Source organism: Pseudomonas sp. H11T01 (genome assembly GCF_048515765.1).
Taxonomy (GTDB): Bacteria; Pseudomonadota; Gammaproteobacteria; order Pseudomonadales; family Pseudomonadaceae; genus Aquipseudomonas.
This window is the reverse complement of the sequence record NZ_JBLYED010000009.1, coordinates 1-57,671: the sequence shown is the minus strand read 5'-3', so window position 1 is coordinate 57,671 and position 57,671 is coordinate 1. Positions and strand designations below refer to the sequence as shown.

General features: G+C 59.0%; 41 protein-coding genes and 1 pseudogene (1 of these 42 running past the window's edge). 21 read left to right on the top strand and 21 right to left on the bottom strand.

The annotated features are described in order from the left end of the window. From acnD to prpD, 3 genes are all read left to right on the top strand, one after another. Positions 1-2,297, top strand: partial view of a Fe/S-dependent 2-methylisocitrate dehydratase AcnD gene (acnD, locus tag ACN1C3_RS13835; RefSeq protein WP_419116379.1) — the 3' portion only. The gene continues 298 nt to the left of window position 1, outside the view; only the last 2,297 of its 2,595 coding nucleotides appear in the window; its start codon lies off the left edge, out of view; it ends in the stop codon at positions 2,295-2,297. A 59-nt stretch (positions 2,298-2,356) separates the two neighbouring features. Continuing rightward, entirely contained in the window at positions 2,357-3,547 is a 1,191-nt protein-coding gene (prpF, locus tag ACN1C3_RS13830; protein WP_419116378.1) for a 2-methylaconitate cis-trans isomerase PrpF, read from the top strand. 219 nt (positions 3,548-3,766) lie between these two features. Further along, positions 3,767-5,251 (top strand): 2-methylcitrate dehydratase, encoded by a 1,485-nt coding sequence (gene prpD, locus ACN1C3_RS13825; protein ID WP_419116377.1) that lies wholly within the window; start codon positions 3,767-3,769, stop codon positions 5,249-5,251. A 185-nt stretch (positions 5,252-5,436) separates the two neighbouring features. On the opposite strand, the gene ACN1C3_RS13820 is transcribed toward prpD, so the two are convergent. The 5 genes and pseudogenes from ACN1C3_RS13820 to ACN1C3_RS13800 all read right to left on the bottom strand — a co-directional run bounded on the left by ACN1C3_RS13820 (position 5,437) and on the right by ACN1C3_RS13800 (position 10,964). After that, the gene (locus ACN1C3_RS13820; protein ID WP_419116376.1) at positions 5,437-6,165 is read right to left on the bottom strand and encodes an alanyl-tRNA editing protein; all 729 of its coding nucleotides are present in this window, start codon (positions 6,163-6,165) and stop codon (positions 5,437-5,439) included. A gap of 2 nt (positions 6,166-6,167) precedes the next feature. Then, positions 6,168-7,160, bottom strand: coding sequence for a serine O-acetyltransferase (locus ACN1C3_RS13815; protein WP_419116375.1), 993 nt, complete (start codon positions 7,158-7,160; stop codon positions 6,168-6,170). A gap of 20 nt (positions 7,161-7,180) precedes the next feature. Beyond that, positions 7,181-8,095: a PLP-dependent cysteine synthase family protein gene (locus tag ACN1C3_RS13810; protein WP_419116554.1), complete on the bottom strand. Its 915-nt coding sequence runs from the start codon at positions 8,093-8,095 to the stop codon at positions 7,181-7,183. A 24-nt stretch (positions 8,096-8,119) separates the two neighbouring features. After that, positions 8,120-10,001, bottom strand: a pseudogene (gene moeB, locus ACN1C3_RS13805) (molybdopterin-synthase adenylyltransferase MoeB). 24 nt (positions 10,002-10,025) lie between these two features. Further along, the gene (locus tag ACN1C3_RS13800; RefSeq protein WP_419116553.1) at positions 10,026-10,964 is read right to left on the bottom strand and encodes a DMT family transporter; all 939 of its coding nucleotides are present in this window, start codon (positions 10,962-10,964) and stop codon (positions 10,026-10,028) included. Positions 10,965-11,063: 99 nt separating this feature from the next. Between ACN1C3_RS13800 and ACN1C3_RS13795 the strand changes: the two genes are divergently transcribed. After that, the gene (locus tag ACN1C3_RS13795) at positions 11,064-12,488 is read left to right on the top strand and encodes a PLP-dependent aminotransferase family protein (protein WP_419116374.1); all 1,425 of its coding nucleotides are present in this window, start codon (positions 11,064-11,066) and stop codon (positions 12,486-12,488) included. Positions 12,489-12,535: 47 nt separating this feature from the next. Here ACN1C3_RS13795 and ACN1C3_RS13790 read toward each other — a convergent pair whose 3' ends face one another. After that, positions 12,536-13,354, bottom strand: coding sequence for a pyruvate, water dikinase regulatory protein (locus tag ACN1C3_RS13790; protein WP_419116373.1), 819 nt, complete (start codon positions 13,352-13,354; stop codon positions 12,536-12,538). A gap of 177 nt (positions 13,355-13,531) precedes the next feature. Between ACN1C3_RS13790 and ppsA the strand changes: the two genes are divergently transcribed. The 9 genes from ppsA (at position 13,532) to ACN1C3_RS13745 (ending at position 21,993) form a co-directional block, all read left to right on the top strand. Continuing rightward, entirely contained in the window at positions 13,532-15,907 is a 2,376-nt protein-coding gene (gene ppsA, locus ACN1C3_RS13785; RefSeq protein WP_419116372.1) for a phosphoenolpyruvate synthase, read from the top strand. A 92-nt stretch (positions 15,908-15,999) separates the two neighbouring features. Further along, positions 16,000-16,989 carry an alpha/beta fold hydrolase gene (locus ACN1C3_RS13780; RefSeq protein WP_419116371.1) on the top strand — a complete coding sequence of 330 codons (990 nt, stop codon included), beginning with the start codon at positions 16,000-16,002 and terminating at the stop codon, positions 16,987-16,989. A gap of 100 nt (positions 16,990-17,089) precedes the next feature. Then, positions 17,090-17,389 (top strand): Rieske (2Fe-2S) protein, encoded by a 300-nt coding sequence (locus ACN1C3_RS13775; RefSeq protein WP_419116370.1) that lies wholly within the window; start codon positions 17,090-17,092, stop codon positions 17,387-17,389. A gap of 102 nt (positions 17,390-17,491) precedes the next feature. Beyond that, positions 17,492-17,983 (top strand): ribonuclease E activity regulator RraA, encoded by a 492-nt coding sequence (rraA, locus tag ACN1C3_RS13770; RefSeq protein ID WP_262112211.1) that lies wholly within the window; start codon positions 17,492-17,494, stop codon positions 17,981-17,983. A 38-nt stretch (positions 17,984-18,021) separates the two neighbouring features. Beyond that, the gene (locus ACN1C3_RS13765; protein WP_419116369.1) at positions 18,022-19,017 is read left to right on the top strand and encodes a zinc transporter ZntB; all 996 of its coding nucleotides are present in this window, start codon (positions 18,022-18,024) and stop codon (positions 19,015-19,017) included. Positions 19,018-19,080: 63 nt separating this feature from the next. Then, complete coding sequence (locus tag ACN1C3_RS13760; RefSeq protein ID WP_419116368.1) at positions 19,081-19,329, top strand: CrfX protein; 249 nt, start codon at positions 19,081-19,083, stop codon at positions 19,327-19,329. 2 nt (positions 19,330-19,331) lie between these two features. Further along, on the top strand, positions 19,332-20,156 hold the full coding sequence (locus ACN1C3_RS13755) for a mechanosensitive ion channel family protein (protein WP_419116367.1): 825 nt from the start codon (positions 19,332-19,334) through the stop codon (positions 20,154-20,156). An 89-nt stretch (positions 20,157-20,245) separates the two neighbouring features. Further along, positions 20,246-20,836 (top strand): RNA polymerase sigma factor SigX, encoded by a 591-nt coding sequence (gene sigX, locus ACN1C3_RS13750; protein WP_419116366.1) that lies wholly within the window; start codon positions 20,246-20,248, stop codon positions 20,834-20,836. 107 nt (positions 20,837-20,943) lie between these two features. After that, positions 20,944-21,993 carry an OmpA family protein gene (locus tag ACN1C3_RS13745; RefSeq protein WP_419116365.1) on the top strand — a complete coding sequence of 350 codons (1,050 nt, stop codon included), beginning with the start codon at positions 20,944-20,946 and terminating at the stop codon, positions 21,991-21,993. Positions 21,994-22,060: 67 nt separating this feature from the next. Here ACN1C3_RS13745 and cobA read toward each other — a convergent pair whose 3' ends face one another. The 8 genes from cobA to ACN1C3_RS13705 form a co-directional block, all read right to left on the bottom strand. After that, positions 22,061-22,822: a uroporphyrinogen-III C-methyltransferase gene (gene cobA / locus ACN1C3_RS13740; protein WP_419116364.1), complete on the bottom strand. Its 762-nt coding sequence runs from the start codon at positions 22,820-22,822 to the stop codon at positions 22,061-22,063. Positions 22,823-22,832: 10 nt separating this feature from the next. After that, positions 22,833-25,550: a molybdopterin-dependent oxidoreductase gene (locus tag ACN1C3_RS13735; RefSeq protein ID WP_419116363.1), complete on the bottom strand. Its 2,718-nt coding sequence runs from the start codon at positions 25,548-25,550 to the stop codon at positions 22,833-22,835. Next, entirely contained in the window at positions 25,550-25,867 is a 318-nt protein-coding gene (gene nirD / locus ACN1C3_RS13730) for a nitrite reductase small subunit NirD (RefSeq protein ID WP_419116362.1), read from the bottom strand. The genes ACN1C3_RS13735 and nirD overlap by 1 nt, the downstream gene beginning before the upstream one ends. Further along, positions 25,864-28,317: a nitrite reductase large subunit NirB gene (nirB, locus tag ACN1C3_RS13725; RefSeq protein ID WP_419116361.1), complete on the bottom strand. Its 2,454-nt coding sequence runs from the start codon at positions 28,315-28,317 to the stop codon at positions 25,864-25,866. The genes nirD and nirB overlap by 4 nt, the downstream gene beginning before the upstream one ends. Before the next feature lie 455 nt (positions 28,318-28,772). Then, positions 28,773-30,443: a protein kinase domain-containing protein gene (locus tag ACN1C3_RS13720; protein WP_419116360.1), complete on the bottom strand. Its 1,671-nt coding sequence runs from the start codon at positions 30,441-30,443 to the stop codon at positions 28,773-28,775. A 7-nt stretch (positions 30,444-30,450) separates the two neighbouring features. Continuing rightward, a complete protein-coding gene (locus ACN1C3_RS13715; RefSeq protein WP_419116359.1) occupies positions 30,451-31,662 on the bottom strand; it encodes a nitrate/nitrite transporter in 1,212 nt (403 codons plus the stop codon). A 344-nt stretch (positions 31,663-32,006) separates the two neighbouring features. Then, positions 32,007-32,582, bottom strand: coding sequence for an ANTAR domain-containing response regulator (locus ACN1C3_RS13710; protein ID WP_419116358.1), 576 nt, complete (start codon positions 32,580-32,582; stop codon positions 32,007-32,009). 15 nt (positions 32,583-32,597) lie between these two features. Continuing rightward, positions 32,598-33,809 carry a CmpA/NrtA family ABC transporter substrate-binding protein gene (locus ACN1C3_RS13705; RefSeq protein ID WP_419116357.1) on the bottom strand — a complete coding sequence of 404 codons (1,212 nt, stop codon included), beginning with the start codon at positions 33,807-33,809 and terminating at the stop codon, positions 32,598-32,600. A gap of 234 nt (positions 33,810-34,043) precedes the next feature. Between ACN1C3_RS13705 and ACN1C3_RS13700 the strand changes: the two genes are divergently transcribed. Further along, positions 34,044-35,063, top strand: coding sequence for a quinone-dependent dihydroorotate dehydrogenase (locus tag ACN1C3_RS13700; RefSeq protein WP_419116356.1), 1,020 nt, complete (start codon positions 34,044-34,046; stop codon positions 35,061-35,063). A gap of 301 nt (positions 35,064-35,364) precedes the next feature. Here ACN1C3_RS13700 and rmf read toward each other — a convergent pair whose 3' ends face one another. Continuing rightward, positions 35,365-35,580 carry a ribosome modulation factor gene (rmf, locus tag ACN1C3_RS13695; RefSeq protein WP_003223300.1) on the bottom strand — a complete coding sequence of 72 codons (216 nt, stop codon included), beginning with the start codon at positions 35,578-35,580 and terminating at the stop codon, positions 35,365-35,367. A 546-nt stretch (positions 35,581-36,126) separates the two neighbouring features. Between rmf and rlmKL the strand changes: the two genes are divergently transcribed. Both rlmKL and ACN1C3_RS13685 read left to right on the top strand, forming a co-directional pair. Then, positions 36,127-38,397, top strand: coding sequence for a bifunctional 23S rRNA (guanine(2069)-N(7))-methyltransferase RlmK/23S rRNA (guanine(2445)-N(2))-methyltransferase RlmL (gene rlmKL, locus ACN1C3_RS13690; RefSeq protein WP_419116355.1), 2,271 nt, complete (start codon positions 36,127-36,129; stop codon positions 38,395-38,397). A gap of 136 nt (positions 38,398-38,533) precedes the next feature. Further along, positions 38,534-40,927, top strand: coding sequence for a diguanylate cyclase (locus tag ACN1C3_RS13685; RefSeq protein ID WP_419116354.1), 2,394 nt, complete (start codon positions 38,534-38,536; stop codon positions 40,925-40,927). A gap of 61 nt (positions 40,928-40,988) precedes the next feature. Here ACN1C3_RS13685 and dacB read toward each other — a convergent pair whose 3' ends face one another. Further along, a complete protein-coding gene (dacB, locus tag ACN1C3_RS13680) occupies positions 40,989-42,449 on the bottom strand; it encodes a D-alanyl-D-alanine carboxypeptidase/D-alanyl-D-alanine-endopeptidase (RefSeq protein WP_419116353.1) in 1,461 nt (486 codons plus the stop codon). A gap of 232 nt (positions 42,450-42,681) precedes the next feature. Here dacB and ACN1C3_RS13675 point away from each other — a divergent pair, with 232 nt between their 5' ends. Beyond that, positions 42,682-43,026, top strand: a complete 345-nt coding sequence (locus ACN1C3_RS13675; protein WP_419116352.1) for a YggL family protein — start codon at positions 42,682-42,684, stop codon at positions 43,024-43,026. A 266-nt stretch (positions 43,027-43,292) separates the two neighbouring features. On the opposite strand, the gene ACN1C3_RS13670 is transcribed toward ACN1C3_RS13675, so the two are convergent. Beyond that, positions 43,293-44,483, bottom strand: a complete 1,191-nt coding sequence (locus ACN1C3_RS13670) for a benzoate/H(+) symporter BenE family transporter (RefSeq protein WP_419116351.1) — start codon at positions 44,481-44,483, stop codon at positions 43,293-43,295. Positions 44,484-44,753: 270 nt separating this feature from the next. Here ACN1C3_RS13670 and ACN1C3_RS13665 point away from each other — a divergent pair, with 270 nt between their 5' ends. Continuing rightward, entirely contained in the window at positions 44,754-45,518 is a 765-nt protein-coding gene (locus tag ACN1C3_RS13665; RefSeq protein WP_419116350.1) for a GntR family transcriptional regulator, read from the top strand. Between the two features lie 195 nt (positions 45,519-45,713). Here the strand turns inward: ACN1C3_RS13665 and guaD are convergent, their stop codons facing one another. The 4 genes from guaD to xdhA form a co-directional block, all read right to left on the bottom strand. Further along, positions 45,714-47,018 (bottom strand): guanine deaminase, encoded by a 1,305-nt coding sequence (gene guaD / locus ACN1C3_RS13660; protein WP_419116349.1) that lies wholly within the window; start codon positions 47,016-47,018, stop codon positions 45,714-45,716. 8 nt (positions 47,019-47,026) lie between these two features. Then, positions 47,027-47,869, bottom strand: coding sequence for a xanthine dehydrogenase accessory protein XdhC (gene xdhC, locus ACN1C3_RS13655; protein ID WP_419116348.1), 843 nt, complete (start codon positions 47,867-47,869; stop codon positions 47,027-47,029). Positions 47,870-48,027: 158 nt separating this feature from the next. After that, complete coding sequence (gene xdhB / locus ACN1C3_RS13650) at positions 48,028-50,427, bottom strand: xanthine dehydrogenase molybdopterin binding subunit (protein WP_419116347.1); 2,400 nt, start codon at positions 50,425-50,427, stop codon at positions 48,028-48,030. Continuing rightward, positions 50,420-51,874: a xanthine dehydrogenase small subunit gene (xdhA, locus tag ACN1C3_RS13645; RefSeq protein WP_419116346.1), complete on the bottom strand. Its 1,455-nt coding sequence runs from the start codon at positions 51,872-51,874 to the stop codon at positions 50,420-50,422. The genes xdhB and xdhA overlap by 8 nt, the downstream gene beginning before the upstream one ends. A gap of 282 nt (positions 51,875-52,156) precedes the next feature. On the opposite strand from xdhA, the gene ACN1C3_RS13640 reads away from it, so the two are divergent. The 3 genes from ACN1C3_RS13640 to zipA all read left to right on the top strand — a co-directional run bounded on the left by ACN1C3_RS13640 (position 52,157) and on the right by zipA (position 57,417). Then, a complete protein-coding gene (locus ACN1C3_RS13640) occupies positions 52,157-52,816 on the top strand; it encodes a GntR family transcriptional regulator (protein ID WP_419116345.1) in 660 nt (219 codons plus the stop codon). A gap of 2 nt (positions 52,817-52,818) precedes the next feature. After that, positions 52,819-56,307 carry a chromosome segregation protein SMC gene (gene smc / locus ACN1C3_RS13635; RefSeq protein WP_419116344.1) on the top strand — a complete coding sequence of 1,163 codons (3,489 nt, stop codon included), beginning with the start codon at positions 52,819-52,821 and terminating at the stop codon, positions 56,305-56,307. 258 nt (positions 56,308-56,565) lie between these two features. Continuing rightward, positions 56,566-57,417 (top strand): cell division protein ZipA, encoded by an 852-nt coding sequence (gene zipA, locus ACN1C3_RS13630; protein WP_419116343.1) that lies wholly within the window; start codon positions 56,566-56,568, stop codon positions 57,415-57,417. The last annotated feature ends 254 nt before the right edge of the window (positions 57,418-57,671 follow it).

Sequence of the window (57,671 nt, the reverse complement as noted above, 5' to 3'; positions counted from 1 at the left end):
TGCAAGGGGGTGATCCTGCGCAAGTGAACCCAGTGGTGCCGACGCAATTAATCGTCGACCACTCCCTGGCCGTGGAGCGCGGCGGCTTCGATCCAGAGGCGTTTGAAAAGAACCGCGCCATCGAAGACCGTCGTAACGAAGACCGCTTTCACTTCATCAACTGGACCAAGAAGGCCTTCAAGAACGTCGACGTGATCCCGCCGGGCAACGGGATCATGCACCAGATCAACCTGGAGAAAATGTCTCCGGTGATCCAGGTGCGCGATGGCGTGGCGTTCCCCGATACCTGCGTCGGTACCGACAGCCACACCCCGCACGTCGATGCCCTGGGTGTGATCGCCATCGGCGTTGGCGGCCTGGAAGCGGAAAGCGTCATGCTCGGCCGCGCGTCCTGGATGCGTCTACCGGAAAGCGTCGGTGTCGAACTCACCGGCAAGCTGCAACCGGGCATCACCGCCACCGACATGGTGCTGGCGCTGACCGAGTTCCTGCGCCAGCAAAAGGTGGTCGGGGCTTGGCTGGAGTTCTTCGGTGAAGGCGCCTCGGCGTTGACCCTGGGCGACCGTGCAACCATTTCCAACATGGCCCCGGAATACGGTGCCACTGCGGCGATGTTCTATATCGACCAGCAGACCATCGACTACCTCAAACTCACTGGCCGTGAAGACGAGCAGGTGCAACTGGTCGAGAACTACGCCAAAACCACGGGCCTCTGGGCCGACAGCCTGAAAGGTGCGCAATACGAGCGAGGGCTGAGCTTCGATCTGTCCTCGGTAGTGCGCAACATGGCCGGCCCGAGCAATCCTCACGCCCGTGTCGCGACTTCCGATCTTGCCGCTCAAGGCATCTCCGGTCAGTGGGACGAAGTGCCTGGCCAGATGCCGGACGGCGCGGTGATCATTGCCGCCATCACCAGTTGCACCAACACCAGCAACCCGCGCAATGTCATCGCCGCCGGCCTGTTGGCACGCAACGCCAACAAGCTGGGGCTGACCCGCAAACCGTGGGTCAAGTCTTCCCTGGCACCGGGTTCGAAAACCGTGGCGTTGTACCTGGACGAAGCCGGCCTGACCTCTGAGCTGGAGCAATTGGGCTTCGGTATCGTGGCTTTCGCCTGCACCACCTGCAACGGCATGTCCGGCGCGCTGGACCCGGTGATCCAGCAAGAAATCATCGACCGCGACCTGTACGCCACCGCTGTACTCTCGGGCAACCGCAACTTCGATGGCCGTATCCACCCGTACGCCAAGCAAGCGTTCCTCGCATCGCCGCCGCTGGTGGTGGCTTACGCCATCGCCGGGACCATCCGTTTCGACATCGAAAAAGATGTGCTGGGCCTGGATGCCAACGGCAAGGAAATTCGCCTGAAGGACATCTGGCCGAGCGACGAAGAGATCGACGCGGTGGTCAAGGCCTCGGTGAAGCCGGAGCAGTTCCGCCAGGTTTACATCCCGATGTTCGCCATCCATGAAGACACCGGTCCCAAGGTCAAGCCGCTGTACGACTGGCGCGAGATGAGCACCTACATTCGCCGTCCGCCCTACTGGGAAGGTGCACTGGCCGGTGCTCGTCCGCTCAAGGGCATGCGCCCGCTGGCGGTGCTGCCGGACAACATCACCACCGATCACCTGTCGCCATCGAACGCGATCATGCTCGACAGCGCCGCCGGCGAGTACCTGGCGAAAATGGGCCTGCCGGAAGAGGACTTCAACTCCTACGCAACGCACCGCGGTGATCACTTGACCGCGCAACGCGCGACCTTTGCCAACCCGAAACTGTTCAACGAAATGGTCCAGGAAAACGGCAAGGTCAAACAGGGTTCGCTGGCGCGCGTGGAGCCGGAAGGCAAAGTCATGCGCATGTGGGAAGCCATCGAAACCTACATGGAACGCAAGCAGCCGCTGATCATCATCGCAGGTCAAGATTACGGTCAGGGTTCGTCTCGTGACTGGGCGGCCAAGGGCGTACGCCTGGCCGGTGTGGAAGCCATCGCGGCCGAAGGCTTCGAGCGCATTCACCGCACCAACCTGGTGGGCATGGGTGTGTTGCCGCTGGAGTTCATGCCAGGCACTGACCGTAAAACCTTAGGGATAGACGGCAGCGAAACCTACGACGTGATCGGTGACCGCACGCCGCGTGCGACGTTGACCCTGGTGATCAACCGCAAAAACGGCGAGCGTGTCGAAGTGCCGGTCACCTGCCGTCTGGATACCGCCGAAGAAGTCTCGATCTATGAGGCCGGCGGTGTACTGCAGCGTTTCGCCCAGGACTTCCTCGAATCGGCTGTTGCTGTCTAACGCGACATGCGGCGGCGGGATGCCAACGTCCCGCTGTCGCTTATAAGGAAAACATTCCCATGGCCCACGTACCCCAGATCAAAATTCCCGCCACCTACATGCGAGGCGGCACCAGCAAAGGCGTGTTCTTCAGCCTGCAAGACCTCCCCGAATCCGCTCAGGTCCCGGGCGCGGCCCGCGATGCACTGTTGCTGCGGGTGATCGGCAGCCCAGACCCTTACGACAAGCAGATCGACGGCATGGGCGCGGCGACCTCGAGCACCAGCAAGACGGTCATCCTGTCCAAAAGCACGAAGGTGGACCACGACGTCGATTACCTGTTCGGTCAGGTCGCCATCGACAAACCCTTCGTTGACTGGAGCGGCAACTGCGGCAACCTTTCCGCTGCGGTCGGCGCATTCGCCATCAGCAGTGGCCTGGTAGATGCCAGTCGCATCCCCCAAGACGGCGTGGCCACCGTGCGCGTCTGGCAGGCCAACATCGGCAAGACCATTATTGCCCACGTGCCCATCACCGACGGTGCCGTGCAGGAAACCGGTGATTTTGAACTCGACGGCGTGACCTTTCCTGCCGCCGAAGTGCAGCTCGAATTCATGGACCCGGCGGCAGAAGAAGAGGGCGCGGGCGGTTCGATGTTCCCTACCGGCAATCTGGTGGACGACCTGGAGGTGCCGGGTGTCGGGACCTTCAAGGCGACCATGATCAATGCTGGCATCCCGACCATCTTCGTCAACGCCGAAGACATCGGCTACAAAGGCACCGAGTTGCAGGGCGACATCAACGGCGATCCTAAAGCCTTGGCGATGTTCGAGACTATTCGGGCTTACGGCGCGCTGCGTATGGGGCTGATCCAGCACCTGGACGAAGCGGTCAAGCGTCAGCACACGCCCAAGGTGGCGTTCGTTGCGAAGCCTGCGCAATACATCGCGTCCAGCGGCAAGGCGATTGCGGCCACAGACGTCGATCTGTTGGTGCGCGCGCTGTCCATGGGCAAGCTGCACCACGCCATGATGGGCACCGCCGCTGTGGCCATCGGCACCGCCGCGGCGATTCCGGGCACGCTGGTGAACCTCGCTGCCGGCGGCAGTGCACGCAGCGCGGTGCGCTTCGGCCACCCCTCGGGCACCCTGCGCGTGGGCGCCGAAGCCAGTCTGGTGGATGGCGAATGGAAAGTGAACAAAGCCATCATGAGCCGCAGTGCGCGAGTGTTGATGGAAGGCTGGGTACGCGTACCGGGTGATGCATTTTGATATAGGTGAACCCTGTGGGAAGGGCTGGGTGGTGTACCTGACGCACTGCGGCGCCTGCATCGCGAGCAAGCCCGCTCCCACATTTGATCTTCGTTTGCCGCGAATCGTTGCGAACGAAGGTGATCCAGTGTGGGAGCGGGCTTGCTCGCGATGGCGGCGACCCGATCTCTCAGGCGGACCAAGACAGTTGTTCCCACGCTTCACAGAGTGAATCGAAAAATGAGCGCCAACGTCGACCTGAACAACCGCCCCGACTACGACACCGTCCTGCAGGACATTGTCGACTACGTCCTGAATTTCAAGATCGAGTCTGCGGAGGCGCTCGACACCGCCCGCAACTGCCTGATGGACACCCTCGGTTGCGGTCTGCTAGCCCTGCGTTTTCCTGAATGCACCAAGCACCTGGGGCCGATCGTCGAAGGTACCGTGGTGCCGTTCGGCGCTCGCGTACCGGGCACCAGCTACCGCCTGGACCCGGTCAAGGCCGCATGGGACATCGGTTGCATCGTCCGTTGGCTCGACTACAACGACACCTGGCTGGCCGCCGAGTGGGGGCATCCGTCCGACAACCTCGGCGGTATTCTCGCGGTAGCCGATCACCTGTCGCAGAAACGCGTGGCCAATGGCGACGCTCCCCTGACTGTTCGCGCAGTGCTGGAAGCGATGATCATGGCCCATGAGATTCAGGGCGTGATCGCACTGGAAAACTCCTTCAACCGTGTCGGCCTGGATCACGTGATTCTGGTGAAAGTTGCTTCGACCGCCGTCACCGCAAAACTGATGGGCGCCAATCGCGAGCAACTGCTGTCCGCGCTGTCTCACGCATTCGCCGATGGTCAGGCGCTGCGTACCTACCGTCACGCGCCGAATGCGGGCTCGCGTAAATCCTGGGCCGCGGGCGACGCGTCCAGCCGTGGTGTGCGGTTGGCGGACATCGCCATGCGCGGAGAAATGGGCATCCCGGGCGTGCTGACAGCACAGCAGTGGGGTTTCTACGACGTGCTGTTCAGCCACACCAACAAGGATCTGGCACTCAAGCCGCAAGACAAGCGCACATTCAGCTTCTCGCAGAAATTCGGCACGTACGTGATGGAAAACGTGCTGTTCAAGATCAGCTTCCCGGCCGAGTTCCACGCGCAAACGGCCTGTGAAGCGGCCGTGACCCTGCACGCTCAGGTCAAGGATCGTCTGCATGACATCGACAAGATCGTCATCACCACTCATGAGTCGGCGATCCGCATCATTTCCAAGGTCGGCAAACTGGCCAACGCCGCTGACCGTGACCACTGCATTCAGTACATGACTGCCGTGCCGCTGGCGTTCGGCAATCTGGTGGCCGAGCACTACGAAGACGACTTCCACGCCGCCCATCCGATCATCGACGAACTGCGCGAGAAGATGGTCATCGTCGAAGACCCACGTTACACCCGCGAGTACCTGGAGGCCGACAAGCGCTCCATCGCCAACGCCCTGCAAGTGTTCTTCAAGGACGGCTCGAAAACCGAGCAAGTGGTGGTTGAGTACCCGATCGGCCACCGTCGTCGCCGCAGCGAAGGTATCCCGTTACTGGAAGACAAGTTCAAGGCCAACCTGGCAACCCGGTTCACCGCTCAACGCACCGCTGAAATCTTTGCCCTGTGCAAGGATCAGGCAAAGCTTGAAGCCACGCCGGTCAACCGCTTTGTGGATTTGTTCGTGATCTGAGCTGTGGCGAGGGAGCTTGCTCCCGCTGGACCGCGAAGCGGTCCCAAAACCTGCGACTTCATGTCTTCAGGCACACCGCGTTGACTGGCTTTACGACTGCTTTGCCCGAACGCGGACCGGCCGGCGGGAGCAAGCTCCCTCGCCACAATTGATCGTTCGGCCATAGATTTTCGTTAACTGACCGTTTATTCGAAACGCACAATCACTCGCCGGTTGTGCTTGCTCTTCTTCTCGATTTTCTCGCAGTAGACCCGGCCAATTTCTTCGGTATTGATGACGTGTGTACCCCCGCAAGGCTGTATATCCACGCCGTCTATTTCGATGACCCGTACCGCGCCTTGCATGATCGGCGGTGCAACGGCTTGAGTGCGAGTTATCTGGAGCAGTGTGCTGTACTCGGACGCTGGCATGGACAGGTGTTTCACCTGCAGGGCCTGTGCAATGAGGGCGTTCAGTTGCTCGGTGATGCGTTCTTTTTCGAGGGTCATCTCGGGCAGGTCGAAATCCAGTCGACCTTTATCATGGCTGATGCTGCACCCGGTGACCGGAGCATCGATGATCGAGCACAGGAGGTGCAAACACGTATGCATTTTCATGTGCTGGTAACGCCGCTCCCAGTCCAGGCTTGCGTCGATCTGCAGGCCGGCTCGCAGCTGCGGGGGATACGCTTCCAACTGATGCCAGATGATCGAACGCAAGAGCGGGTCGCGCACTGTACCGATCACGTTGAGGCTGGTGCCGTCGGGCAAGGTGATAAGGCCGGTGTCCCCGGGTTGGCCGCCGCCAGTGGGGTAAAACAGCGTGTGCTCCAGGGCGATACCCTGATCGCTGACTGCAACGATCCTGGCGTCGAAAGCGTTCTGGTAGGGCGCGTTATCGTAAAGCGCCAGGGTTTCCATCGTGTGTACTGACATGTTCAACCTCCGACAGATTGAGGACGAGTTTGCATCAGGCGCCGGACCATCGCGCTCAAGCCCGGCGGTGCGATCAAGGTAATGTCCTGGTTGGGTCCGCAGACATGCAGGTTCAGTGGCAGTCGCGGTGGGTAGCCCCCATCTGCGGTGTGATGAATCCGAAACTGTAAGTGGCTGCGCTCTTTGACGGTGGCTTCCAGCGCAAGGCTGTTCAGCGGATGAAAGTCTGCATCCAGCAGCGTGATGTGCTGGCTGTTGGCGACTTCACCGACCAGGTGCAAGCGTTCGTTGAGCGCAAAGGCGCCGAGGAAACTGCCATTATCGGACTGTGAAGTTTTCTGCAGCTGGACCTGGTTGACGATCTTCACTTTCGTATCGGCCGGTACGTCGTGGGTAATGACACATGCCGGGGAGATGAAGACGTTGTCGCCAATCGTCACGCAGCCAAGGATTCTGGCTCCCGCGCCGATCTCTACGTTGTTGCCCAGGCGCGGGTGACGTTTGCCATTGGGGTTGTTGGCAATACCACGGGCACCCAGTGTCACTCCGCAAAGGATGTAGCAGTCGCTGCCAATTTCGCAGGTTTCGCCAATCACTGTGCCGTAGCCATGATCAAGAACAAACCGACGACCGATCTGTGCCGCAGGGTGGATCTCGGCACCTGAAAGGAGCTTGCCCTGGTTGCTGAGTTTTTGCGCGATAGAGGAGAAGGCGCGGTCCTCTTCGCCGGCAAGTTTCAACACCTGATGAGCCAGGCGATAGTAGAGAACGGCCTTGAAGGACGCGTACGACTCCAGAATCAGGCTGCCGCGACCTTGCGATGCCGGGTCGCGGGAGGCGAAGGCCATCAGGTCCTCGGCGAGCCACTCGGTCACACAAGGAAGCAATGTGCGCAAATGGCCGTCCAGCTGCAGCAAATCAGCAGGTTCCAGGGTGTTGATGAGGTGCGTAAGCAACTCATCGTGCAGCTGTTGCATATCTATGAAGCCTCCCATGGAGGCACCCCGCATTTGGATTATTCGAATAAGGGCAGGTAGGCGTCCGCGCTGTCGTAGACCATGGTCAGGACAGTGGAGTGTTCGGGTATTTCCTTGGCCAGGGCTGAAATGGCGACCAGGTTGGCCGCCGATGAGAGTCCCAGGCTGATGGCATCGGTGCGCATGACCCGTTGCATCATTTCCAGGCATTGATCCTTGGAGACCTTGAGCATGCCGTCCAGTACCGAGAGGTTTAGGATGCTCGGCACAATGCCGATCGACAGTCCCTGGATCTGGTGAGGCGCGTGCTGGTCATTGAGCAGGTCGCATTCTTCAGGTTCGACGCCCAATACGCGGACGGCTGGCCAGGTGGCCTTGAGTACTTCGCCGATGCCGGTGATATGACCGCCGGTACCGATTCCGCCAACAAAATAGTCCACCCGGCGGCCGGCAAAGGCCCGGACAATTTCCCGAGCGGTGCTTTGGCGGTGGGTTTCGGGATTGGCCCCGTTACGCTGCTGATTGAGCATCACATAGTGAGGATTCTCCAGTTGCAGCTCCATGGCTTTCTGGCCATGGGAGTTGTTGCCCAGACGGCTGTCGGAGAGCACTACTTCGGCGCCATACAGGCGCAGCAGTTTTTGTTTTTCCGGGCTGTAGTTGTCCGGGATCACCAGTACCACTTTGTAGCCCAGCACGTTGCCCGCCATCACCAGGCCGATGCCAGTGTTGCCACCGCTGGGCTCGATGATGGTCTGTTGTTTACCTCGCACCAGAATGCCTTTGCGCTCGGCATCGAGGATCATGCCCAGTGCAATGCGTGCTTTGTGACTTCCACCGGGGTTCAGTGATTCGAGTTTGACGAAGACCTCCACACCGAGGTCGGCGGAGAGTTTTTCCAGGCGCACGATCGGTGTTTGGCCGATGGCGTCGAGTATCGAGTTATGCAACATCAGATAAGAGCTCATGGCCACCCATCAATACAAAGGCATGTCAGGTTCGACGTCACGAACCCAGTGTTTCATGCCGCCTTCAAGGACCCGGGTATTGGCGAAACCTGCCGCGAGCAAAGTGCTTGCGGCACGTTCGGCGCGTAAGCCGGCGTAACAGATGACGTAGTGGTTATGGTCGCGATCGAGCGAGTCGAGTCGGGTTTCCAGATCTTCGAGCGGGATGTGCAGCACGCCAGGCAATTGGCAGACTTCCAGCTCGGTGGCGTCACGAACATCGAGCAAAATGTCGGCTTTGCCCTTGCGCTCCAGCAGTTGCTTGAGCAGTTGCGGTTTTATGTAGTGTTCCTCTGCCAGGGGCGGCGTTGTTGGCACAGCGCTGGCGCAGGTGACGGCGGTTTGCTCGGGAAGCTTGCCGGTGTGCGGGGTCGAGCAGCACGGGCAATCGGCCCGCCGTTTGAAGCGTATTTCAGAGAACTTCATCGCGAGCGCATCGAAACACATCAGGCGCCCGACCAAAGGTTCGCCGATGCCAATGATCAACTTGATCGCTTCGGTGGCCTGGATCATTCCGAGGACGCCGGGCAGGACGCCGATCACGCCGCCTGCGCTGCAATTGGGGGCCAATTCCGGAGGCGGGCTTTTGGGAAACAGGCAGCGATAGCAGGGGCCGCCGCGATAGTTGAGGACACTGATCTGTCCGTCGAAACGGTAAATCGACCCATAGACCAGCGGCTTACCCAGTTGGACGCAAGCATCGTTGATCAGGTAGCGCGTCGAGAAATTATCGGTACCGTCGACGACCACGTCGTACTGCCCGATCAGCTCCAGGGCGTTGTCCGTGTTCAGCGCCGTGTTATGAGCGTTGATCTGGATATGTTCGTTGAGGTCTTGCAGGCGTCTTTTGGCCGACTCGACTTTTGGCAGACCCAACGTGCTTTTGCCATGCACGATTTGCCGTTGCAGGTTGCTGCTTTCCACCACGTCGAAGTCGACCAGCCCCAGTGTGCCGATGCCGGCAGCGGCCAGGTACATGCACACCGGTGAACCCAGGCCGCCGGTGCCGATGACCAGTACCTTGGCTTTTTTCAGGTTCAGCTGACCTTCGCGGCCGACGCCCGGCAGTGTGATGTGCCGCACATAGCGCTGGACTTCCTCGTTGCTCAAGCGGTCCTGATCGATGCCGCCGGACGTGGCGAGCAGGACATCGATGGTGCCGCCAGCGGGGAAGGCATCATCGGGCTCGATCAGCTCACCGTCGGCGGTAAACAGAAAGTGTTCTTTGAATTGATTGTTTTCGTATTGCAGGTGCGCGCGCAGTTGTGGGTGGTCGGTGCAGATGCTTTCGAGCACTGCGCGCAACGTTGTCCCGCTGCCTTCAAGTTGCGAATAGGGCAGTTTGGCGACGCGAGCCAGGATGTCGGGGAAAGAGACAGCGTTCATGCGCAACTCCGTGTGTAGGTCGTTGGTGGTTTCAAGAAAACGCCTGGCTGCAAAAAAAACTCTGGCCATTCCATTCGAAAAGCCTGGAACCGAATGCCGTGCCTTCACGCACATCGATGACCAGGTAGCTGACCGGATAAATCGGTTCGCCCATGAACAGGGCCTTGTCCTGGTCCTCGTGGCTGAAATAGGCACCGACATCGGGGTGCGAGTGATAGATGACCGTAACGGGGTTATCGCTGCGAAAGCTTTTGTTCATCATTAACGTGTCGGCCACCGAGAAGGTGTAGCCCTGGGCTGCGGTGCGCTGATAGACCTCGGGGTTGCGTCGGTGCAACTCGTTTTGAATGTTCTGGCCGATGTAGACGCTGCCATCTTTGAACACCAACCCGCAGCACTCGTCGGGGTAGGTGCTGCTGGCGTGTCGATAGATCTGCTCAAGTGTTTTGGTGCCGAGGCCGTCCATGTTTCTCTCGCGAAGTCAGGTGGATCAGTTCTTTTTGGCCAGCAGCTTTTCGATAGGGAGTTTGGTGATCGCAAACCCCGCCAACAGAATGGCCGAATAGATCATCAGGTCTTTGGAAATCGGCTGCCCTTCGTACCAGGAGCCGATGACCACGGCGAACACCGGAAAAATAATGAACACGAAGGACAGGATGATCGGGCTCAGGCGCTTGAGCAGCATGAAGTAGACGATGAAGCCGCCGACCGAAGCGACCAGCCCGAGGTAGAACAGGGCGCTCCAGGAGCGCAACGTAATGTCACTGAAAATCGGCGTTTCGAACCACAGTCCGGCAACGAACAGCATCAGGCCGGCGATACCGATGGGCAGGGTGTTGTAGGTGATGACGCTGATGGCGCTGCCTTTCTGCTTGGTGATCACGTAGCACAGGGCGTGCATCACGGCGGCGGCGAGGATCGCAACGACCCCGAAAAACTCGGCATGGTCCAGGTGCAATCCCTGGCTGCGGATGATCATGTACAGGCTGCCAAACCCGATTGCGATGCCGACGACTTGGGAAAAGTAGATTTTCTCGCGCAGAAACACAGCGGAAAAAATCAGGATGAACACCGGCATGCAGCTGAATAGCAGCGCCGTGAGCCCCGAAGAGACGTGCATTTCACCGTAGTTGAGCAAGTAGTAGGGAACGCTGAAGTAGGTCAGCGTGACAAACACAAAGAACCAGCGACTTTCCCTGGGGAACAGCACCGGTTCGCGACGCACCTTGGCGAAGCACAGGAACAATGGAAAGGCGATCAGAAAGCGCAGCCCTGCAGAGGTCAGCGGAGGCACGCTTTCGACGGCGATCTTGATGCCCAGCCAGGTTGTTCCCCAGCTCAGGCACACGATCAAGAACATCACACTGGTGATGGCACCCGCCAGCCACTGCTTTTGAGTCTTTTCATTATTTTCGATGACGGCAGACATTGACATGGCGACATTTCTTCCATGAGGTGGAATTGACCTCTATATTGAAAGGCTTCATCCGGTAATTGAACCTGTTAAACCACACTATTAGGGCGAATGATGGCTGTCAAAACAAATATTGACATGGTGTCAATTGTGCGAGAGGGGCTTTCGAACGGTCAGGGCGTGAAGTACAAACGCCTTTCCGACGCCATAGAAACGGGGATCCTCGATGGTGTGATCGAGCCCGGCTGCAAGCTGCCGCCCCACAGGATGCTGGCGGACAATCTCGGCGTGACCATTGGCACCATCAGTCGTGCGTACGGTGAGTTGGAGAAGCTGGGGTTGGTGGTGGCGCGGGTGGGTGATGGCACCTTTGTTCGCAAGCGTGGGCTGGAGCGCAAACGTGATGAGGGCTTTCGCAACGTTAGCGATGAGCCCCGGCAGTATTTCGACATGAGCCGCAACACCCACATTCCCGGTCAGGAAACCGCCTTTTTGGCGCAGAGTTTTCAAACCCTGGCCAACAACCCCAAGGTGCTGCAAGACATCAGTCTCTATACCCCGGACGCGGGGTTGCCACGGTATCGTGCTGCTGGCGCGCGCTGGTTGAAACAGAGTGATTTTTCCCCAAGCGCTGATCAGGTGATCTGCGTCAACGGCGGCCAGCACGGCTTGCTGTGTGCGTTGATGGCGTTGCTGCGCCCAGGGGATACGGTCGTTACCGAGCAATTGACCTACCCGGGGTTGATCACCGCAGCCCGCATGCTGGGCATTCGGTTGATTGGCCTGGATATGGACGACGAAGGTTTGCTGCCCTCGGCACTCGAAGAGGTGTGCCGCACGCACCGGGTTTCAGCCCTTTACTGCACGCCAACGATTCAGAACCCGACGACCGCCGTGCTTTCGGTTGCTCGTCGAGAGGCGCTGGCCAGGGTGTGTCGCGAGCATAACCTGTTGGTTCTGGAGGACGAGGCCCACGGCGTGCTGGTTGAAGACCGCCTGCCGCCCCTCAGTTACTTCGCACCAGAACGCACGATTCTCATCAGCAGCTTGAGCAAGGCAGTTTCGGCGGGTTTGCGCGTGGGTTACCTGCATGCACCGCAGGCATTGATGAGTCGGCTGGCGGCGGCCTTGAGGTCCACCTGCTGGATGGCGACACCGCTGACACTGGAACTTGCAACCGCCTGGATAGAAAACGGAACGGCCGCCCACCTGCTGCAGCAGCAGATTGTTGAGATGGGGCGTCGCAAGGCATTGGTTGAGGATCTGCTGGCGGGGCTCGCCTACAAGACGCATTTGAACAGTCCGCACTTCTGGATCGAGGTCCCGGAGCCATGGCGGGCCTCGGAAATTGAAGCGGAGCTCAAACAAAGCAATTACCTGGTCTCGACAGCTGAAGCCTTCGCGGTGGGGCATGCGGCGGTGCCGCAGTTCATTCGGGCGAGTATCTGCAATACATCGGGTGACGATCAGCTCCTGCGCGAAGGCTTTGATGCCCTGGCCACGGCGCTGGGTAAAGGTGAGGGGCGTTTTGGTCTGTAATTTGTGGCGAGGGAGCAAGCTCCCTCGCCACAATGCCCGCGGTGAAATTACTTGAACCGCCGCTCCACACCTTTCTCCACCAGAATCTTCGCTGAAATTTCTTCCACGGAAAAATGCGTGGAATTGATATGCAGGATGTTTTCGCGACGGAACAGATTTTCCACTTCCCGTACCTCGAACTCACACTGTGCATAGCTCGAATAGCGGCTGTTGGGCTTGCGCTCGTTGCGGATTGCAGTGAGGCGGTCCGGGTCGATGGTCAGGCCGAACAGCTTGTGCTGATGGGCACGCAGGGCGGTCGGCAGTTGCAGGCGCTCCATGTCGTCTTCGGTCAGCGGGTAGTTCGCCGCGCGGATGCCGAATTGCATGGCCATGTACAGACAGGTCGGGGTTTTACCGCAGCGCGAGACACCCACCAGGATCAGGTCGGCCTTGTCGTAATAGTGCGTGCGGGCGCCGTCGTCGTTGTCGAGGGCGAAGTTCACTGCCTCGATACGCTCCATATAGTTGGAGTTGTGGCCAATGGAATGGGACTTGCCGACCGAATACGACGAATGCTCGCTCAACTCTTGCTCCAGAGGCGCGAGAAAGGTCGAGAAAATGTCGATCATGAAACCATTTGAGGTTGCAAGGATCTCACGAATGTCCTGATTGACGATGGTGTCGAAGATGATCGGCCGAAATCCATCCTTTTCGGCGGCGTTGTTGATTTGTTGTACGATGGCCCGCGCTTTATCCACGCTGTCGATATAGGGCCGCGTGACTTTGTTGAAGGTAATATTTTCGAATTGCGCCAGCAGGCTTTGACCGAGGGCCTCGGCTGTAATGCCCGTACCGTCGGAGATAAAGAAAGCAGATCGTTTCATTTGCGCCTTGGGCCTTAAGCTAGTGACGAATCTTGGATATGATAGGCGCGATTTGCCGGCCTCGGATGGCCTGCATTCTCACTTATTTTCCAGGTCCAGGCCATATCGCTGGCAAACGCTCCCTTATGAGCAGCCGGCGTCCTGAGCTTTTCCAACACAGTTAGTGGAGAGATCACCTTGGTAGAGTACGTAGTTTCCCTCGATAAGCTCGGCGTCCACGATGTAGAGCATGTGGGGGGCAAGAACGCATCCCTGGGCGAGATGATCAGTAACCTTGCAGGTGCCGGTGTATCGGTTCCTGGTGGCTTTGCTACAACGGCTCAGGCTTACCGTGACTTCCTTGAACTAAGTGGTCTGAACGATCAGATCCACGCTGCCCTTGACGCCCTGGACGTCGACGATGTCAACGCCCTGGCCAAGACCGGCGCCCAGATCCGTCAATGGATCATGGAAGCTGAGTTCCCCGAGAAGCTCAACGCCGAGATCCGCACCGCGTTCGCCACGCTGTCGGCCGGCAACCCTGACATGGCTGTGGCCGTGCGCTCTTCCGCTACCGCCGAAGACTTGCCGGACGCTTCCTTCGCGGGTCAGCAGGAAACCTTCCTCAACATCCGTGGCGTCGAGAACGTCATTCGTGCCGCCAAGGAAGTGTTCGCGTCGCTGTTTAACGACCGCGCGATTTCCTACCGCGTACACCAGGGTTTTGACCACAAACTGGTGGCCTTGTCTGCCGGTGTGCAGCGCATGGTGCGCTCGGAAACCGGCACTGCCGGCGTGATGTTCACCCTCGACACCGAATCGGGTTTCCGTGACGTGGTGTTTATCACCGGCGCCTACGGCCTGGGTGAAACCGTCGTACAGGGCGCGGTAAACCCCGACGAATTCTACGTTCACAAGCACACGCTGGCCGCCGGTCGTCCGGCTATTTTGCGCCGTAACCTGGGCAGCAAAGCCATCAAGATGATCTACGGCGAAGTCGCCACGGCCGGTAAATCGGTCAAGACTATCGACGTCGACAAGGCCGATCGTGCACGTTTCTGCCTCAGCGATGCCGAAGTCAGCGAGCTGGCCAAGCAAGCGATGATCATCGAGAAGCACTACAAGTGCCCGATGGACATCGAATGGGCCAAAGACGGCGACGACGGCAAGCTGTACATCGTTCAGGCCCGTCCTGAAACCGTGAAAAGCCGTACTTCAGCCAATGTCATGGAGCGCTACTTGCTCAAGGAAACCGGCACCGTGCTGGTTGAAGGTCGCGCCATCGGTCAGCGCATCGGCGCCGGCAAGGTGCGGATCATCAAAGACGTTTCCGAGATGGACAAGGTTCAGCCGGGCGACGTTCTTGTTTCCGACATGACCGACCCGGATTGGGAGCCGGTCATGAAACGCGCCAGCGCCATCGTCACCAACCGTGGCGGGCGTACTTGCCACGCGGCGATCATCGCTCGCGAACTGGGCATCCCGGCGGTAGTGGGTTGCGGCAACGCCACCCAACTGTTGAAAGACGGGCAGGGCGTTACCGTGTCTTGCGCTGAAGGCGACACCGGTTACATCTTCGAAGGCGAACTGGGCTTCGATATCAAGAAAAACTCCGTCGACGCCATGCCTGATCTGCCGTTCAAGATCATGATGAACGTTGGTAACCCGGACCGCGCCTTCGATTTCGCGCAGCTGCCGAACGCTGGTGTGGGCCTGGCCCGTCTGGAATTCATCATCAACCGCATGATCGGCGTGCACCCTAAAGCGCTGCTGAACTACGCCGGGTTGCCGCAAGAGATCAAGGAAAGCGTCGACAAGCGCATTGCCGGTTACGATGATCCGGTCGGTTTCTATGTCGAGAAGCTGGTCGAGGGCATCAGTACCCTGGCGGCAGCATTCTGGCCGAAAAAGGTCATCGTGCGTCTGTCGGACTTCAAGTCCAACGAATACGCCAACCTGATCGGCGGCAAGCTCTACGAGCCGGAAGAAGAAAACCCGATGCTGGGTTTCCGTGGCGCTTCGCGTTACATCAGCGAATCGTTCCGTGACTGCTTCGAACTCGAATGCCGTGCGCTCAAGCGTGTGCGCAACGAGATGGGCCTGACCAACGTCGAAATCATGGTGCCGTTCGTCCGTACCCTGGGCGAAGCCAGCCAGGTCGTCGACCTGTTGGCAGAGAACGGTCTGGCGCGGGGCGAAAATGGCCTGCGCATCATTATGATGTGCGAACTGCCGTCCAACGCCATTCTGGCTGAAGAGTTCCTTGAGTTCTTCGACGGCTTCTCCATCGGCTCCAACGACCTGACCCAGCTGACCCTGGGCCTGGACCGTGACTCCGGGATCATCGCTCACCTGTTCGACGAGCGTAATCCGGCGGTCAAGAAGCTGTTGGCCAATGCTATTCAGGCGTGCAACAAGGCCGGCAAATACATTGGTATTTGCGGTCAGGGCCCTTCCGACCACCCGGATCTGGCCAAGTGGCTGATGGAGCAGGGTATCGAAAGCGTCTCGCTGAACCCCGATTCCGTACTGGAAACCTGGTTCTTCCTGGCGGAAGGTCAGGCTGCGGTCTGAGTCGTTGAGTGAAGGGCCGATCAGTGATCGGCCCTTTCGGTTTGAAGTAGGGCGGGCTTTGTGGATGCCGCCCTTTTTTGTGCAAGAGCATTATGCAAAGCAGCAGCAATCTATTTCCTGTCGCCTTGATCAGTGCCGAGCGTCGCGGCGATCTGAGCGAGGACGTCTATCGCTTGAAGCCGGGCAACAGCCCGGATGGAACCGTTGAGCTGGCTGTCACCCGGTTGGGCATGGCCGATGGGCCACAGGTTCGTGGCGTTCCGGTCGTGCTGCTTCACGGCAGTTTTTCCAACCGGCGTTTCTGGTACTCACCCAAAGGTCTGGGGCTGGGCGCTTATCTGGCGCGTGCCGGTTTTGATGTGTGGATTCCCGAGATGCGTGGTCACGGGCTTTCCCGGCGCAATCAGAACTACCGCAAGAACCGCGTCGCTGACTATGCCCGCTATGATCTGCCGGCGATTGCCGCCTTCGTTCGTGAGCAAAGTGGGCAGATTCCCCATTGGTTAGGGCATTCGCTGGGCGGTATCACGCTTGCGGCTGCATTGGGTGGCGAGTATCTGGGCGCGCCTGCCGTTGCGTCTGCAGCGTTTTTCGGTACTCAGGTCAGTCGGACTTACTGGCCCTTGAAGATCCCGCCGGTGGAGTGGAGCGGACGTTTCATTTTGAAGCGTTTTGCCCAGATATCGGGTTCCCGGCTCAAGCGTGGCCCCGAGGACGAGCCGATTGGCCTGGCCCTGGAAGGTATGCGTTGGTACGGTCTGTTCGGCCGTTTTGGCGATGCTGATAAAGATTGGTGGGCGGGGCTGGCCGAGGTTCGGGTGCCAGTGCTGGCGGTGAGTGCAGCAGGTGATCATCAAGACCCGACGTGGGCCTGCCGCAAACTCTTCGATCAGTTAGGCTCCGAACAAAAGCAGTTCATTTGTCTGGGGAGTGAGCAGGGCTTTAGCGACAATTTCGGCCATGTCGAGATGCTGGTCAGCAAAAGTGCCCAGACGCAAGTCTGGCCGTTGGTGGAGTGCTGGTTGAGCGATCAGGGAATGCCATTGCTGACTCAAGAGTCGAATCTGGTCGCTACAGTCTGAGTCAGCCGCTCTAACAAGGGCATTTCGCTCTGGTCGACTAACGGCTAAGATATGACGCATTGGGCTGTTTTGGTCACTTTCAGTTACTGAGTCAGCATTTATGTTCGTATCGCTCGAGCGTTTGATCAATCTGGAAGAAGGTTACCGACGAACTTTCCAGGTCGGCGGGCGTAGCGTGCTGTTGCTGGTGCTGGATAATCAGCCATTGCTGTTCGAAGACAGCTGCCCCCATCAAGGTGCGCCGCTGTCGGCGGGCACGCTGAGCGGCAATGTGCTGCGCTGCATGCGCCATGGCATTGAGTTTCAATTACCCAGCGGGCGTGCCTTGCAGTCGTCCTGTCCGGGCTTGAATAGGCTGAAACTGGTTTATGATGGTGACCGTATTGGTGTCGATGTCTAAGCTCAAGCCTTGAATATTCGCCGCCGTAGCTCGTTTTATTAGCGTAACCCGTGTGAATTTCGACGTTCTCTATCGTGTTTTTTCCCTTACAGGAGTTTCTCGATGAACCATTACCTTACTCCCGATCTGTGCGATGCCTACCCGGAACTGGTACAGGTGCTCGAACCGATGTTCAGCAATTTTGGCGGTCGTGATTCCTTCGGCGGCGAAATCGTGACCATCAAGTGCTTCGAAGACAACTCGCTGGTCAAGGAGCAGGTCGAACTCAAAGGGAATGGCAAGGTGTTGGTGGTCGATGGCGGTGGTTCGCTGCGCCGCGCTCTATTGGGCGACATGCTGGCCGAGAAAGCTGCGAAAAACGGCTGGGAAGGGCTGGTGATCTACGGCTGCATCCGTGATGTCGATGTCATTGCGCAAACTGATTTGGGAGTGCAGGCCCTCGCCAGCCACCCGATGAAGACTGACAAGCGCGGTATTGGTGATCTCAACGTTGCTGTGACCTTTGCTGGCGTGACGTTCCGTCCAGGCGAATACATTTATGCTGACAATAACGGCGTGATCATCTCGCCTAGCCCGCTGAAGATGCCTGAATAAAGCGTCGAACACTGTCGATTTTCAAGATAGGGGTAAGGATGTTCGAGGAAGAAAACGCGCAGTGGGGGCTGGTTCATGCCCTGGTGCTGGATGGTAAAGGCAGTGCGCGTTCGATTGCCCGGACTGAACTGGATGACCTGCAACTGCATCCCCATGAAAGCCTTTGGCTGCATTGGGATCGCAGTCACCCGCAAACCCAGACCTGGCTGCGTAAATTCAGTGGTCTGAGTGAGTTCAGCTGCGATTTGCTGCTTGAAGAGAATACCCGGCCACGGCTGCTGCCGTTGCCGGACAGCGAACTGCTGCTATTTTTGCGCGGAATTAACCTCAATCCGGGCGCCGAGCCGGAAGACATGGTCTCGGTGCGGATTTTCGCTTCTGCTCAACGGGTCATTTCATTGCGCTTGCGCCCCTTGCGGGCCACTGATGAGCTGTTGATACAACTGGATCAAGGCAAAGGGCCGAAAAGCGCCTCTGAATTGATCCTTTATATGGCTCAGTACCTGACCAACAAGGTTCAGGATCTGGTCGGCGACCTCTCGGAAGTCGTCGATGAGGAAGAAGAAAAGCTGGATGCCGACGAACGGTATACTCCAGAGCATGGAGCCATTTTGCAGATCCGTCGGCGGGCTGCCGGGCTGAAACGTTTCCTCGCTCCGCAGCGGGATATTTTCGGTCAGCTTACCCGGATAAAATTGCCGTGGTTCGTCGACGACGATGGTGACTACTGGAACGAATTGAACAACAGCCTGACGCGTTATCTGGAAGAGCTGGAATTGACCAGAGAGCGCGTGGGGCTTGTGCTGGATGCCGAGGATCGGCGTTTGAACGTGCGCATGAATCGCACGATGTACCGCTTCGGAATCATCACTTGTATCTTTCTGCCGATGAGTTTTCTGACCGGTTTGCTGGGAGTAAATGTCGGCGGAATACCCTTCTCCGCGAGCCCTTATGGCTTCCTCATCGCCTGCCTGATGATGGTCTTCATGGCTCTGGGTCAATGGTGGTTATTCCGACGTTTGCGCTGGGTCTGATGTTTGCGCATGTGACCCGAAGAAATTTGATCGCGTCTTTCACAGACATCTCGAGAGGTGCGTATGCACGATCCGTTCGAACAGTCTTTGCGTGACATGCTTAATGCGACGCCGTCCAACCGTGACGACGATGCTTGCCTGGGCCGCGTACTGAAAACCGCCAACCGCCAGGTGGGCGCGGGTGATCTGTTCAGCTTGCTGGGGCGTTGGCTGCCGGCGTTGATGATTGCTCTCAATAACGGCTCGGCCCATGTCTCGCCGGTTTCCCGTCTTAAACCTTCTGCTCGCACTGCTGCTGATAAGGCTGACTGAATATGGAAATTGATCTCTGGACTCAGAGCCTCATCACTGCGATGACTGCGTTGTGGACCAAGGTAGCGAATTTCATTCCTAACCTGTTCGGTGCACTGGTTGTGCTGTTGTTGGGTTTTGTCGTGGCCAAGCTGCTCGACACCTTGCTCTCCAAATTGCTCGCCAAATTGGGGCTCGATCGCCTGATGGGCGGTACCGGTTTGACCAAATTGCTGTCCCGCGCGGGCCTGCAAGTGCCGATCTCGACCTTGATCGGCAAGATCGTTTATTGGTTCGTATTGCTGATTTTTCTGGTTTCTGCTGCTGAATCCCTTGGACTTGAACGAGTTTCAGCTACGCTCGATATGCTGGCGCTGTATGTGCCGAAAGTATTCGGTGCCGCGCTGGTGCTGTTGGTCGGCGTGTTACTGGCGCAGCTGGCCAATGGGCTGGTTCGTGGTGCGGCAGAAGGTGTAGGCCTGGATTACGCTGCGGGGCTTGGGCGTATCGCTCAAGGCCTGGTGATCATCATCAGTATTTCGGTCGCGATCAGCCAGTTGGAGGTCAAGACTGACCTGCTCAACCATGTGATCGTGATAGTGTTGATAACCGTTGGTCTGGCAGTTGCCTTGGCCATGGGGTTGGGAAGCCGGGAAATCGCCGGGCAGATTCTTGCGGGAATTTATGTGCGTGAGTTGTATCAGGTTGGGCAACAAGTGCGTGTTGGTGAGGTCGAAGGTCAGATCGAAGAGATCGGCACGGTTAAAACTACATTGCTGACCGACGAGGGTGAGCTAGTCTCTCTCTCCAATCGGATCATGCTGGAACAGCATGTAAGTAGCCGCTAACCCGGCAAACCCTGCTATCGTATGCCGCCGCAAAATGCCCTGAGCTGGGCTTGCGGCGGACATTGACCTGACTGTCGGCCCGACTTGTTTTGAATAAAGCCCAATCGCTATCCATGCGCTACGACCCCCGCGAGCTCTCCGATGAGGAGTTGGTTGCGCGTTCGCATGCGGAGCTGTTTCACGTAACACGCGCCTATGAAGAGTTGATGCGGCGCTATCAGAGGACCTTATTTAACGTCTGTGCACGGTATTTAGGGAACGATCGCGATGCAGATGATGTCTGTCAGGAAGTGATGTTGAAGGTGCTGTATGGCTTGAAGAACTTCGAAGGGAAATCGAAGTTCAAGACGTGGCTCTACAGCATCACGTACAACGAATGCATCACACAGTATCGGAAGGAACGGCGCAAGCGTCGCTTGATGGACGCATTGAGTCTCGACCCCCTCGAGGAAGCATCTGATGAAAAGATGCCGAAACCTGAGGATAAGGGTGGACTTGATCGCTGGTTAGTGCATGTGAACCCGATTGACCGCGAAATTTTGGTGCTACGATTTGTCGCAGAGCTGGAATTTCAGGAGATCGCAGACATAATGCATATGGGTTTGAGTGCAACGAAAATGCGGTACAAGCGTGCTCTTGATAAATTGCGTGAGAAATTTGCAGGCATTGCTGAAACTTAGTTCGGCGCAAATATCTCTTACGTGTAGGCAAGTTCTGATAGAATTGCCGCCGAGTTGTCCCCCGGTTTGCGGGACTGCTTCACAATCACCAGATGGGGATTTAACGGATGAAACTGAAAAACACCTTGGGCTTGGCCATTGGTACTCTTATTGCCGCTACTTCGTTCGGCGCATTGGCACAAGGCCAAGGCGCAGTTGAAGGCGAGCTCAACTACGGGAAGAAGTACAACGACAGCGTTAAGAACGTTGAAGACGGCTACACTCCTGGCGCCTCCATCGGTTACTTCTTGACCGACGACGTATCGTTGAACGCTACCTACAACAACGATGACCACACCCGTTCGAACAACGGCACTGGCCATCAGAAAATCGAAGGCGACCAGTTTGGTCTGAACGCTCAGTACCACTTCAACAACGCCGGCGACGCTCTGCGTCCTTACGTTCAAGGTGGTGTTAAGCACGGCAGCATGACCAACGTAGCCGCTGACGGCCACACCGGTCGTGACCAGTCGACTTTCCTGACTGCAGGCGGTGGTCTTAAGTACTACTTCCTCGAAAACGTATACGCTCGTGCTGGCGTAGAAGCTGACTACAAGCTGGACAACGGCAAGTGGGACTACATCCCTTCCGTAGGTCTGGGTGTTAACTTCGGTGGCGGCAACAAGCCTGCTGCTGCCCCAGTTGCAGCTCCAGCTGAAGTCTGCACCGACAGCGACAACGATGGCGTGTGCGACAACGTTGACAAGTGCCCGAACACCCCAGCCAACGTAACTGTTGACGCTGATGGCTGCCCGGCAGTTGCTGAAGTTGTTCGTGTTGAGCTGGACGTGAAGTTCGACTTCAACAAGTCGGTAGTCAAGCCTAACAGCTACGGCGACATCAAAAACCTCGCTGACTTCATGAAGCAGTACCCAAGCACCACCACTACTGTTGAAGGTCACACTGACTCCGTCGGTCCTGACGCTTACAACCAGAAACTGTCCGAGCGTCGCGCTAGCGCCGTTAAACAGGTTCTGACCAACCAGTACGGTGTTTCGCCGTCCCGCGTTCAGTCTGTTGGCTACGGCAAATCCCGCCCAGTTGCTGACAACGCCACTGAAGCTGGTCGCGCTGTTAACCGTCGCGTAGAAGCGAAGGTAGAAGCTCAAGCTAAGTAATTAGTTTGCAGCTCTGAAAAGCCCGGCTTAGGCCGGGCTTTTCTTTGTCTGCGATTTAGTGATTTGGCTACAGAGCCACGTCTGTGCACCACTCTGCCGCAGCCTGCGATCTTTTGATGTCTTCACAGGCGGCCACCGCCCCGATCACCAGGATGGCCGGGCTTTTCAACTGAAAGGCGAGGGCATCTTCCTGCATGGCGCTCAGATCGCTCCGGCATTCCCTTTGCTGTGGCAGTGAGGCGTTTTCGATCATCGCCACTGGCGTATCCGACGCAAGACCACCGGCCAGCAATTGGTCGCGAATCTCGCTCAGTTTGGCGACACCCATGTAGATCACTAGCGTCGTACCGCTTTGGGCCAAGGCTTGCCAATTCAAGCTGCTGTCGTCCTGAGTGTGGGCGGTCACCAGGGTCACGCCACGGCTGATGCCGCGCAGTGTCAGCGGGATATTGCATTGCGTAGCACCGGCAAGACCTGCGGTGATGCCATTGACCATTTCGACTTCAACCCCATGGGTTCTCAGCCACTGCGCTTCTTCACCGCCGCGTCCGAAAATGCACGGATCGCCGCCCTTGAGCCGAACCACACATTTGCCTTGGCGGGCATAGCGCAGCATCAAGCGGTGAATGAACTCCTGAGGCGTGGAGCGACAGCCCCCGCGTTTGCCCACAGGGATGATGCGAGCTGTTGGGCAGTGAACCAGAACGGCTCCGTTCACCAGATCATCGATCAGCACCACATCGGCGTCCCCCAGTGCCCGTACCGCTTTGAGGGTCAGCAATTCAGGATCGCCAGGACCTGCGCCCACCAGCCAGACTTTTGCGCTCATGTTCAATTCCTCACGAAGTGATTGCTATCGGTTGGGCAGTGACAGCCAACAGACGCTTGATTTCCGGTACGCAGGAGCCGCATTGAGTGCCGCAGCCCAGTTCTTGTTTCAAACCATTCAAATCCAGACCGCGGCGGATGCCGGCGCACACCGCGTTTTCGCTGACGTTTTTGCAGTTACATAAGGTTTTGCTACTGGACGCCGGGCTTGCGGCGTTGCCCGGTGGGGCGCTCAATGGCGCCAACAGCCAACGACGCAATTGCTCGTCGGCGCGACCCTCGAGCCATAGGCTTTGCAGCCAATGCCGGGCCAGGGTTTCACCGGCCAGGCGAATGGCAGTGATTCGCCCGTTCTCGATGCGGACTCGTTTGCCGATGGAGCGCTGAGGGTCGTCATAGGCCAATACCGGCCCATCGTTGAGCCTTAACTGTTGATCAATGTCCCTGAGCAACTGCGCGTCCGGCGCCTGAGCGCTGGCAGCTCGAATGAGCAGTGCCGGGCGCTCGCGCCCGGTCAGGCTGAGGCTGACGTAGGAAAAGTCCTCGCAGAGCGGTCTCAGGGCCTCGAAATGCCGCTGCACATCACCTTCGATCAAGGCGAACAAGTGCCATGGCAACTGCACCGGCTCGATGCGCACGCCGCTGTGTTTGAGCTCCGGTTGTTTCGACAGCGGGTCGAACGCCGGCTGCGTGATGGCATTGATGCCGCCCTTGAGGAAGCGATCACCCCAATGCATGGGCAAGAAGGCTTGGCCCGGGCGGACGCTATCATCACTACCCACTGCAACGATCACGTTACCGCGACGGCTTTTGAGGCTGACCAGATCGCCGGATTGCAGCCGATGCCGACGCAGTTCATCGGGGTGCAGACTCAACACTGCTTCACTGACGTGCCCGAACAGTTGCGCCGCGGTGCCGGTGCGGCTCATGCCGTGCCATTGATCACGCAGGCGCCCGGTGATCAGGGTCAGCGGAAAACGGGCGTCACGCTGCTCTTTGGCGGCGCGGTAGGGGTCGGCGACAAACTGTGCACGGCCGGTGGCGGTTGGAAAAATCCCGTCAGCGTACAGCCGCGGAGTTCCTTTCAATGCGCCGCTGGGGAAGGGCCATTGTTGCGGGCCGATTTGGTCGAGCAGGGCATGGCTGATGCCGGACAGATCGAGGTCACGGTCGCGGGTCAGTACTTTGTATTCGTCGAACACCTGCGCCGGATCGTTGAAGGCGAACAGGCTGAGCTGCCCTGGGCGCAGGCGTTGTTCCAGACGTTGGGCGAAGTCCACGGTGATTGCCCAGTCCGCCCGTGCTTCTCCGGGCGCGGCAATTGCGCGGCGAACGTGGGAAATACGCCGCTCCGAATTGGTCACCGTGCCTTCCTTCTCGCCCCAACTGGCGGCGGGCAATAACAGGTCGGCAAACGGCGCGGTTTCAGTGGTGCGAAAGGCTTCCTGCAGCACCACAAACGGGCAGGCCTTCAGGGCCTCGCGCACTGCATTCTGATCCGGCAGCGATTGCGCCGGGTTGGTGCAAGCGATCCACAGGGCCTTGATTTTTCCGCTCTGGACTTGCTCGAACAGCTCGATGGCAGTCAGGCCGGTGCTTTCGGGCAAGCGCTCGACACCCCAATAGGCCGCGACTTCTGCTCGGTGTTCAGGGTTGGTAGCCTCGCGATGGCCTGGCAGCAAGTTCGACAGGCTGCCGGTTTCGCGACCGCCCATGGCATTTGGCTGACCGGTCAGGGAGAACGGTCCGGCGCCAGGCCGACCGATTTGCCCGGTGGCCAGGTGCAGGTTGATCAGCGCGCTGTTTTTCGCGCTGCCAGCTGTGGACTGGTTGAGTCCCATGCACCACAGCGACAGAAAGCTGGGCGAGGTGCCGATCCATTCTGCACATTGCTGCAGTTGCTCGACACTGATCCCACACAGCTGAGCAACCATTTGCGGGGTGTAATCGCGCACCAGGTTTTTCAGTTCGGCCAGGCCTTCGGTGTGGGCATTGATGAAGTCCCGGTCGACCCAGTCTTCCCACAGCAGCAGATGCAAAATCCCATGAAACAGCGCGACATCGGTGCCGGGCAGAATCGCCATGTGCATGTCCGCCAGGTCGCAGGTGTCGGTGCGACGGGGGTCGATGACGATGACTTTCATCTGTGGTCGGCGGTTTTTGGCTTCTTCCAGGCGACGAAACAGGACCGGGTGGGCGTAGGCCATGTTGCTGCCGACGATCATCACGCAGTCGCTCAGCTCAAGGTCTTCATAGCTGCACGGCGGGGCGTCGGCGCCGAGACTGCGTTTGTAGCCGACCACTGCCGAGGACATGCACAGCCGTGAATTGCTGTCGATGTTGTTGGTGCCGACCAGCGCTCGGGCCAGCTTGTTGAAGGTGTAGTAGTCCTCGGTCAGCAGTTGTCCGGAGATGTAAAACGCCACGCTGTCCGGGCCGTGTTCACTGATGGTGTCGGCAAACACAGTGGCCGCGTGATCCAGCGCGGTGTCCCAATCGGTGCGGCTGCGGGCCAGGCTTTTGCTCAGTCGCAGTTCCGGGTACAGCGCCCGTGCCGCGAGGTCGCCAGTCAGGTGCAGGCTGGCGCCTTTGCTGCACAGCTTGCCGAAGTTGGCCGGGTGCGTCGGGTCGCCGCTGACGCCGAGGATATGCTCGCCGTCATGCTCGATCAGCACACCGCAACCGACCCCGCAGTAACAGCAGGTCGAGGCCGTCGTCTGGCGGTTCATCAGCTTGCGTCCCGCAGTGCCAGCATGACCCGGCCATTCTCTACGCGCGCCAGATGGTGGTGCGCGCAGCCAATGTCCGGTGCCAGGGCTTCGCCGGATTCAAGGTCGATCTGCCAGTTGTGAAGCGGGCAGGCGACCCGTTTGCCGTAGATCAGTCCTTGGGACAGTGGGCCACCCTTGTGCGGGCAGCGGTCGTCGAGGGCGAAGACTTCGTCGTCACTTGTACGAAAGATCGCGATATCGCCTTTCGGACCGTTGATGATGCGCGAGCCGAGTGCGTTGATGTCTTCCAGTGCGCAGATATCCAGCCAGTTCATGCCAGCACCTCCAGCTGTTTCACCACGATGGTGTCGAATTCTTTCTTCAGCAGCGGCTGCTCCAGCCGTTCCTTCCACGGGTCCTGTTCGAACGACAGGGAGAATTGCAGGCGCTCATTGAGTGCCTTGCGCCGCTGCGGGTCTTCCAGCACTGCTTTCTTGATGTGCTCCATGCCGACCCGTTGCAGGTAGTGCACGGTGCGCTCCAGGTAGAAGGCTTCTTCGCGATACAGCTGCAGGAAAGCGCCGTTGTACTCGCGCACTTCTTCGGCGGTTTTCAGTTTGACGAAGAACTCAGCGACTTCGGTTTTGATCCCGCCGTTGCCGCCGATGTACATCTCCCAGCCCGAGTCCACGCCGATGATGCCGACGTCTTTGATTCCGGCTTCCGAGCAGTTGCGCGGGCAGCCGGAGACCGCCAGCTTGACCTTGTGTGGCGACCACATGTTGAACAGGTCATGCTCCAGCTCGATGCCCAGTTGGGTGGAGTTTTGCGTGCCAAAGCGGCAGAACTCGCTGCCGACGCAGGTCTTCACGGTGCGGATGGATTTGCCGTAGGCGTGGCCGGACGGCATGTCGAGGTCTTTCCAGACACCCGGCAAGTCTTGCTTTTTGATCCCCAGCAAGTCGATGCGCTGGCCGCCAGTGACCTTGACCATCGGCACGTTGTACTTGTCCGCCACATCAGCGATGCGCCGCAACTCGGAAGGGTTGGTCACGCCGCCCCACATCCGTGGAACCACCGAATAGGTGCCGTCTTTCTGGATGTTGGCGTGGGCCCGTTCATTGATCAGGCGCGACTGCGGATCGTCCTTGGCTTCACCCGGCCAGGTGGAAATCAGGTAATAGTTCAGCGCCGGACGGCAGGTGGCGCAGCCGTTCGGGGTGCGCCAGTTCAGGTAGCTCATGGTCCCTGCGATGGTCAGCAGGTGTTCCTCGCGAATCGCCTGGCGGATCTGCCCGTGGTTGAGGTCGCTGCAGCCGCAGATGGCTTTTTCGCTTTTCGGTTTGACGTCCGCCGCGCCACCGACGGTGTTGATCAGGATCTGTTCCACCAAGCCGGCGCAGGAGCCGCAGGAGCTGGCAGCCTTGGTGTGCTTCTTCACGTCGTCGACGCTGAACAGGCCATGTTCCTGAATCGCTTTGACGATGGTGCCTTTGCACACGCCGTTGCAACCGCAGACTTCAGCTGTGTCAGCCATGCTCATGGCTTTGTCCTGGCCTTGGTGGCCAACGTCGCCGAGGGCGTTTTCGCCGAACATCAGGTGGTCGCGGATTTCGCCGATCGCGTGGTTTTCGCGGATCTGCCGGAAGTACCAGCCGCCGTCGGCGGTGTCGCCATACAAGCAGGCACCGACCAGCACGTCATCCTTGATCACCAGCTTCTTGTAGACGCCGCCGATAGGGTCGGAAAGGGTGATGGTCTCGGTGCCTTCGCCGCCCATGAAGTCGCCGGCGGAGAACAGGTCGATGCCGGTGACTTTCAATTTGGTCGAGGTGACCGAACCTTGATAGCGAGCAAAACCCAGCTGCGCGAGATGGTTGGCGCAGACCTTGGCCTGTTCGAACAGCGGTGCGACCAGGCCATAAGCGATACCACGGTGGCTGGCGCATTCGCCAATCGCGTAAACGCGCGGGTCGTAGGTTTGCAGGGTGTCGTTGACCAGAATCCCGCGGTTGCAGGGAATGCCGGATTTTTCCGCGAGTTCGGTGTTCGGCCGGATGCCGGCGGCCATCACCACCAGGTCAGCCGGGATCACGTCGCCATTCTTGAACTGCACCGAGCCGACCCGGCCGTTGCCGGCGTCGTGCAGCGCTTGGGTTTGTTCGCACAGGCGGAAGTTCAGGCCACGGTTTTCCAGGGCACTTTGCAGCAGCTCGCCGCTGGTTTTGTCCAGTTGCCGCTCCAGCAGCCATTCGCCGATGTGCACCACGGTCACGTGCATGCCACGCAGCATCAAGCCGTTGGCGGCTTCGAGACCCAGCAGGCCGCCGCCGATGACCACTGCGTGCTTGTGGGTCTTGGCGGTGTTAATCATGGCCTGGGTGTCGGCAATGTCGCGGTAGCCGATCACACCCTCCAAGGTGTTGCCGGGAATTGGCAGAATGAACGGTGTCGAGCCGGTGGCGATCAGCAAACGGTCGTACTCGGCTTCGGTGCCGTCTTCGGCAATCACCCGGCGTTTGACTCGGTCGATTTGCACCACTTTGCGGTTGAGCAGCAGCTTGATGTTGTTGTCCAGGTACCAGCTCAAATCATTGAGCACGATCTCTTCGAACGTCTGCTCCCCGGCGAGCACTGGCGACAGCAGAATGCGGTTGTAGTTGGTATGGGGTTCGGCGCCGAAGAGCGTGATGTCGTACAGCTCGTTACTCAGCTTGAGCAATTCTTCGAGGGTGCGAACCCCCGCCATGCCGTTGCCGATCATCACCAGTTTGAGTTTTTTCATAAGAATCTCCGGGGAGCTCAGACCTGCCTCATCAGGGCGGTAGGGCTGGCTCGACAAATTTTGCGCAAACAAAAAAAGGCGTCCCGCTAGTGACCTAGCGAGGACGCCTTTGTCCTGATCCCGTTCTCTCGGGAAGCGCATCCTTCGTCGTTGAAGGCTGGGCTTTATGTCTGTTGAAGGAGGTAATGCAGTGGTTGTGCCAAGTTGCACTGAAGAGCGGTTTTATTGGGCTTTGAGGTTGGGGGATTTGTCCGGGAGGGATTTTTCGCACCAATACAAGGCGTGTTGCCCACAATTAGCGCGGAACAAACCCCGTAGCAGCTGGCGAAGCCTGCGTTCGGCTGCGCAGCAGTCGTAGAAGCCATTCTGCGTTTTTGGCAAAAAATTGAGTCGCATGAATTACGACCGCTTCGCGGCCGAACGCAGCCTTCGGCAGCTGCTACGAAAGCGCGTGCTCAACCGTGAAATAGTAAAAACAACAGCACAAGATTGATCAACAACGACACCAGCGCCAATGTCCGCCAAACCTTCAGCGGCTCCCGCTCCAGCAGCGGCCTTGGCCGAACACTCAAGCTGCGGCGTTCGCCCTGTTCCAGGAGCAGCAACCATTCCTCGGCGGTTTCAAAGCGTTGAGCGGGATTGACTGAAACCGAACGCTCCAGGCTTTGCTCCAGCCAATCCGGCAGGTCAGGACGATAGCGGCTGGCGCTGACTGGCACCCCGAAGCGCGGTCGTTGAAAGGCTTCGATTTCACCGTAGGGATAATGGCCGGTTAACAGAAAATAAAGCGTCACGCCTACCGCATACAGATCCTGTTGTGGTGTTGGCGCGTCGCCGTTGAAGGCTTCCGGGGCAATGTAGCTGGGCGTTCCAGGCAGCGAATGGGCCTGGTCCTCGGAAAGGCCAGGGCAGTAGGCCAAACCAAAATCCAGCAGGCGCAACTCGCCGTCCTCACCCAGCAGCAGGTTTTCCGGCTTGATATCGCGGTGCAGGATTTGCCTGCGATGCAGTATGCCCACCGCCCGTAACAGCCGTTCGGCCAGTTCCTGGCATTGCGCCAGGGGGAGCGGGCCGTTTTGTGCGAACAGTTCAGCCAGGGTAGAGCCTGTGTATTCGCGCATCACGTAGTACAGATGCTGACGCTGACTGGCGGTGTGCACTTCAGGGAAGTGCCGACCCGCGACCCGCCGCAGAAACCATTCCTCCGACAGCAGGCTTTGCCCAGCCTGATTATCGTCATGCAGATGAGCCGGCAAGGTTTTCAGCAACCAGGGTTGCTGCTGGGCATCGCGAACGCGGTAGAGCAGGGACTGCTGACTCTGCCCGAGTAGCGCTTCGACCTGCCAACCCTCGAACGGCTGACCCGGCTTAAGCACAGGCGGTAAGGGCCACTGCTGCAAGTGGATCAACGCGTCGCCGATGTTCGCCTCGCCGAGGGCATCGACCCGTACCAACATCGCGCTGGCATTGTCCTGGCTGCCTGCCAGGTGTGCAGCGTTGACCAGTGTCTGCGCAGCGCTGTCGAGGTCGGGCTGATCGCGCAGGATCGCGGCGATCGCCGTGTCGCCGAGCACCGCCCAAATGCCGTCGCTGAGCAGTACGAAGCTCTCACCAAGACGCAGTTCACTGTCGAGAAAATCCAGTACCAGATGCTGATCCAGACCCAATGCGCGCTTGAGCACATGTTGCATGCCCGGTTGCTCCCAGACATGGTCCTCAGTAATGCGCTGCAACTCGCCGGCGCACCATCGATAGACCCGGCAGTCGCCGACATGGGCCAGGGTAAAGCGCCGACCCCGCAGCACCAAGGCGCTGACAGTGGTGAGCAATGGCTGCCCGCCACCGTTGGCCTGCAACCAGCGATTCTGTGCCAGCAACAGCCGATCGAGGGCCTGCGCCACGCCCCAGGTTTCTGGCGTGGCGTAGTAATCCAGCGCCAGTGCCTGCAAGGTCGAGCGAGCGGCGAGGCCGCCGTCGGCGCACTGGCTGACACCGTCTGCGATGGCGAACAGATAGCCCTTGCTGGCGGCCAGTGCCGGGGCCGGGGTCACCAGGCGCAGGGCGTCCTGATTCTCATCCCGTGGGCCGGTGGCACTGGCCTGGGCGAAGCTCAGTTGCAGGCTCATTAAGCGCTTAGACCCGTGCCGCGGTCACGGCCGCCGAACCCCACGTGGTTCTCCAGCGACGTTTAACCCCGTGCAGACCGAACCAGGCCAACACGCCGAGGCTGGCGAACAACCAAAGCGCAAGCTGATAGCTGCCGGTGCTCTGTTTGATCGCGCCCATTCCCGCTGCCAAGGCGAAGCCGCCAATGCCGCCGGCCATGCCGATCAGGCCGGTCATCACGCCGATCTCCCGACGAAAGCGCTGCGGTACCAATTGGAAGACCGCGCCGTTACCGGCACCCAGACCGAGCATGGTGCAGACGAACAGGGCAAGGGCGGCGTAGGAGCTCGGCAGGTTGAAGCCCACCGCGGTGATGCAGATCGCCGCCACGGTGTACATGCCGAGCAAGGTGCGAATGCCGCCGAAGCGATCCGCCAGGGCGCCGCCCAACGGGCGCATCAGGCTGCCACCGAACACGCAAGCGGCGGTGTAGTAACCGGCGGTTACCGGGCTCAAGCCGTATTGGTCGTTGAAGTAGCCGGGCAGGGCGCTGGCCAGGCCGATAAAGCCCCCGAAGGTCACACTGTAGAAAAACATGAACCACCAGCTATCGCGGTCACCCAGTGCCTTGAAGTAGTCGGCCATGGATTTTGCTTTTGGCCGCTCAGGGGCATTTTTCGCCAGCCAGGCAAAGACGATCAGGGCCACGATCAGCGGGATTAGCGCAAAACCGAACACATTGCTCCAGCCATAAGCCGCCGCCAGCAACGGGGCGATCAATGCAGCGAACACCGTGCCGGAGTTCCCCGCACCGGCAATGCCCATCGCCTTGCCTTGATGCTGTGGTGGATACCACTGCGAGGCCAGCGGCAGGGCCACGGCGAACGAGGCGCCGGCCATACCGAGAAACAGGCCGAGCACCAGTGCTTGTTCATAGCTGTGAATGCCCAGTTTCCAGGCGCCGAACAGCGCGCAGATCACGATCACCTGGCCGATCAGCCCGGCTGTTTTCGGTGACAGGCGATCTGCCAGCAAGCCCATCACAAAGCGCAGGAAAGCCCCGGCCAGAATTGGCGTGGCGACCACCAGCCCGCGTTGTTGGGTGGTCAGGTGCAGATCGGCGGCGATCTGCACCGCCAATGGGCCGAGCAGGTACCAGACCATGAAACTCAGGTCGAAATAGAGGAAGGCCGCGAACAATGTCGGGGTATGGCCGGATTTCCAGAAGCTTGAATTCATCGCGCACCTCAGCTTTAAAGAGTCTCGAAAGGAGTCATGAGCTTTCAGGTGGAGCGCCCATAACGGCCGCACCACCGGCCCCGGGCTATGGGGCCAAAACGAAAAAACGCCGCAACCCGATGCGTTAGTGCAAAAGGGTGTGCGACGTCTTTGTCGTAGGTGGGGCAACCGCCGTTGGTTACCTGTATGGATTACTTAGCAAGAGCTGAGCCAACAGTTGAGATTATGATCGTTCCCACGCTCTGCGTGGGAATGCATCTCGTGACGCTCTGCGTCACAGCCTGATGCGGACGCGGAGCGTCCAGGGCGTGCGCTACCACGCAGAGCGTGGGAGCGATCCTCTGTTAGCCCAGTAACTCACTCATGGCAATAATCTGCTCAGCCACCTGAATCAGCTTCTGCTGGCGGCTCATGGCCTGGCGGCGCATCAGGGTGTAGGCCTCTTCTTCCTTGCAGTCCTTCATCTTCATCAGCAAGCCCTTGGCCAGTTCGATGCGTTTGCGTTCGGCCAGTTGCTGGTCGCGGGCCTGGAGCTGCGCGCGCAAGGCCTGGTCGCTTTCGAAGCGGGCCATGGCCACGTCGAGGATCGGTTGCAGGCGTGAGGCGAGGATGCCTTCGACGATATAGGCGCTGACCCCGGACTTGATCGCCTGACGCATCACGTCCGGGTCATGTTCGTCAGTAAACATGACGATCGGCCGTGGCTGGTCGCGGCTGACCAGGACTACTTGTTCCATCACATCGCGGCTCGGTGACTCGGTATCGATCAAAATCACATCCGGACGCACCGTTTCGACGCGCGCCGGCAGGTCGATGGTCAGGCCGGATTCGTCGATCACTTCAAATCCGGCTTCGGTCAGGGCCGCTTTGAGCCTTCCGACTTTTTTTGCGGTGTCGTTGATCAGCAGGATACGCAACATATTCGCAGTCTCCTGTCAGCGGCTGGCGAGAAGGGCAGAGGGGTCGGTCATGGCGTGCAGTGTAAAGCTGCGGGCATAACCGGCCGGGTCCGAGCCATCCCAGATTTTACCGTCGATCAATTGGCTGCTGCGCATCGTCTCGCCAGTGTGACTGACGCCAACAGCAGTGGCTGCCTCGCGGTACAGCTCCAGTTGCTGAACCTGGCGGGCGACGCCGAGGTAATCCGGGTCGTCACGCAATAAGCCCCAGCGACGGAATTGAGTCATGAACCACATGCCATCGGAGAGGTAGGGCAGATTGACCTCGCCGGCACCGTGAAAGCGCAGCGCATGAGGGTCTTGCCAGCGATTGCCGAGGCCGTCGGCATAGTCGCCGAGCAACCGTGGCTGGATGCAGTCCACGGGCGCATCCAGGTACTCGCGGGCGCTCAACAGTTGCGCGGTGCTTTGGCGGTTCTCGGTGCTCTGTTCGATAAAACGACTGGCTTCGAGGATCGCCATGACCAGTGCGCGGGCGGTGTTGGGGTACTGTTCGACAAACGCGCGGGTGCAGCCCAGCACTTTCTCCGGATGATCAGGCCAAATGGTTTGGCTGGTGGCCATGGTGAACCCCAGGTCCTGCTTCACCGCGCTGGCGCTCCACGGCTCGCCGACACAAAAACCGTCAATGCGCCCGGCTTGCAAGTGCGCGACCATTTGCGGTGGCGGCACTACCACGCTGTCGACATCCTGCAACGGATGGATGCCTTGGCTAGCCAGCCAGTAATAGAGCCACATGGCGTGGGTTCCGGTGGGGAACGTCTGGGCGAAGGTTAGCTTTGCGCGACTTTGGTGCACGTGCCGGTCCAGTGCTTCAGGACTGGTCACACCCTGGGCTTGCAGGCCGTGGGACAGGTTGATGCTTTGGCCGTTTTGGTTCAGGCCCATCAGCACTGCCATATCGGTGGCGGCCACACCGCCGATGCCCAGATGCACGGCGTAGATCAAGCCATAAAGGCTGTGGGCGGCATCCAGCTCGCCGCTGACCAGTTTGTCCCGCAGGTTGGCCCAGGATGATTGGCGCTTGAGGTTGAGGGTCAGGCCATAGGGCTGGGCGAAACCCTGAGTGGCGGCGACCACCACCGAGGCGCAATCGCTCAGGGCCATGAAGCCCAGGTTGATTGCGCTCTTTTCCGGGGCATCGCTGCCGTTGACCCAGGCCAAGGGGCCGGTTGGAAATTCATTCATCAGGTATTCACCTTCCATAAAAAAGCGTCGTAACCAGGTCCGTTGCCAAAGCAAAACCGGGTGACGACGCCGTTGTCCTTGCGACCCATCCCGCCGCTGGCATGAGTGCTGATGCAATCGATGGTGCAAGGCATATGCCATTCACCGTTGATTTCATCGCGTGCCTCGCTTGCGACCCCGTTGCCCGGCTATAATCGCCGCCTCTTTTCGCCGCCAACCGAGTCAAGCCCGCCCATGTACACCCTGGCCCGTCAGCTGTTGTTCAAACTTTCCCCGGAAACCTCCCACGATCTGTCTCTGGACCTGATCGGCGCGGGCGGGCGTTTGGGCCTCAATGGCTTGCTGTGCAAAGCGCCAGCGCGGGTGCCGGTGAACGTCATGGGGCTGGATTTTCCCAACCCGGTGGGTCTGGCGGCAGGCCTGGACAAGAATGGCGCGGCCATCGATGGTTTTGCCCAGTTGGGTTTCGGCTTCGTCGAGATCGGCACCATCACCCCGCGTCCACAGCCGGGTAATCCGAAACCACGGATTTTCCGCTTGCCGGAAGCCGAGGCGATCATCAACCGCATGGGCTTCAACAACCTCGGTGTCGATCACTTGCTGGCCCGGGTCGCGGCGGCCAAGTACAAGGGCATTCTGGGCATCAATATCGGCAAGAACTTTGACACGCCGGTTGAACGCGCGGTCGATGACTACCTGATCTGCCTGGATAAAGTTTACGCCCATGCCAGCTATGTGACAGTCAATGTCAGCTCGCCGAACACGCCGGGCCTGCGCAGCCTGCAATTCGGCGACTCGCTCAAGCAACTGCTCGAAGCCTTGCGTCAACGCCAGGAAGACCTGGCGCAGCGCCACGGCAAACGTGTGCCGCTGGCGATCAAGATCGCTCCGGACATGACCGACGAAGAAACTGTGCAGGTGGCGCAAGCGTTGATCGAGACAGGCATGGATGCGGTGATCGCCACCAACACTACCCTGAGCCGCGTTGGCGTCGAAGGCATGGAGCATGGCGACGAGGCGGGCGGTCTGTCAGGCGCGCCGGTTCGCGACAAGAGCACTCACACCGTCAAGGTGCTGGCTGGCGAGTTGGCCGGTCGCTTGCCGATTATTGCCGTGGGCGGTATCACCGAAGGCAAGCACGCGGCTGAGAAAATCGCCGCTGGAGCAAGCTTGGTGCAGTTGTATTCGGGCTTTATCTACAAGGGGCCGGCGCTGATTCGCCAATCGGTGGATGCGATTGCTGCGATGCGCTAAAGGCGGTGGATATTAACTGTGGCGAGGGAGCTTGCTCCCGCCGGCCGGTCCGCGCTCGGGCGAAGCAGTCGTAAAACCGGCGAACGCGGTGTGTCTGATGAAACACGGTTGCAGGTTTTGGGACCGCTTCGCGGTCCAGCGGGAGCAAGCTCCCTCGCCACAGGGGTTGTGTTTGTCTTTTAGGAGCCCATAAAAAAGGGCTCCTCGAGGGAGCCCCTGGGCCGAAGCCCGCCGTCCGGATGGGACGTGCGTGGTTAAGTCGTTGCGTAATCAGGTTTTGGTGTCGGAATGTGTGCCCTGTTTAGCCGACGGCGTGAAGTTCGTTGAGTCTGTGGATCCCCGCAGTGCCGGTCATACCGTCCCAGTTGTCGCCGCGTCCTTCTCGCCAGCCGTTAATCCAGGCTTGACGTACTGACGGTAGAGTAAATGGGCAAAGCTCACGGGATTTGCCACCAACGCCATATTGATATCCGCGTAAAAATGCTCTTTCCAACGGATCACGCTTAAGTCTTCTCATAGGGTGTTTCCCTCAATGTTGACTGTGTAATGTCCTGTCGACCTCAATCGAGGCCGGGCAGAAAAAAGTCTCTGCCGTTGGTGACTCGCGCAGGCAGAGCGAGCCAAGGTGTTGACGTCATTGCGGCGACAACCTGTATTGAGTTCTAACCAATGCGTCACATCGAGGGAATGATCGTTTTGTCATAAGGACGTAACGATAATGGTGTTAAGGCCATAAGTAAGATGGGTTTCGTGACCCGTTTTTTGAGCAAAGCCCGCTATGATCAGCCTCCGACTAGAAGATGAGGTTTATTCTTTAGCGGCAATGTCGACCTGTTGCCGTCGGGTATTTTTCGACGAAGGGTCGAGATATGACATTTTGTTGCACCGAATTTTTTATCTGCCCCTGCATCTAAGCTCATTTAACCTCTTGGTTGGCTGAGCAGCCGGGGTGGGACGGCACACCTTCGTGCCACGCGAGCGCTCTTCAAGAAAAGCGCTTGATTGAAAACCGAGCGGACAATGCGTTGCCCGTTCACTACTGCTTAAAGGCCCTGGAATTCCCATGTCGGATCGTTACGAACTCTTCCTCACTTGCCCTAAAGGTCTCGAAGGCCTGCTGATCGAGGAAGCCATCGGGCTTGGCCTTGAGGAAGCGCGCGAGCACACCTCGGCCGTGCGCGGCGTGGCCGACATGGAGACGGCTTATCGCCTGTGCCTGTGGTCGCGTCTGGCCAACCGTGTGCTGTTGGTCCTCAAACGCTTTCCGATGAAGGACGCCGAAGATCTCTACCACGGCGTGCTGGATGTCGAGTGGCAGGACCACATGCTCAACGACGGCACCCTGGCCGTGGAGTTTAGCGGTCACGGTTCGGGCATCGACAACACTCATTTCGGCGCCTTGAAGGTCAAGGATGCGATTGTCGACAAGTTGCGTACCCCGTCGGGTGAGCGTCCATCGATCGACAAAATCAACCCGGACCTGCGCATTCACCTGCGTCTGGACCGCGGCGAAGCGATTCTGTCCCTCGACCTGTCCGGCCACAGCCTGCACCAGCGCGGCTACCGTCTGCAGCAAGGTGCGGCGCCGCTGAAGGAAAACCTCGCGGCGGCGATTCTGATTCGTGCCGGTTGGCCGCGCATTGCCGCCGACGGCGGCGCACTGGCTGACCCGATGTGCGGTGTGGGCACCTTCCTGGTGGAAGCGGCGATGATCGCCGCCGACATGGCACCGAACCTGCGACGCGAGCAGTGGGGCTTCACTGCCTGGCTCGGCCACGTACCGGCACTTTGGAAAAAACTCCACGAAGAAGCCACTGCACGTTCCGCCGCCGGTCTGGCCAAGCCACCGCTGTGGATCCGTGGTTACGAAGCTGACCCGCGCCTGATTCAGCCGGGCCGTAACAACATCGAACGTGCCGGCCTGAGCGACTGGATCAAGGTCTATCAGGGCGAAGTCGCGACGTTTGAGCCGCGTCCGGACCAGAACCAGAAAGGCCTGGTGATCTGTAACCCTCCTTACGGCGAACGTCTGGGTGATGAGGCGAGTTTGCTCTATCTCTACCAGAACCTCGGCGAGCGTCTGCGTCAGGCGTGCCTGAACTGGGAAGCGGCGGTGTTTACCGGCGCGCCGGATCTGGGCAAGCGCATGGGCATCCGCAGTCACAAGCAGTATTCGTTCTGGAACGGCGCCTTGCCGTGCAAATTGCTGCTGATCAAAGTAACGCCGGACCAGTTCGTCACTGGCGAGCGTCGCACCCCGGACCAGCGCCAGATCGAGCGCGAGCAAGCCGAGGTAGAGGTTGCAGATAACATCGAGGCCCCGGGCAAGTACGAGAAGTACAACAAGAACGGCAACCCGATCAAACCGGCACCGGTCGTCGTTGAGCAGGCACGTCTGAGCGAAGGCGGGCAGATGTTCGCCAACCGTCTGCAAAAAAACCTCAAGTTGCTGGGTAAATGGGCCAAGCGTGAAGGCGTCGAGTGCTACCGCGTCTACGATGCCGATATGCCCGAATACTCGATGGCCATCGACCTGTACAGCGATTGGGTGCACGTTCAGGAATACGCTGCACCGAAATCCATCGACCCGGAAAAAGCCTCGGCGCGTATGTTCGATGCCCTGGCGGCCATTCCGCAGGCCTTGAACATTGATAAGAGCCGCGTGGTCGTCAAGCGCCGCGAGCGCCAGAGCGGCACCAAGCAGTACGAGCGCCAGAGCGCCCAGGGCAAGTTCACCGAGATCAATGAAGGCGGCGTCAAGTTGCTGGTCAACCTGACCGACTACCTCGACACCGGGTTGTTCCTCGATCACCGGCCGATGCGCCTGCGGATTCAGAAAGAGGCCGCCGGCAAGCGTTTCCTCAATCTGTACTGCTACACCGCGACCGCCAGTGTGCACGCTGCCAAGGGTGGCGCTCGCAGTACTACCAGCGTCGACTTGTCGAAAACCTATCTGGATTGGGCGCGGCGCAACCTGTCGCTGAACGGCTTCTCCGACAAGAACCGTCTGGAGCAAGGCGATGTAATGGCTTGGCTGGATGCTTGCCGCGACGAGTTCGACCTGATCTTCATTGACCCGCCGACGTTCTCCAACTCCAAGCGCATGGAAGGGATCTTCGACGTGCAACGCGACCAGGTGCAATTGATCGATCTGGCGATGGCGCGTCTTGCCCCTGGCGGTGTGTTGTACTTCTCCAACAACTTCCGCAAGTTCCAGTTGGAAGAGAACCTCACCACGCGGTATGCCGTTGAGGAAATCACCGCACAAACCATCGATCCGGATTTTGCCCGTAACGGCAAGATCCACCGTGCCTGGAAAATCACTGCCCGCTAAAGCCGATTGGATCCACAGAGCCTTGATTTTTAAAGGCTCTTGGCTCTTTTTGCGCTGGTCAAATTAGTGGCAAATAGCTATAACTCAGTCAAAGCCCATGTGATGCCCAAGCTCGCTGGCGTTATGAGTTCTGCTTATGTCGTTGCATGCCGTTCGCCCAAAAATTCTGGGATTCATCAGCGAAGATGTTTCGACCGTGCTGGTCGCGATACTGGTGTTGCTCGCTGGCGTAATTCTGACCGGGTTGTTGGCCTGGGCAACGGTCAATCTGTATCAGCAGCAATTGCGTCAGCGTTTTCAGCTGTTGGTCAGCGAGCGTTACAGCCGAATTGAAGAACGTTTCGAAGATCAGGAGCAGCGCCTCGACAGCCTGCGGCGGTTTTTTGCCAACTCCGATTCGGTGACCCGCCAGGACTTTGATGGCTTTGCCAAGCCGTTATTGCACAGAACTCAAGCTTACGTTTGGGCGCCGCGCGTCATGGGGGCCGAACGCTCGTTATTCGAGCGCCAGGTACGGGCGCAAGGCGAGGCGGATTTTGCCATTCGTGAATTGAATGCCAAGGGCCAATTGCAACCTGCAGCCAAGCGCGATGAGTACGTGCCGGTTTTATTCAGCCAAACGCAAAGTGTTCTCGGCTCGCCGTTGGGTTACGACTTGCTGGTCGAGCCCCTGCGTCGCTCGACTCTGGAGCGCGCCCGTATTCACGGTTCGCTGGCGGTCTCGCAACCGATGGATCTGGTCGGCGTCGAGCCGGCTTATGCCCGCGGCGTGTTGTTGGCCGCACCGGTCAACATATCCGATGCGGCTCCAACGTCTGAACCCTATGGTTACGTCATGGCGGTCATCAGCATCCGTCAGCTGGTGGCTGACGGTTTGCCCGAGGCGAGTCATGACAACCTCGCGGTTCGTATACTCGATCTGTCCACCGACAATGACCACGAAGTGCTCTATGAGTCGGACAACCTAGCGGCGCAAAGTGAGTTGTCGGCGACTCGTTTGCTGCGCTTGGGGGACCACGATTACCAGGTGGATATCCGACCCAGCGCGGTATTTCTGCAGGCCAATCACTCTTCGGTCATCAGTCTGGTGGTGTTGGGCAGTCTGCTCAGCGTGCTGCTCAGCGCTTTGCTCTACGTTCTGGTCAGCCAGCGACAACGAGCCTTGGCGCTGGTCGAGCAACGTACCCGTGAATTGCGCTTGCGCGAGCAGGAGCTGCGCGGCGCCCACGGACAACTGCGCAGCGTGTTGAATGCGGCGACTCAAGTGGCAATTGTCGCGACGGACTTGCGCGGTGTGATCAGCACCTTCAATGCTGGCGCCGAGCAAATGCTCGGCTATCGAAGTGTCGATGTGCTGGGGCACATGACGCTGGAAAACCTGCACCTGCCCAAGGAGCTGCAGGTGCGCGCAGAGGAACTGAGCCGACGTTATGGCAAACCGATCCCAATGTGCCAGGCGATGCTCGTCGAGGGTGGCGAGGAGGGTGGACATGAGGCTCGGGAATGGACGCTGGTGCGTCAGGATGGCACCCACCTGGCCGTGAATATGCTCGTGGCGCCGGTGCTCGATGAGCAGGGGCTCTGGATCGGGCATCTGGCGATCTGTATCGATATCACCGAGCGTAAACGGGTCCACGAAGCGCTGGCGGCGCAGGATCGCCTGTTGAAGAAGCTCAGCGCCCATGTGCCGGGCGGTATTTACCAATTCAAGATGGCAGCCGACGGCAAGTTCAGCGTGATCTATGCCAGTGAAGGCATTCGTGAAATTTACGAGCTGGAGCCGGATGTGCTGCTGCTGAACGCGGAGGCAATCTTCGGACGAATCTATCCGCAAGATGTGTCGAGAGTCCGCGCCTCGATTCGTTCATCTGCCCAGAAGCTCAGCCCGTGGCGTGAGGAATACCGTGTGCAACTGCCGCAGCGCGGGTTGCGTTGGGTCCGCGGTGAGGCGACGCCGGAAGAATTGCCGGGCGGCGGGGTGCTGTGGCACGGCTATATCTCGGATATCTCTGATCTGAAGCGGGTTGAAGAGGAACTGCGCGCGCTTTCGGTGACTGACTCCCTGACCGGGATTCACAACCGGCGTTATTTCCAGGAGCGCCTTAAATCCGAAATGGCTCGGGTTGAGCGCAGCGTCGGAGAGTTGGCAGTGATCATGCTCGATATCGATCACTTCAAACGCATCAATGATCAGCACGGTCATGCCGTGGGCGATCGGGTGTTACAAGGCGTCTGTGAGCGCATCGGCCTTCGCCTGCGTCGTACCGATGTGTTCTGTCGTTTAGGCGGCGAAGAGTTCATGGTGCTTTGCCCGGATACCGATGGGCAGCAGGCTTTTACCCTTGCGCTGGAGCTGTGGCAGGGGCTGCGTACGTCACCGATCGATGGGGTGGGCATAGTGACTGCGAGCTTCGGGATTGCCAGTTGGCGCGCAGGTGAAGGGGCTGATGCATTGCTGCTGCGAGCTGACTCAGGGGTGTACGTGGCGAAGCAGGCAGGGCGCGATCGGGTTGAATCGGAGTTGATGTAGGTAGGCTGTACGCAATCCCTTGTGGCGAGGGAGTCCCCGCCACAGTTGATCATCGGTTGGATTAAAGCACCGAAGCAGCCTCCGCCATTTTCGGCTGGCGATACAGATCCAGCAGGACCTGATCAAGCACCGAAGACGCGCCAAAAGGTCTCGGGTCGTTGAGGATCGCCACCACTGCCCAGGTATTACCATTGCTGTCACGGCTGAAGCCGGCGATGGCGCGCACGGTATTCAGGGTGCCGGTCTTGATATGCGCTTCACCGGCCATTGCTGTGCGTTTCAGGCGTTTGCGCATGGTGCCGTCCGTACCGGCAATCGGCATTGAGCTGATGAACTCCGCCGAGTAAGGGCTTCTCCAGGCCGCCTGCAGCATCGCCCCCATTTCCCGGGCGCTGACCCGTTCGGCGCGGGACAAGCCGGAACCGTTCTCCATGACCAGATGCGGCGCAGTGATGCCTTTCTTCGCCAGCCACTGACGCACAACACGTTGCGCGGCTTTGGCGTCGTCAGCGTCGGCGTCATTGCGGAACTGTGCGCCGAGGCTGAGGAACAGCTGCTGGGCCATGGTGTTGTTACTGTATTTGTTGATATCGCGGATGATCTCCGCCAGATCCGGCGAGAACGCCCGGGCCAGAACCTTGGCGTCTTTTGGAACAGCAGCCAGACGATCCTGGCCCTGAATGCTACCGCCCAGTTCCTGCCAGATCGCCCGTACGGCGCCAGCGGTGTAGGTCGCGTGGTCGAGCAAAGAAAGGTAGGTCTGCGAGCTGCAGCCGTCGCCCAACTGACCGTTGACCGTCACACTCAGGCCACCGTCGGCCTGGGCCACCGGGTTATAACGCACGTTGCCGGTGCACTCCTTGGAATTGATGGCCTTGACCTGATTGTCGATGTGAATGCTGGCAATCGGCGGTTCGACGGAAATCAGTACCTTGCCCGAGTCATTACGAGCGACGAAGCGCAGGGCCTTGAGGTTGACCATCAGCGCGTCGGGTTTGACCAGGAAGGGCTTGTTCTCGTCCTTGCCGTCGTCATTGAACTCCGGCAGTTGCGGTTGCACGAAGAAGCTACGGTCCAGCACCAGATCGCCGGTGACTTGCTGCACGCCATTGGCCCGCAGGTCACGCATCAGCAACCAGAGCTTTTCCATATTCAGCTTCGGATCGCCGCCGCCCTTGAGGTACAGGTTGCCGTGGAGGATGCCGCCACTCAGGGTGCCGTCGGTGTAAAACTCGGTTTTCCACTGATGGTTCGGGCCGAGCATTTCCAGCGCGGCGTAGGTGGTGACCAGTTTCATGGTCGAGGCCGGGTTGACCGAAACGTCGGCATTGAAGATGGTCGGGGTGCCGGGGCCGTTGAGTGGGATCATCACCAGCGACAGGGCGTTGTCCTGCAACTTGCTGGCCTTGAGGGCTTTTTCGACATTGGGTGACAGGGCGGTATTGATCGAGGCGGCGGATACAGGCAGGGCCAGGGGCAGAAGAAGACTGGCAAGCAGCAATGGGCGCAAAGATTTGATCATGTGAAGTAAAACCCTACAGCCGAGGGGAAAAAGACGAGGGCATGTTGATAAATTCCCTCAGTGGTCATGAAAGTGTCGGCATTATGCCCCAAGGTGTAGCGGCTTGTGCCGTGCCCAGTGCCTCTAATCGGCTATTTTTTTACGAACGGTGGGGGCCGGGCCCTATAGAAGCGGGCAATCGGCTGCTTAAACTGCTAAAGTGCCGCCCGTTATTACTTATGAGGATTGTTCCATGGCGACTAACCGTTCCCAGCGTCTGCGCAAAAAACTGTGCGTCGATGAATTTCAAGAGCTGGGTTTCGAGCTGAACCTGGATTTCAAAGAAGATTTGGCTGATGAAGCTATTGACACTTTCCTCAACGAGTTCCTGGAAGAAGCGATGGAGGCCAACGGCCTCGGCTATGTTGGCGGCGATGACTACGGTCTGGTTTGCCTGATCAAACGCGGTTCGGTCAGCGAAGAGCAGCGTGCCAAGGTTGAAGCCTGGCTCAAAGCCCGCACCGAGCTGACCAGCGTTGAAGTCAGCCCGCTGTTGGACGTCTGGTACCCGGAAAAGCCAATCAATCCGGTAGCCTGATGTCATGAGTCAGCGGCCCGCTCGGGCCGCTGATTCGTTGCTGCTCTGTAGTAACTTTTCGATTTTCCCCCTTCTATTTGTTTATGCCTCGGGTCTGTTTCCCGGGAATTTGTGTGGGTGATGGATTTGTGTCGACTGTCAGGCCGCCATCGCGAGCAAGCCCGCTCCCACATTATTAGATCCGTGTCAGCCCGCAATGGAGCGATCACATCGGGCTAATGTGGGAGCGGGCTTGCTCGCGATTGGTTTTCAGGGTTTAGAAAAGCTCAAGCCTTGCGCCAGTTCAGGATCACCAACGTCAACACCCCCGCAACAATCCCCCAGAACGCCGAACCGATCGAAAACAGCGTCAGCCCCGATGCGGTCACCATGAAGGTGATCAGCGCGGCTTCGCGTTCTTTCACTTCGTACATGGCGATGCTCAGGCCATTGATGATTGAGCCGAACAGGGCCAGTGCGGCAATCGACAGCACCAGTTCTTTCGGCAGCGCGGCGAACAGCGCGGCCAGCGTTGCGCCAAAGACTCCCGCAATCCCGTAGAAAATCCCGCACCAGACCGCAGCGGTGTAACGCTTGTTGCGATCTTCATGGGCATGCGGCCCGGTGCAGATGGCGGCGCTGATCGCGGCAAGGTTGATGCCGTGGGAGCCAAACGGTGCCAGTAGCAGCGAGGCGATACCGGTAGTAGTGATCAATGGCGACGCCGGTACGTTATAGCCGTCGGCACGCAGCACGGCGATGCCGGGCATGTTCTGCGAGGTCATCGCCACTACAAACAGCGGAATGCCGATGCTGATGGTCGCAGCCAGAGAGAAGTGCGGGGTGGTCCAGATCGGCGTTGCGACCTCAAGGCTGAAACCGCTGAAGTCCAGCAGCCCCATCAGGCCGGAGAGCGCGGTACCGATCAGCAATGCCGCCAGTACTGCATAGCGGGGCGACAGGCGCTTGATGATCAGGTAAGTGAAGAACATGCCCAGCACCAATGCGGTGCGGTGTTGCGCGGCGACGAAAATTTCGCTGCCGATCTTGAACAGAATTCCGGCCAGCAATGCCGCTGCCAGCGAGGCGGGAATACGTTTGACCAAGCGTTCGAAACTGCCGGTCAGCCCACAAATGGTCACCAGCACCGCGCAGGTTATATAGGCACCGATGGCTTCGCCGTAGGTCACGCCGCCCAGGCTTGTGATCAACAGCGCCGCGCCCGGGGTCGACCAGGCAATGGTGATGGGCGTGCGATAACGCAGGGACAGACCGATGCTGCACACCGCCATACCGATCGAGATTGCCCAGATCCACGACGAGATTTGCCCGGTGGTCAGCCCGGCCGCTTGGCCGGCCTGAAACATCAGCACCAGAGAGCTGGTGTAGCCAGTCATCATCGCGATGAAACCGGCAACGATGGCTGATGGCGACGTGTCGGCCAATGGGCGTAACTGCGCTTGCGTGGCGTCGGTCATGGAGCGGTGTTCCTTGTTTTGGTAAAGATGTCTATGGTGAACACCAACCCCTACGCGGGTCCGCATTCACCACAGATTCTATGTTCAAGCCTAAACTCAAACGTAACCGATCATTGCGGTACAGCCGCGGGCGTAAACTGCCGTACAGTCGTGTTAGCACAACCGGTTGTGTACAATGTGCCATGTTTTTTACGCGATACTTGCCCGCGACATCCTGTGTCGTACTACAGTCACGGTTAATTCGTCGCAGTTTTCCTCACTCGAGCGCCCATGAACGAACAGTTGCAGCCCCTCAAGAAACAACCGCGAGCAGGCAAAGCCGGCCGCAGCGGAACCCAGGACGATATTGTCTACGCGCATATCTTCGAGGCCATCCTCGAGCAGCGTCTGGCGCCCGGCACCAAGTTGAGCGAAGAAGCGCTGGGGGAAATTTTCGGGGTCAGTCGCACCATCATCCGTCGCGCCTTGTCGCGCCTGGCCCATGAAGGTGTCGTGTTGCTGCGACCCAATCGTGGTGCCGTGGTCGCCAGTCCGAGCGTCGAGGAAGCCCGTCAGGTGTTCCTGGCACGGCGTCTGGTTGAGCGGGCGATTACCGAGTTGGCGGTGCAGCATGCGACGGCCGAACAGCTTGCGGAGCTGCGGCAGATGGTCAACGACGAGCGCGACAGCTTCTCCCGCGGCGATCGTGGGGCGGGCATCCGGTTGTCGGGCGAGTTCCACTTGAAGCTGGCTGAAGCGGCGAAGAATGCGCCGCTGATCAGCTTCCAGCGCAGCCTGGTTTCCCAGACTTCATTGATCATCGCCCAGTACGAAAGCGGCAACCGCTCACACTGTTCCTATGATGAACACACTCAGTTGATCGACGCCATCGAGGCGCGTGACGCTGATCTGGCGGTGAACCTGATGATGCATCACATGGATCACATCGACAGCAAACTCAACCTCGATGAAGAAAGCGCCTCGGACGATTTGCACGCGGTGTTCTCGCACCTGTTGCAGACCAAGAAGCCGGGGCGTTCAGCGGCGAAGATTTGAATCTTTCGCGGTGACCGAGTCGAGCCCATCGCGAGCAAGCCCGCTCCCACATTGGATCGTAGTCGTACACAAAATAAGTGTTCGCTGAAGATCTAATGTGGGAGCGGGCTTGCTCGCGATTGCGATCTGACAAACAACACAAAAATCCCCCGCAGCCTCTACTCATGGCTGCGGGGGATTTTTTGTTTCCAGCCTTTAGCGCTGATGCACCAGATTCCCCGCCGCATAGGTCTGCAACACCGTCCGGTCATCCCCTAGGGTCATCAATACAAATAACGTTTCGGCGATGTTATTAGCCTGTTTCAGGCGATAGCTGAGCAGCGGTGTGGCGTTGTAGTCGAGCACCAGGAAGTCCGCGTCGGTGCCCGGTTGCAGGGTGCCGATCTTGTCTTCCAGGCGCAGGGCCCGGGCGCCGCCGAGGGTGGCCAGGTACAGTGATTTGAACGGGCTCAGACGAGCCCCCTGCATTTGCATGACTTTGTACGCTTCGTTCAGGGTTTGCAGCAGCGAGAAACTGGTGCCGCCGCCGACATCCGTCCCCAGCCCGACATTCAAGTTGTGCTTCTCGGCCATCGGCAGGTTGAACAGGCCGCTGCCGAGGAAGAAGTTCGAGGTTGGGCAGAAGGCGATTGCCGAACCGGTTTCGGCCAGACGCGCGCATTCGTCGTCGCACAGATGCACGCCGTGGGCGAATACCGAGCGTTCGCCCAATAGTTTGTAGTGGTCGTAGACGTCCAGATAGCCTTTGCGCTCCGGGAACAACTCCTTGACCCATTCGACTTCCTGCAGGTTTTCGCTGATGTGCGTCTGCATGTACAAGTCGGGGTATTCGCTGAGTAATTGTCCGGCCAAGGTCAGTTGTTCCGGGGTGCTGGTCGGCGCGAAGCGCGGGGTCACTGCATAGTGCAGACGACCCTTGCCGTGCCAGCGTTCGATCAGCGCTTTGCTTTCGAGGTAGCTGGATTCGGCGGTGTCGGTCAGGTAGTCCGGCGCATTGCGGTCCATCATTACTTTTCCGGCGATCATCCGCAGGTCCAGCTGTTCGGCGGCTTCAAAGAAAGACGTCACTGATTGCGGGTGTACGCTGCCGAACACCAGCGCAGTGGTGGTGCCGTTGCGCAGCAGTTCCTTGATGAAAATGCCCGCGACCTCTTCGGCGTGGGCTTTGTCGGCGAACTGGCTTTCGCAAGGGAACGTGTAGGTGTTGAGCCAATCCAGCAGCTGTTCGCCGTAGGCACCGACCATGCCGGTCTGCGGCAAGTGGATGTGGGTGTCGATGAAGCCGGGAGTGATCAGCGCATCCTGATAATGGATGACGTTGATATCGGCCGGCAGACTAGCGAGCAGTTCGCTGGCATGACCGACGGCGCTGATCTGGCCGTTATCGACGACCAGCAAACCGTCTTCGAAATACTCATAAGAAGCTTCGATCCCCACGATGGCGGGGTCGTCGATGCTGTGCAGAATGGCGGCGCGGTAGGCTTTGCGAGTTGAAGGCATGAGGTTTCTCAGTTCGTGGCTTGGCTGCGGCGTGAGGCTGGCAGCAACTTGGCAATGGGTTCGGCGTTCGCGGTGCGCTGGCCGAAATTCGCGTTATAGGTGGCGATGATTTCGCCGGCGATGGAGATGGCGATTTCCACAGGCAGCTTGCCTTTGACTTCACCGATGCCCATCGGGCAGCGCATGCGTTGCAGCAGCGCGCTGTCGAAACCGCGGTCACGCAGGCGATGTTCGAACTTGACCCGTTTGGTCTTCGAACCGATCAGGCCGAAGTAGGCGAAGTCGTTGCGCTTGAGGATCGCGGCGGTCAATTCCAGATCGAGCTGATGATTATGGGTCATGACGATGCAGTAACTGCCGGCGGGCAGGTCATCGACTTCATCCACCGGCTCTTCGCTGACGATCTTGCGGACGCCCTGGGGGATCTGCTCGGGAAATTCCTGCTCCCGGGAGTCGATCCAGCGCACCCGGCAGGGCAGGCTGGCCAGTAGTGGTACCAACGCCCGACCGACATGGCCAGCGCCGAATACCGCGATCTGAGCCTGGACTTGGCCCATCGGTTCGAACAGCAACACGGTCACACCTCCGCAGCACTGGCCGAGGCTGGCGCCCAGGGTGAAGCGCTCCAGATGAGTGTCCTGTTGGCCGCTGGCGAGCATCTCCCGAGCGAGCTGCATTGCCTTGTATTCCAGATGCCCGCCGCCGATGGTGTCGAAGCTCTGTGTGGCACTGACGACCATCTTCGAACCGGCATTGCGCGGCGTCGAGCCGAGCTCTTCGATGATGGTCACCAACACGCAGGGTTCGCCCTGGGTTTGCAGGTCGGCGAGTGCGCTGATCCAGTTGTACATGTGTCACCTCTACAACTCTGTTGTCTTCCAGTCCGCCATCGTCGGAACGCCGCCCGGAGCAAGCCCGCTCCCACATTGAATCTTTGGTGTGCACACCCTTTGTGCTTCAAGCAGATCTAGTGTGGGAGCGGGCTTGCTCGCGATGGCAGCACCTCGGTCTAGAGCGAAGCCAGCTCGACTTCGGCTTCCACGGCTTTTGTCGCCTTCAACTGGCGCATCTGCTCACAGCCCCACAACACGCGCTCCGGCGTTGCCGGGGCGTCGATTTTTGGCTGATGACGGTAATCGCCCAGGCTGGCCACCGCATCCTTGATCGCGCACCAAGCGGCGATGCCGAGCATGAACGGTGGCTCGCCGACGGCCTTGGAATGGAACACCGTGTCTTCCGGGTTTTTGCGGTTTTCCACCAGTTTCACCCGCAGATCCAACGGCATGTCCGCGACCGTCGGGATCTTGTAGCTGGCCGGGCCGTTGGTCATCAGCTTGCCCTTGGCGTTCCACACCAGTTCTTCCATGGTCAACCACCCCATGCCCTGAATGAAGCCGCCCTCAACCTGACCGATGTCGATCGCCGGGTTCAGCGAGGCGCCGACGTCATGCAAGATATCGGTACGCAGCATTTTGTATTCGCCGGTCAAGGTATCGACGATCACTTCGGCGCAGGCCGCACCGAAGGCGAAATAGTAGAACGGCCGACCACGGGCCTGGCTGCGGTCGTAAAAGATTTTCGGGGTCTTGTAGAAGCCGGTGCTGGACAGCGAAACCTGAGCGAAATACGCCTGCTGGATCAGCGATTCAAAGGTCAGGATGTGATCGCGCACCCGCACATGGCCGTTATGGAATTCAACGTCTTCCTCGCTGACCTTGTACTGCCGCGCAGCGAATTCCACCAAGCGCTGCTTGATGATTTCGGCGGCATTTTGCGCGGCCTTACCGTTCAGGTCGGCACCGCTCGAGGCGGCGGTCGGCGAGGTGTTCGGAACCTTGTCGGTGTTGGTTGCGGTGATCTGCACCCGATCAATTTCGACCTGGAACACCTCGGCCACAACCTGCGCGACTTTGATGTTCAAACCTTGACCCATCTCCGTGCCACCGTGGTTCAAGTGGATACTGCCGTCGGTGTAGATATGGATCAAGGCGCCTGCCTGGTTGAGGAAGCTGGCGGTGAAGGAAATACCGAATTTCACTGGCGTCAGCGCCAGGCCTTTTTTCAGGATAGGGCTGTTGGCGTTGTAGCGACGGATCGCTTCACGCCGCTCGGCGTACTGGCTGCTTTCCTCGAGCTCGGCGGTCATTTCCTCGAGCATGTTGTGCTCGACGGTCTGGTAGTAATGGGTGACGTTGCGCTCGGTCTTGCCATAGTAGTTGGCCTTGCGCACCGCCAGCGGATCGAGGGCCAGATGGCGAGCGATGGCGTCCATCACTTCTTCGATGGCGACCATGCCTTGCGGACCACCGAAGCCGCGATAGGCAGTATTCGACGCGGTGTTGGTTTTGCAGCGGTGACCGTTGATGGTCGCGTCACCCAGGTAGTAGGAGTTATCCGCGTGGAACATTGCACGGTCGACGATCGATGCTGACAGGTCCGGCGAGCAACCGCAGTTACCGGCCAGTTCCAGCTGAATACCGTGCAGTCGGCCGGTGCTGTCAAAGCCGACGTCGTACTCGATGTAGAACGGGTGACGCTTGCCGGTCATCAGCATGTCTTCGACCCGCGGCAGACGCATTTTGGTCGGCTGGCCGGTCAGGTGCGCAACCACCGCGCAGAGACACGCCGGGCTCGCGGCCTGGGTTTCCTTGCCACCAAAACCACCGCCCATGCGGCGCATGTCGACGACGATTTTGTTCATGGAAACGTCGAGCACTTCCGCCACCAGCTTCTGTACTTCGGTGGGGTTTTGGGTCGAGCAGTAAACGATCATCCCACCGTCTTCGGTCGGCATCACCGACGAGATTTGGGTTTCCAGATAGAAGTGTTCCTGACCGCCGATGTGCAGCGTGCCCTGGATGCGATGCTCTGCGGTAGAGAGCGCGGTCGCCGAATCGCCCCGCTGATGGGTATGGCTGTCGAGCACAAAATGGCGTTTGCGCAGCGCTTCGACCACGTCAAGCACTGGCTCCAGATCTTCATACTCGATGATCGCGGCCATGGCCGCTGTGCGCGCGGTTTCCAGATCTTTGGCCGCTACTGCGAGCACCACTTGACCGACGAACTGCACGTCATCGATGGCCAGCAACGGGTCGCCGGGCAGCAGCGGACCGATGTCTTTCAGACCCGGCACATCCTTGTGGGTGATGACGATACGCACGCCTTCGAAGGCGTAGCACGGCGCAGTGTCGATGCTGATGATTTTCGCGTGGGCACGGTCAGACAGCCGCGCGTACAGGTGCAACTGATTAGGGAATTCCAGGCGGTCGTCGATGTACTGCGCTTCACCGGACACGTGCTTGTCAGCGCTGTCGTGCTTGACGCTGCGGCCTACGCCGGTGGTCAGGTCTTTGGCAAACAACTCGGCAAGTTCAGCCTGAGTTTTTTCGACGGCATGATGATTAGACATAAGCGGTCACCCGAGTCTCGATGTGCGGTGTTTGCAGTTCGATGAAGTATTTGCGCAACAGATTTTGCGCACTGAGCAGGCGGTATTCCTTGCTGGCGCGGAAATCCGAAAGCGGTGTGAAGTCTTCGCCCAAAGCGGCGCAGGCGCGTTCGACAGTCGCCGAGTTCCACTGCGAGCCGAGTAGGGCGGCTTCGCAGCTTTTCGCACGTTTTGGCGTGGCAGCCATGCCGCCGAAAGCAACGCGGGCGTCAGCGATCACACCGTTTTCGATGCGCAGATTGAAGGCCGCGCAGACCGCTGAAATATCGTCGTCCAGGCGCTTGGAGACCTTGTAGGCGCGGAACGTCTGTTCGGCGGTGGCGCGGGGCACGATGATCTTTTCGATGAACTCGCTTTCCTGACGCGCGGTCACCCGGTAATCGATGAAATAGTCTTCCAGCGCCAGGGTGCGGCGGGTTTCGCCTTTGCACAAAACGATCTGCGCGCCGAGAGCGATCAGCAACGGTGGCGAGTCACCGATGGGCGAGGCGTTGCCGATGTTGCCGCCCAAGGTGCCCTGGTTGCGGATCTGCAGCGAGGCGAAGCGTTGCAGCAGTTCGCCGAAGTCAGGGTACTCGGCCTTAAGCGCTTCATAGCAATCGGACAGCGAGGTGGCGGCGCCGATTTCCAGGCGATCGTCGAAGCGTTCGACGCGCTTCATTTCGGCGACGTTGCCGACATAGATCATCACCGGCAAGGCACGGTGGAACTGCGTCACTTCCAGTGCCAGATCGGTACCGCCGGCCAGCAAGCGTGCTTGCGGGTAAGCGTCGTACAGGTCGGCCAGATCTGCGACGGTCAAGGGCACCAGGCAACGTTTGTCGCCGCTGTTGAGTTCGCCGGTTTCGGTCGGCGCGATGGCTTTCAGGCGGGCAATGGTCTGGGCTTCGCGCGAGTCGAATTGGTCCGTCTGTTTGCCGCAGCAGACCTGCTCGGCAGCCGCGAGGATCGGGCGGTAGCCGGTGCAGCGGCAAAGGTTGCCGGCCAGGGCTTCGTGGGCTTTGTGGGGGTCCGGCTGGTCACTGTTCTTTTGCAGGGCGAACAGCGACATGACGAAGCCCGGCGTGCAGAAACCGCATTGCGAACCGTGGCACTCGGCCATGGCTTTTTGCACGCTGTGCAATTGGCCCTGGTGCTTGAGGTCTTCGACGCTGATCAGCTGTTTGCCGTGCAGCGACGAAACGAACGTCAGGCACGAGTTGAGGCTGCGATAGCGAATGTGTTCACCACCGTCGTCGTCCGTCTGCAATTCGCCGACGACCACGGTGCAGGCGCCACAGTCACCGCTGGCGCAGCCTTCTTTAGTGCCGGGTTTGCCCAAATGCTCGCGCAGATAATTGAGCACAGTCAGGTTCGGGTCCAGGGCGTGCTCGCTACGGAGTTCCTGGTTAAGTAAAAACTGGATCACGGAAGGCCTCGCAGACTCATTATTGTTGTTAACCGATATGAGCCGAATTTAGTCGCGTCTGACTTGTCGGTCAATTATTTTCTGACTTAAAGGTCAGGAAATATCGTTTTACCGATTAACGACACCTTTAATCATTATTGACCCTCTCGGGATGCAGTGCTTTTTGCTTATTTCGTGCCAAATTCAGCGCCCTGGCCATTACAATTCAGCGCCGTGCGCCATTACGTAGCAAGTGGGTTACACTGCGCCGCTTGTATCGATCGAAGAGTTTGAAGGAAAACCATGACGTTCAAGGCGCCGGACAGCCTCGCCGAGCAAATCGCTCATCACCTCGCCGAACGTATCATTCGCGGGGATCTCAAGCCCGGAGAGCGCATCCAGGAACAGAAAGTCACGCTGGCCCTCAATGTCAGCCGCGGTTCGGTGCGCGAAGCGTTACTGATCCTCGAACGCCGCCACCTGATCGCGATCCTTCCGCGTCGTGGCGCCCACGTGACCGAACTCACCGCGCACAAGGTGCAGAGCCTGTGCACGCTGATGAGCGAGCTGTACATCCTGCTCGGCAATTCGGTGGCTCAGGGTTGGCAAACACAGACTGATATGGCGCCATTCCTGCAAATCCAGCAGCGGTTGGTCGGCAGCTATGAGCGTCAGGACATCCGCACCTTTGTCGACGACAGTTTCAATGTGATGCGTGCTGCCTATCCCTTCGCCAACAACCCGTACTTGCAGGAAACCGTCGAGAATCTGCAGCCAGCCATGAGCCGTGCGTATTTCCTCGCGCTGGAACAACGCAAGGCGTCGATGAGCGAGTTCCTGGATTTGTTCGAACAACTGCTGGCCGCCGTACTGGCCCGTGATCTACCGCAGATTCGTGTCGTGCTCTCGGCCTATGCCCAGCGCAGTTGCGATCTGGTGCTGTCTGCGTTGACGGTTGCCTAAGCGTGCGGCTCAAGTGCATCAAACTGGCGGGGTTCAAATCCTTCGTCGACCCGACCACGGTGAACTTCCCCAGTAACATGGCGGCGGTGGTCGGTCCCAACGGTTGCGGCAAGTCGAACATTATCGACGCTGTGCGCTGGGTGATGGGTGAGAGCTCGGCAAAAAACCTGCGCGGCGAGTCGATGACCGACGTCATCTTCAACGGCTCCACCAGCCGCAAACCAGTCAGTCAGGCCAGCATCGAACTGGTCTTCGATAACTCTGACGGCACGCTGGTCGGGGAATACGCGGCGTATGCGGAAATCTCCATTCGCCGCAAAGTGACCCGCGACAGTCAGAACAGTTATTTCCTCAACGGCACCAAATGCCGCCGTCGAGACATCACCGATATCTTCCTTGGCACTGGCCTCGGCCCACGCAGTTACTCGATCATCGAGCAGGGGATGATCTCCAAGCTGATCGAGGCCAAGCCCGAAGACTTGCGCAACTTCATCGAAGAAGCAGCGGGGATCTCCAAGTACAAGGAGCGCCGGCGCGAGACCGAAAACCGCATCCGCCGTACCCACGAAAACCTCGCCCGCCTGACCGACCTGCGTGACGAGCTGGAACGTCAGCTCGAGCGTTTGCACCGTCAGGCTCAGGCCGCCGAAAAGTATCAGGAATATAAAGGGGAAGAGCGTCAGCTCAAGGCTCAGCTGTCAGCGTTGCGCTGGCAGGCACTGAACGAGCAAGTCGGCCAGCGCGAATCGATCATCGGCACCCAGGAAATCAGCTTCGAAGCGCTGGTGGCCGAACAGCGTAATGCCGACGCCAGCATTGAGCGGCTGCGTGATGGCCATCACGACCTCTCCGAACGCTTCAACCTGGTGCAGGGGCGCTTCTATTCGGTCGGCGGCGACATCGCCCGGGTCGAGCAGAGCATCCAGCACGGCCAGCAGCGTTTGCGGCAGTTGCAGGACGACTTGCGCGAAGCCGAGCGTTCGCGGCTGGAAACCGAATCCCACCTGGGCCTCGACCGTACCTTGCTGGCGACCCTTGGCGAAGAGCTGCACACGCTCGAGCCCGAGCAGGAAGTCACCAGCGCCGCCGCGGAAGAAGCCGCCGCCGCGCTGGAAGAATCGGAAACCACTATGCATGGCTGGCAGGAGCAGTGGGACAGTTTCAACCTGCGCTCCGCCGAGCCGCGTCGTCAGGCCGAAGTGCAGCAGTCGCGGATCCAGCAACTGGAAACCAGCATGGAACGCCTCGCCGAACGTCAAAGACGTCTGGCTGAAGAGCGCACGTTGCTTGCCGCTGATCCGGAAGATGCGGCGATCCTCGAGCTCAGCGAACAACTCGCTACCAGTGAGATGACCCTGGAAGAGTTGCAGGCCCGCGAAGAACAGCTGGTCGAACGTCTTGAGCAATTACGTCACCAATTACAGCAAGCCAACCAGGGCCAGCAACAGGCTCAGGGTGAATTGCAGCGCCTCAATGGCCGACTGGCGTCGCTTGAAGCCTTGCAGCAAGCTGCGCTCGACCCGGGCACCGGGGCCGCCGAATGGTTGCGCGAGCAGCGCCTGGCTGAGCGGCCGCGTCTGGCAGAAGGTCTGCGGGTTGAAACTGGTTGGGAACTGGCGGTGGAAACCGTGCTCGGCGCCGATCTGCAAGCGGTGCTGGTCGACGACTTTGCCGGTTTTGATCTGGCCGGTTTCCAGCAGGGAGACTTACGCCTGCTCAGCCCCGCTAACGACGGCATTCGCGTGCCGGGCAGCTTGCTCGACAAAGTCGAAGCCGAGATCGATTTGTCGCCTTGGCTGGGTCAGGTCAAACCGGTGGAAAGTCTTGAGCAAGCCTTGGCCCGGCGCGGTCAATTGGCTGCCGGCGAAAGCTTGATCAGCCGTGATGGTTATTGGGTCGGTCGACATTTTCTGCGGGTGCGTCGCGCCAGTGAAGCAGAAAGCGGCGTGCTGGCCCGAGGGCAGGAATTGCAACGTCTGGGGCTGGAGCGCGACGAGCGCGAAGCGACCCTGGCGTCCCTTGAAGAGCAACTGCAAACCCTGCGCGAACAACAGCTTCAGCAGGAAGACGCGCGCGAACAACTGCGTCGTCGCCTGCAAGATGAAGCACGGCAACAAGGCGAATTGAAAGCGCAGCTTTCTGCTGGCAAAGCCAAGGTCGAGCAGCTGACTCTGCGTCGTACGCGTCTGGATGAAGAGCTTGGCGAGCTGGCTGAGCAACGCGCCCTCGAACACGAACAGGTTGGCGAGGCGCGCCTGCAATTGCAGGATGCCCTCGACAGCATGGCAATCGACACCGAGCAGCGTGAACTGCTGCTGGCTCAGCGCGACAGTCTGCGCGAGCGCCTGGATCGTGTGCGCCAGGAAGCCCGTCAGCATAAGGATCACGCCCATCAACTGGCAGTGCGCCTGGGCTCGCTCAAGGCTCAGCACGACTCAACGCGTCAGGCGCTTGAAAGACTCGAGTTGCAGTCCGAGCGGCTAACCGAAAAAAGCGAACAGCTCAGCCTCAATCTGGAGGAGGGCGAGGCACCGCTGGAAGAATTGCGCCTGAAGCTCGAAGAGCTGCTCGACAAGCGCATGACCGTCGATGAAGAGCTCAGGAGTGCGCAAATCGCTTTGGAAGATGCCGACCGTGAACTGCGCGACGCCGAGAAGCGCCGCAGCCAGGCCGAGCAGCAGTCGCAGTTGATCCGTGGTCAGCTCGAACAGCAACGCATGGAATGGCAGGCCCTGACCGTGCGCCGCAAGACCTTGGAGGATCAATTGCTGGAAGACGGCTATGATCTGCACGGCGTCCTCGCTACGCTCACCGCCGAGGCCAACGAAAAGGACGCCGAAGAAGAGCTTGAGCGTATTGCCGCGCGGATCCAGCGACTGGGCGCGATCAACCTCGCGGCCATCGACGAATATCAGCAGCAGTCCGAACGTAAACGTTATCTGGATGCTCAGGACGCTGACCTGGTCGAAGCCCTCGACACGCTGGAAAACGTGATTCGCAAGATCGATAAAGAAACCCGGAATCGCTTTAAAGATACCTTTGATCAGATCAATGGTGGTTTACAGGCACTATTTCCAAAAGTTTTCGGTGGTGGCAGCGCTTATTTGGAACTGACGGGCGAAGATCTACTCGATACAGGGGTGACGATCATGGCGCGTCCGCCCGGAAAGAAGAACAGCACCATTCATTTGCTCTCCGGTGGTGAGAAAGCTCTGACTGCGCTGGCACTGGTATTTGCCATCTTCAAGTTGAACCCGGCGCCATTCTGCATGCTCGACGAAGTTGACGCTCCGCTGGATGACGCTAACGTTGGACGCTACGCCCGACTGGTGAAAGAGATGTCGCAGACGGTGCAGTTCATCTATATCACCCACAACAAGATCGCCATGGAAATGGCTGATCAGTTGATGGGGGTGACGATGCACGAGCCCGGTTGTTCACGCCTTGTGGCAGTTGATGTCGAGGAGGCGATGGCAATGGTGGACGCCTAAGTCGTTGTGCGTAAGATGATTTTCTACAGGGTGTAGGAGGTTTTATCTTTCGCGACTTGCTGGCCAATCGACATATTGGCTCAAGCCATTGCGACAGACGGTGTAAAGTTATCAATGGTCGTGCTAGTTTAATGTCAATTTTTCGTATGCGTGGGCAAAACGCCTGTCAGAACATAGAGTTGGCGCCACGTTTTAAAGGGGTTTGCAGCTTGCTAAACCCTTTATTCATCAGCATTTTTTATAGAGGCACGGGATTACATGGAAATCGGTCTGCGCGAGTGGCTGATAGTCATCGGCATTATTGTTATTGCCGGTATTCTTTTTGACGGCTGGCGCCGCATGCGCGGTGGCAAGGGCAAGCTGAAATTTCGCCTGGACCGCAGCCTGTCAAATCTGCCCGAGGAGGACACCAGTGCAGAGCTGCTGGGCCCGCCGCGTGTGCTGGACAACCATAAAGAGCCGCAACTGGACGAGCATGACTTGCCGTCGGTGAGCATGCCTGCCCGTGAACCCCGTGAATCGGGTTCCAAGCGTGGCAAGCGTGGCGGCGAACCGCATCAGGGCGACTTGAACCTCAACCTCGACCTGGATGGCGGCCCGAGCTTCAGCAGTCGTGACGATGACTTCCCGGATGAAACCCGTTCTTCCAGCGCTGCTCCAAACAAAGAGCAGCCACAAGCGGAAGAAGTCCTGGTGATCAGTGTGATCTGCCGTGACGCCGGCGGCTTCAAAGGCCCGGCGCTGTTGCAGAACATTCTGGAAAGCGGCCTGCGTTTTGGTGAGATGGATATTTTCCACCGGCACGAAAGCATGGCCGGCAATGGCGAAGTCCTGTTCTCCATGGCGAACGCGGTCAAGCCGGGCGTGTTTGATCTGGACGATATCGACCACTTCAGCACCCCAGCCGTGAGCTTTTTCCTCGGCTTGCCAGGCCCGCGTCATCCGAAGCAGGCTTTCGACGTGATGGTTGCCGCTGCTCGCAAACTGTCCCAGGAACTCAATGGCGAACTGAAGGACGATCAGCGCAGCGTACTGACCGCTCAGACCATCGAGCATTACCGTCAACGCATCGTCGAATTCGAACGCCGCGCCCTGACCCAGAAGCGCTGAATAGATCGCCTGTAGGAGCACGGCTTGCCGGCGATGGCGTCCTTGAGATCGCCATCGTCGGAACGCCGCCCGGACCAAGCCCTGCTCCTACACGCCGCATTAACAGAATGAGCAGCCTCGGCTGCTCTTTTGCTTGTGCGCCAGGCATGGCGCGTTGCGCGTAAGCGCAACCAGTTTGGCTGTGGTGGCCACGCTGGTGACTTGGAGGTGAAAGTCCTCTACACACCCGGCAAGGGGAAGTGTTAGCCAGAGGC

Bases quoted from the DNA above. Each gene is read 5' to 3' on its own strand.
- ACN1C3_RS13735 (WP_419116363.1), bottom strand. From the start codon at position 25,550: ATGAACCGCCAGACGACGGCCTCGACCTGCTGTTACTGCGGGGTCGGT.
- rlmKL (WP_419116355.1), top strand. From the start codon at position 36,127: ATGTCGGATCGTTACGAACTCTTCCTCACTTGCCCTAAAGGTCTCGAA.
- ACN1C3_RS13675 (WP_419116352.1), top strand. From the start codon at position 42,682: ATGGCGACTAACCGTTCCCAGCGTCTGCGCAAAAAACTGTGCGTCGAT.
- dacB (WP_419116353.1), bottom strand. From the start codon at position 42,449: ATGATCAAATCTTTGCGCCCATTGCTGCTTGCCAGTCTTCTTCTGCCC.
- ACN1C3_RS13800 (WP_419116553.1), bottom strand. From the start codon at position 10,964: ATGTCTGCCGTCATCGAAAATAATGAAAAGACTCAAAAGCAGTGGCTG.
- ACN1C3_RS13780 (WP_419116371.1), top strand. From the start codon at position 16,000: ATGCAAAGCAGCAGCAATCTATTTCCTGTCGCCTTGATCAGTGCCGAG.
- ACN1C3_RS13775 (WP_419116370.1), top strand. From the start codon at position 17,090: ATGTTCGTATCGCTCGAGCGTTTGATCAATCTGGAAGAAGGTTACCGA.
- ACN1C3_RS13685 (WP_419116354.1), top strand. From the start codon at position 38,534: ATGTCGTTGCATGCCGTTCGCCCAAAAATTCTGGGATTCATCAGCGAA.
- ACN1C3_RS13670 (WP_419116351.1), bottom strand. From the start codon at position 44,483: ATGACCGACGCCACGCAAGCGCAGTTACGCCCATTGGCCGACACGTCG.
- ACN1C3_RS13810 (WP_419116554.1), bottom strand. From the start codon at position 8,095: ATGTTGCATAACTCGATACTCGACGCCATCGGCCAAACACCGATCGTG.
- rraA (WP_262112211.1), top strand. From the start codon at position 17,492: ATGAACCATTACCTTACTCCCGATCTGTGCGATGCCTACCCGGAACTG.
- ACN1C3_RS13665 (WP_419116350.1), top strand. From the start codon at position 44,754: ATGAACGAACAGTTGCAGCCCCTCAAGAAACAACCGCGAGCAGGCAAA.
- ACN1C3_RS13795 (WP_419116374.1), top strand. From the start codon at position 11,064: ATGGCTGTCAAAACAAATATTGACATGGTGTCAATTGTGCGAGAGGGG.
- prpD (WP_419116377.1), top strand. From the start codon at position 3,767: ATGAGCGCCAACGTCGACCTGAACAACCGCCCCGACTACGACACCGTC.
- ACN1C3_RS13715 (WP_419116359.1), bottom strand. From the start codon at position 31,662: ATGAATTCAAGCTTCTGGAAATCCGGCCATACCCCGACATTGTTCGCG.
- zipA (WP_419116343.1), top strand. From the start codon at position 56,566: ATGGAAATCGGTCTGCGCGAGTGGCTGATAGTCATCGGCATTATTGTT.
- guaD (WP_419116349.1), bottom strand. From the start codon at position 47,018: ATGCCTTCAACTCGCAAAGCCTACCGCGCCGCCATTCTGCACAGCATC.
- ACN1C3_RS13710 (WP_419116358.1), bottom strand. From the start codon at position 32,582: ATGTTGCGTATCCTGCTGATCAACGACACCGCAAAAAAAGTCGGAAGG.
- ACN1C3_RS13790 (WP_419116373.1), bottom strand. From the start codon at position 13,354: ATGAAACGATCTGCTTTCTTTATCTCCGACGGTACGGGCATTACAGCC.
- ACN1C3_RS13815 (WP_419116375.1), bottom strand. From the start codon at position 7,160: ATGGGAGGCTTCATAGATATGCAACAGCTGCACGATGAGTTGCTTACG.
- nirB (WP_419116361.1), bottom strand. From the start codon at position 28,317: ATGAAAAAACTCAAACTGGTGATGATCGGCAACGGCATGGCGGGGGTT.
- ACN1C3_RS13720 (WP_419116360.1), bottom strand. From the start codon at position 30,443: ATGAGCCTGCAACTGAGCTTCGCCCAGGCCAGTGCCACCGGCCCACGG.
- cobA (WP_419116364.1), bottom strand. From the start codon at position 22,822: ATGAGCGCAAAAGTCTGGCTGGTGGGCGCAGGTCCTGGCGATCCTGAA.
- nirD (WP_419116362.1), bottom strand. From the start codon at position 25,867: ATGAACTGGCTGGATATCTGCGCACTGGAAGACATCAACGCACTCGGC.
- ACN1C3_RS13755 (WP_419116367.1), top strand. From the start codon at position 19,332: ATGGAAATTGATCTCTGGACTCAGAGCCTCATCACTGCGATGACTGCG.
- ACN1C3_RS13640 (WP_419116345.1), top strand. From the start codon at position 52,157: ATGACGTTCAAGGCGCCGGACAGCCTCGCCGAGCAAATCGCTCATCAC.
- prpF (WP_419116378.1), top strand. From the start codon at position 2,357: ATGGCCCACGTACCCCAGATCAAAATTCCCGCCACCTACATGCGAGGC.
- ACN1C3_RS13745 (WP_419116365.1), top strand. From the start codon at position 20,944: ATGAAACTGAAAAACACCTTGGGCTTGGCCATTGGTACTCTTATTGCC.
- ACN1C3_RS13765 (WP_419116369.1), top strand. From the start codon at position 18,022: ATGTTCGAGGAAGAAAACGCGCAGTGGGGGCTGGTTCATGCCCTGGTG.
- xdhB (WP_419116347.1), bottom strand. From the start codon at position 50,427: ATGTCTAATCATCATGCCGTCGAAAAAACTCAGGCTGAACTTGCCGAG.
- rmf (WP_003223300.1), bottom strand. From the start codon at position 35,580: ATGAGAAGACTTAAGCGTGATCCGTTGGAAAGAGCATTTTTACGCGGA.
- xdhC (WP_419116348.1), bottom strand. From the start codon at position 47,869: ATGTACAACTGGATCAGCGCACTCGCCGACCTGCAAACCCAGGGCGAA.
- ACN1C3_RS13705 (WP_419116357.1), bottom strand. From the start codon at position 33,809: ATGAATGAATTTCCAACCGGCCCCTTGGCCTGGGTCAACGGCAGCGAT.
- ACN1C3_RS13820 (WP_419116376.1), bottom strand. From the start codon at position 6,165: ATGTCAGTACACACGATGGAAACCCTGGCGCTTTACGATAACGCGCCC.
- ACN1C3_RS13700 (WP_419116356.1), top strand. From the start codon at position 34,044: ATGTACACCCTGGCCCGTCAGCTGTTGTTCAAACTTTCCCCGGAAACC.
- ACN1C3_RS13760 (WP_419116368.1), top strand. From the start codon at position 19,081: ATGCACGATCCGTTCGAACAGTCTTTGCGTGACATGCTTAATGCGACG.